Source organism: Salinicola sp. RZ23 (assembly GCF_003206675.1).
GTDB lineage: Bacteria > Pseudomonadota > Gammaproteobacteria > Pseudomonadales > Halomonadaceae > Salinicola > Salinicola endophyticus.
The window spans coordinates 227,955-280,645 of the sequence record NZ_PZJK01000009.1; the positions used below are offsets into that span (position 1 = coordinate 227,955).

At 66.0% G+C, this 52,691-nt stretch carries 44 protein-coding genes; 17 read left to right on the forward strand and 27 right to left on the reverse strand.

All coding sequences use genetic code 11. The features are described from left to right. Positions 1 to 308 precede the first annotated feature (308 nt). A complete protein-coding gene (locus tag DOM67_RS10315; protein ID WP_110675546.1) occupies positions 309 to 593 on the reverse strand; it encodes a hypothetical protein in 285 nt (94 codons plus the stop codon). Positions 594 to 873: 280 nt separating this feature from the next. On the opposite strand from DOM67_RS10315, the gene DOM67_RS10320 reads away from it, so the two are divergent. The 5 genes from DOM67_RS10320 (at position 874) to DOM67_RS10340 (ending at position 5,538) form a co-directional block, all read left to right on the forward strand. After that, positions 874 to 1,620, forward strand: coding sequence for a ComF family protein (locus tag DOM67_RS10320; RefSeq protein WP_198651780.1), 747 nt, complete (start codon positions 874 to 876; stop codon positions 1,618 to 1,620). A gap of 40 nt (positions 1,621 to 1,660) precedes the next feature. Beyond that, a complete protein-coding gene (locus tag DOM67_RS10325) occupies positions 1,661 to 2,647 on the forward strand; it encodes a serine/threonine protein kinase (protein WP_110675547.1) in 987 nt (328 codons plus the stop codon). 182 nt (positions 2,648 to 2,829) lie between these two features. Beyond that, on the forward strand, positions 2,830 to 3,387 hold the full coding sequence (gene folE, locus DOM67_RS10330) for a GTP cyclohydrolase I FolE (RefSeq protein WP_106418160.1): 558 nt from the start codon (positions 2,830 to 2,832) through the stop codon (positions 3,385 to 3,387). 16 nt (positions 3,388 to 3,403) lie between these two features. Further along, positions 3,404 to 3,859, forward strand: a complete 456-nt coding sequence (locus DOM67_RS19810; RefSeq protein ID WP_157958841.1) for a hypothetical protein — start codon at positions 3,404 to 3,406, stop codon at positions 3,857 to 3,859. 215 nt (positions 3,860 to 4,074) lie between these two features. After that, positions 4,075 to 5,538: an NAD-dependent succinate-semialdehyde dehydrogenase gene (locus DOM67_RS10340; RefSeq protein WP_110675549.1), complete on the forward strand. Its 1,464-nt coding sequence runs from the start codon at positions 4,075 to 4,077 to the stop codon at positions 5,536 to 5,538. Positions 5,539 to 5,646: 108 nt separating this feature from the next. On the opposite strand, the gene purH is transcribed toward DOM67_RS10340, so the two are convergent. The 8 genes from purH to dsbD form a co-directional block, all read right to left on the reverse strand. After that, the gene (gene purH, locus DOM67_RS10345; RefSeq protein WP_110675550.1) at positions 5,647 to 7,251 is read right to left on the reverse strand and encodes a bifunctional phosphoribosylaminoimidazolecarboxamide formyltransferase/IMP cyclohydrolase; all 1,605 of its coding nucleotides are present in this window, start codon (positions 7,249 to 7,251) and stop codon (positions 5,647 to 5,649) included. A gap of 103 nt (positions 7,252 to 7,354) precedes the next feature. Further along, positions 7,355 to 7,663: a DNA-binding transcriptional regulator Fis gene (fis, locus tag DOM67_RS10350; RefSeq protein ID WP_110675551.1), complete on the reverse strand. Its 309-nt coding sequence runs from the start codon at positions 7,661 to 7,663 to the stop codon at positions 7,355 to 7,357. After that, positions 7,660 to 8,691 carry a tRNA dihydrouridine synthase DusB gene (gene dusB, locus DOM67_RS10355; RefSeq protein WP_110675552.1) on the reverse strand — a complete coding sequence of 344 codons (1,032 nt, stop codon included), beginning with the start codon at positions 8,689 to 8,691 and terminating at the stop codon, positions 7,660 to 7,662. The genes fis and dusB overlap by 4 nt, the downstream gene beginning before the upstream one ends. Positions 8,692 to 8,848: 157 nt before the next feature. Further along, positions 8,849 to 9,751, reverse strand: a complete 903-nt coding sequence (prmA, locus tag DOM67_RS10360) for a 50S ribosomal protein L11 methyltransferase (RefSeq protein ID WP_110675553.1) — start codon at positions 9,749 to 9,751, stop codon at positions 8,849 to 8,851. A 110-nt stretch (positions 9,752 to 9,861) separates the two neighbouring features. Continuing rightward, on the reverse strand, positions 9,862 to 11,205 hold the full coding sequence (gene accC / locus DOM67_RS10365; protein WP_110675554.1) for an acetyl-CoA carboxylase biotin carboxylase subunit: 1,344 nt from the start codon (positions 11,203 to 11,205) through the stop codon (positions 9,862 to 9,864). 21 nt (positions 11,206 to 11,226) lie between these two features. Then, entirely contained in the window at positions 11,227 to 11,694 is a 468-nt protein-coding gene (gene accB, locus DOM67_RS10370) for an acetyl-CoA carboxylase biotin carboxyl carrier protein (RefSeq protein ID WP_110675555.1), read from the reverse strand. A gap of 105 nt (positions 11,695 to 11,799) precedes the next feature. Beyond that, positions 11,800 to 12,243 carry a type II 3-dehydroquinate dehydratase gene (gene aroQ / locus DOM67_RS10375; RefSeq protein ID WP_110675556.1) on the reverse strand — a complete coding sequence of 148 codons (444 nt, stop codon included), beginning with the start codon at positions 12,241 to 12,243 and terminating at the stop codon, positions 11,800 to 11,802. A gap of 282 nt (positions 12,244 to 12,525) precedes the next feature. Then, the gene (gene dsbD, locus DOM67_RS10380) at positions 12,526 to 14,652 is read right to left on the reverse strand and encodes a protein-disulfide reductase DsbD (protein WP_232825205.1); all 2,127 of its coding nucleotides are present in this window, start codon (positions 14,650 to 14,652) and stop codon (positions 12,526 to 12,528) included. 231 nt (positions 14,653 to 14,883) lie between these two features. Here dsbD and DOM67_RS10385 point away from each other — a divergent pair, with 231 nt between their 5' ends. Next, positions 14,884 to 15,909 (forward strand): DUF2333 family protein, encoded by a 1,026-nt coding sequence (locus tag DOM67_RS10385; protein ID WP_110675557.1) that lies wholly within the window; start codon positions 14,884 to 14,886, stop codon positions 15,907 to 15,909. Positions 15,910 to 16,031: 122 nt separating this feature from the next. On the opposite strand, the gene ppa is transcribed toward DOM67_RS10385, so the two are convergent. Further along, positions 16,032 to 16,562 carry an inorganic diphosphatase gene (gene ppa, locus DOM67_RS10390; RefSeq protein WP_035469412.1) on the reverse strand — a complete coding sequence of 177 codons (531 nt, stop codon included), beginning with the start codon at positions 16,560 to 16,562 and terminating at the stop codon, positions 16,032 to 16,034. Positions 16,563 to 16,714: 152 nt separating this feature from the next. Here ppa and DOM67_RS10395 point away from each other — a divergent pair, with 152 nt between their 5' ends. Next, entirely contained in the window at positions 16,715 to 18,433 is a 1,719-nt protein-coding gene (locus DOM67_RS10395) for a bifunctional protein-serine/threonine kinase/phosphatase (RefSeq protein ID WP_110675558.1), read from the forward strand. A 186-nt stretch (positions 18,434 to 18,619) separates the two neighbouring features. Here DOM67_RS10395 and DOM67_RS10400 read toward each other — a convergent pair whose 3' ends face one another. The 16 genes from DOM67_RS10400 to DOM67_RS10475 form a co-directional block, all read right to left on the reverse strand. Beyond that, a complete protein-coding gene (locus DOM67_RS10400) occupies positions 18,620 to 19,906 on the reverse strand; it encodes a TRAP transporter large permease (RefSeq protein WP_110675559.1) in 1,287 nt (428 codons plus the stop codon). After that, complete coding sequence (locus tag DOM67_RS10405) at positions 19,903 to 20,511, reverse strand: TRAP transporter small permease (RefSeq protein ID WP_232825206.1); 609 nt, start codon at positions 20,509 to 20,511, stop codon at positions 19,903 to 19,905. Before DOM67_RS10405 ends, DOM67_RS10400 begins: the two co-directional genes overlap by 4 nt. A gap of 52 nt (positions 20,512 to 20,563) precedes the next feature. Next, complete coding sequence (locus DOM67_RS10410; protein ID WP_110675560.1) at positions 20,564 to 21,574, reverse strand: TRAP transporter substrate-binding protein; 1,011 nt, start codon at positions 21,572 to 21,574, stop codon at positions 20,564 to 20,566. Between the two features lie 515 nt (positions 21,575 to 22,089). Continuing rightward, positions 22,090 to 22,941 carry a CoA ester lyase gene (locus DOM67_RS10415; protein WP_110675561.1) on the reverse strand — a complete coding sequence of 284 codons (852 nt, stop codon included), beginning with the start codon at positions 22,939 to 22,941 and terminating at the stop codon, positions 22,090 to 22,092. A 193-nt stretch (positions 22,942 to 23,134) separates the two neighbouring features. Beyond that, positions 23,135 to 24,331, reverse strand: coding sequence for a CaiB/BaiF CoA-transferase family protein (locus DOM67_RS10420; RefSeq protein ID WP_110675562.1), 1,197 nt, complete (start codon positions 24,329 to 24,331; stop codon positions 23,135 to 23,137). A gap of 27 nt (positions 24,332 to 24,358) precedes the next feature. Further along, positions 24,359 to 25,525, reverse strand: a complete 1,167-nt coding sequence (locus DOM67_RS10425; protein WP_198651782.1) for an acyl-CoA dehydrogenase family protein — start codon at positions 25,523 to 25,525, stop codon at positions 24,359 to 24,361. Next, positions 25,522 to 26,379: a MaoC family dehydratase N-terminal domain-containing protein gene (locus DOM67_RS10430; protein ID WP_110675563.1), complete on the reverse strand. Its 858-nt coding sequence runs from the start codon at positions 26,377 to 26,379 to the stop codon at positions 25,522 to 25,524. Before DOM67_RS10430 ends, DOM67_RS10425 begins: the two co-directional genes overlap by 4 nt. 138 nt (positions 26,380 to 26,517) lie before the next feature. Next, complete coding sequence (locus tag DOM67_RS10435) at positions 26,518 to 27,069, reverse strand: cupin domain-containing protein (protein WP_110675564.1); 552 nt, start codon at positions 27,067 to 27,069, stop codon at positions 26,518 to 26,520. A gap of 194 nt (positions 27,070 to 27,263) precedes the next feature. Continuing rightward, positions 27,264 to 29,924: a type VI secretion system ATPase TssH gene (gene tssH, locus DOM67_RS10440; protein WP_110675565.1), complete on the reverse strand. Its 2,661-nt coding sequence runs from the start codon at positions 29,922 to 29,924 to the stop codon at positions 27,264 to 27,266. Beyond that, positions 29,921 to 30,997, reverse strand: coding sequence for a type VI secretion system baseplate subunit TssG (tssG, locus tag DOM67_RS10445; protein ID WP_106418148.1), 1,077 nt, complete (start codon positions 30,995 to 30,997; stop codon positions 29,921 to 29,923). Before tssG ends, tssH begins: the two co-directional genes overlap by 4 nt. Next, a complete protein-coding gene (gene tssF / locus DOM67_RS10450; protein WP_110675566.1) occupies positions 30,961 to 32,796 on the reverse strand; it encodes a type VI secretion system baseplate subunit TssF in 1,836 nt (611 codons plus the stop codon). Before tssF ends, tssG begins: the two co-directional genes overlap by 37 nt. Then, positions 32,796 to 33,365 carry a type VI secretion system baseplate subunit TssE gene (gene tssE, locus DOM67_RS10455; protein WP_232825207.1) on the reverse strand — a complete coding sequence of 190 codons (570 nt, stop codon included), beginning with the start codon at positions 33,363 to 33,365 and terminating at the stop codon, positions 32,796 to 32,798. Before tssE ends, tssF begins: the two co-directional genes overlap by 1 nt. An 82-nt stretch (positions 33,366 to 33,447) precedes the next feature. Next, the gene (tssC, locus tag DOM67_RS10460) at positions 33,448 to 34,947 is read right to left on the reverse strand and encodes a type VI secretion system contractile sheath large subunit (RefSeq protein ID WP_110675567.1); all 1,500 of its coding nucleotides are present in this window, start codon (positions 34,945 to 34,947) and stop codon (positions 33,448 to 33,450) included. A 12-nt stretch (positions 34,948 to 34,959) separates the two neighbouring features. Then, the gene (gene tssB / locus DOM67_RS10465; protein ID WP_110675568.1) at positions 34,960 to 35,493 is read right to left on the reverse strand and encodes a type VI secretion system contractile sheath small subunit; all 534 of its coding nucleotides are present in this window, start codon (positions 35,491 to 35,493) and stop codon (positions 34,960 to 34,962) included. Between the two features lie 89 nt (positions 35,494 to 35,582). Continuing rightward, complete coding sequence (locus DOM67_RS10470) at positions 35,583 to 36,338, reverse strand: hypothetical protein (RefSeq protein ID WP_110675569.1); 756 nt, start codon at positions 36,336 to 36,338, stop codon at positions 35,583 to 35,585. A 253-nt stretch (positions 36,339 to 36,591) separates the two neighbouring features. Continuing rightward, positions 36,592 to 37,071, reverse strand: coding sequence for a copper resistance protein NlpE N-terminal domain-containing protein (locus DOM67_RS10475; RefSeq protein ID WP_110675570.1), 480 nt, complete (start codon positions 37,069 to 37,071; stop codon positions 36,592 to 36,594). A gap of 288 nt (positions 37,072 to 37,359) precedes the next feature. Between DOM67_RS10475 and tssJ the strand changes: the two genes are divergently transcribed. From tssJ to DOM67_RS10520, 9 genes are all read left to right on the forward strand, one after another. Further along, positions 37,360 to 37,917, forward strand: coding sequence for a type VI secretion system lipoprotein TssJ (gene tssJ, locus DOM67_RS10480; RefSeq protein ID WP_110675571.1), 558 nt, complete (start codon positions 37,360 to 37,362; stop codon positions 37,915 to 37,917). Positions 37,918 to 37,985: 68 nt separating this feature from the next. Next, on the forward strand, positions 37,986 to 39,332 hold the full coding sequence (tssK, locus tag DOM67_RS10485) for a type VI secretion system baseplate subunit TssK (RefSeq protein ID WP_110675572.1): 1,347 nt from the start codon (positions 37,986 to 37,988) through the stop codon (positions 39,330 to 39,332). Further along, positions 39,329 to 40,042 carry a type IVB secretion system protein IcmH/DotU gene (gene icmH, locus DOM67_RS10490; protein WP_110675573.1) on the forward strand — a complete coding sequence of 238 codons (714 nt, stop codon included), beginning with the start codon at positions 39,329 to 39,331 and terminating at the stop codon, positions 40,040 to 40,042. Before tssK ends, icmH begins: the two co-directional genes overlap by 4 nt. A 14-nt stretch (positions 40,043 to 40,056) precedes the next feature. After that, the gene (locus DOM67_RS10495; RefSeq protein ID WP_110675574.1) at positions 40,057 to 44,049 is read left to right on the forward strand and encodes a type VI secretion protein IcmF/TssM N-terminal domain-containing protein; all 3,993 of its coding nucleotides are present in this window, start codon (positions 40,057 to 40,059) and stop codon (positions 44,047 to 44,049) included. A gap of 225 nt (positions 44,050 to 44,274) precedes the next feature. Next, complete coding sequence (tagF, locus tag DOM67_RS10500; protein WP_110675575.1) at positions 44,275 to 45,192, forward strand: type VI secretion system-associated protein TagF; 918 nt, start codon at positions 44,275 to 44,277, stop codon at positions 45,190 to 45,192. Between the two features lie 27 nt (positions 45,193 to 45,219). Continuing rightward, on the forward strand, positions 45,220 to 47,712 hold the full coding sequence (tssM, locus tag DOM67_RS10505) for a type VI secretion system membrane subunit TssM (RefSeq protein WP_110675576.1): 2,493 nt from the start codon (positions 45,220 to 45,222) through the stop codon (positions 47,710 to 47,712). Positions 47,713 to 48,143: 431 nt separating this feature from the next. Further along, positions 48,144 to 48,674 carry a type VI secretion system tube protein Hcp gene (locus DOM67_RS10510; RefSeq protein WP_035469455.1) on the forward strand — a complete coding sequence of 177 codons (531 nt, stop codon included), beginning with the start codon at positions 48,144 to 48,146 and terminating at the stop codon, positions 48,672 to 48,674. A gap of 345 nt (positions 48,675 to 49,019) precedes the next feature. After that, complete coding sequence (tssA, locus tag DOM67_RS10515) at positions 49,020 to 50,138, forward strand: type VI secretion system protein TssA (protein ID WP_110675577.1); 1,119 nt, start codon at positions 49,020 to 49,022, stop codon at positions 50,136 to 50,138. 2 nt (positions 50,139 to 50,140) lie between these two features. After that, positions 50,141 to 51,340, forward strand: a complete 1,200-nt coding sequence (locus DOM67_RS10520; RefSeq protein ID WP_110675578.1) for a hypothetical protein — start codon at positions 50,141 to 50,143, stop codon at positions 51,338 to 51,340. Here the strand turns inward: DOM67_RS10520 and DOM67_RS10525 are convergent. Then, positions 51,331 to 51,600 carry a PAAR domain-containing protein gene (locus DOM67_RS10525; protein ID WP_035469462.1) on the reverse strand — a complete coding sequence of 90 codons (270 nt, stop codon included), beginning with the start codon at positions 51,598 to 51,600 and terminating at the stop codon, positions 51,331 to 51,333. The two genes, DOM67_RS10520 and DOM67_RS10525, sit on opposite strands and share 10 nt — an antisense overlap. A 125-nt stretch (positions 51,601 to 51,725) precedes the next feature. On the opposite strand from DOM67_RS10525, the gene DOM67_RS20115 reads away from it, so the two are divergent. Beyond that, a partial coding sequence (locus DOM67_RS20115) for a phage late control D family protein (protein ID WP_232825208.1) occupies positions 51,726 to 52,691 on the forward strand: 966 nt, incomplete at its 3' end.

The window sequence follows — 52,691 nt, forward strand, 5'->3', positions numbered from 1 at the left end:
TATGCTTTTATCAGGGCAATGTCGCGCTAGAAGCGGTGCCTTGTCCTCTGCACGCAAAAGGAAGAGTCTTTCGGCGTCTGATCGAAGTTCCTATCTCGAAGGGCAGTCAATGATGGCGCCAGGGTGTCAGTGAAGTTGGGCGACTGCGGGGTAGAGCGAGGATGTTCGAGCCCATGCTGGGCTGGGGAGTCAGGCCACCGGCAATCTGCGCCTGACGAGGTTGTACGGGGCGGGGTCGCAGGTGCGCCGGCTACGCCTCGAGGCACGATGAGACCGCTCAGGCCGTCGCCCACGACGGGAAAGCCTCGCTACAGATGAATGCGCTTTTCTGCCTTGATCTCATCGCCCTGTGGCCATCTTGCGCAGGGGATGCCAAAGCGATTCTCCGCTTCGGAGCGCAACAGGTCGATGCGTCGAATCAGCGCGCGACGATTGCTGCAGATACCTATGGGAAGGGTGCGCACGAAGGCGCCACGATCATGATTCACCCTGACGCTGACATGGGGCGGTGCCTCTTTGAAAGAGGTGCGCACGCGGTACGGCTTCAATCCGGCTTCCAGCAGCTGCGCGGCTTCCTGTCTGGTCAGTGTCATCGCGAACGCCTCCTGGAGTCAGGTGCGGGGACAAGGGCGAAGGGAGGGCGCCCTTGTCCCCGCGGCCGTGACAAGTCCCACTCGCCGGGATGTCGGCGGATCGACCTCAGTGTAGCCGAGGTTGGCAAGGGCGGAACGACGGCGCTCAAGCCGCCGTGCTGACCGCCGATCTCTTGGGAGGGAAAGCGTCAGCGTACCGGAGTGTCGAACGCCAGGAGAGGGCAGGGAAGAGGGAAGAGAGAGGAGTAAGACAGAGAGGCAAGAGATGAGTCAGAGAAGCATGTTCAGGCGTCACACGCTGTGCCGGGCGATCGCTGCCGGCAATCTGCGCTGGCTGCTCGAGCGCGGGTTACGCCGAGCGTTGCCCGGTTACTGTGCATTCTGCTATGGCCGCCTCTCGGGTGATCTCCCCTGGTGCGATGATTGCGACGCTGAACTGCCCCGGAATGGCGTGGCTTGTCGTCGCTGCGCCGAGCCCATGGCGACGCTGGGCGGTGGAGACGTCTGCGGGCGCTGCCTGAGGCGCCCGCCGGCATTCGATGCGGCCTGGGTGCCGCTGCGCTACGAAGAGCCGTTGGTGAGACTGGTGCAGCGCTTCAAGTTCTCCGCCGATCCACGCGCCGGAACGCTGCTGGTGGAGCTGCTGATTCACGCTTTGGGTGATACCGCGCCGTGTGGCGAACGACTGATCGGCGTTCCCGGCTCCTGGGCACGCACCCGCGAGCGGGGTTTCGATCCGGTCGCCTGGTTGGGGGACGCGCTTGCCGAGCGCTGGCAACTACCGCGGCTGGCGGCGCTACGCCAGCGTGACTCGTCGAGCCAGCGCGGGCTCGACCGCGCCGCGCGCCGGCGCAACGTCAAGGACGCCTTCGGGATCGAGGGGCCGCTGCCCGAGTCGGTGCTGCTGCTGGATGACGTCATGACCACCGGCGCCACACTGGACGCGCTGGCCCTGGCCTGCCGCCGTGCCGGTGCCCGCCACATCGGGGTGGTGGCGCTGGCACGTACGCCGCCGGACCGAATCTGATAGCATGCGCCGCCATAGCCTTCGTCTGTCGAGGTAAGCCATGAGTGCCGCATCGCCGCATCCGTTCGAGACCCTGACCCCCCAGCGTGTGGTCGAGGCGGTCGAATCCCAGGGCTTTTGGTTGCCGGGCGAGCCGTTTGCGCTCAACAGCTACGAGAATCGGGTCTATGCCTTGAGCGACGACGAGCGCCAGCGCTGGGTCGCCAAGTTCTACCGCCCCGAGCGCTTGAGCACGGCGCAGATTCTCGAAGAGCACGCCTTTCTGGGCGAGCTCGCCGCCGCCGAGGTCGCGATCGGGGCGCCATGGCAGAACGCCCAGGGGGAGACGCTGTTCGAGGCGGAGGGCTTCCGCTTTGCGCTGTTCGCCCATGTGCCGGGGCAGGCGCCGGAGCTCGACAACCCCGCCCATCTTTTCGCCCTGGGCCAGTTGATCGGGCAGGTGCATGCCATCGGCCGGCGTCACGCTTTCCAGCATCGGCCGGTCTTCGAGCCGCTGCGGCTGGTCGAGGAGAGCCGTGAGCGCGTGCTCGCCGCACCCTGGATGAGCGCGCGACAGCAGAGTGCCTACACCCGCGTGACCGACGCCCTGCTGACGCTGCTCGCCGAGCATGCCTGGCCGCACCAGGCCCTGCAGCGCGTTCACGGTGACTGCCATCTGGGCAACATGCTCGGCCGCGACGACCACTTTGCCCTGGTCGACTTCGATGACTGTGCCATGGCGCCGGCGGTGCAGGATCTGTGGATGCTGCTCACCGCGCAGTCGCCGGAGGAGTGGCAGATGCAGCTCTCCGAGGTGATCGAGGGCTACGAGGAGTCGCTCGACTTCGATCGGCGCCAGCTCGAGTGGATCGAAGCGCTGCGCACGCTGCGCCTGGTACGCCATAGCGCCTGGCTGGCCAACCGCTGGCAGGATCCGGCGTTCCCGCGTGCTTTCCCCTACGTGGCCGACAGTGGCTACTGGGATCAGCACATCCGCACCCTGGAGCAGCAGCGGGTAGCGCTGGACTCGCCACGCTGGCTGGCCTGAGGGCGGCGGGCGCGGACATGGCCGGCGCGCGCTGGCGATAGAGCGCAGAGGCGAGTTTCGCTAGAATCCCCTTTCATCATGCGTCGGCTTTCGTGGCCTGCGTCTTCCTCTTCCCATCAGCGCGGCGCCCGTGTGCGGTAGTTGGCGCCAGCGCCCGCAAGCGACAGGATCAAGGCAGCATCATGACAGAGCAATTGGCAGGCCATTTTCGCGGTATTCTCGAGCACCTGGGGGAGGACCCCCAGCGCGAGGGGCTGCGCAACACGCCGCAGCGGGCCGCCAAAGCGATGCAGTTTCTGACCCAGGGTTACCATCAGTCTCTGGAAGAACTGGTCAACGGCGCCGTGTTCGCCTCCGACACCGACGAAATGGTGCTGGTCAAGGACATCGAGATGTACTCGATGTGCGAGCACCACGTATTGCCGTTCATCGGCAAGTGCCATATCGCCTACCTGCCCCAGGGCCGGGTGCTGGGGCTGTCCAAGTTCGCGCGCATCGTCGACATGTATGCGCGGCGACTGCAGATCCAGGAGAACCTCACCCGCGAGATCGCCGAAGCGGTGATGCAGGTGACCGGTGCCCGCGGCGTCGGCGTGGTGGTCGAGGCCCAGCACATGTGCATGATGATGCGCGGGGTCGAGAAGCAGAACTCGTGCATGAAGACTTCGGTGATGCTCGGCAGCTTCCGCAAGAACCAGACCACGCGTCAGGAGTTCCTGATGCTGGTCAACGGCCGCTGACCCAGGAGCGCGACGCATGGATGGCCAGCTGCACGCCTTCGATGACGACACCCAGCGCGGCGAGATCGTGGCCGAGGATGGCCAGCGCTACACTTTCGAGTTCGGTCAGTGGCGCGGACGCGGCCTGCCCGCGGCGGGCCTGGCGGTGCGCTTCGATGTGGTCGACGGGCGCGCGGTGCGCGTGTTCAATCGGCCCGAAGCGCAAAAGCCCGCGCGGAGTACCCGTGATGCCAGCGGCAAGGTGCAGCGCAAGCAGCTATCGCACTGGGCGCTGGCGGCTTTCGTGGTGGCGTGTGCCGGCGTCGGTGCCGGACGCTATGCACCGGTGGTCGAGGTGGTCGCGCTGATTCTCGCCTGGCTGGGGCTGCGCCACGTCCACCGCGCGCCGCAGCGCTTCAACGGCCAGGCGGTGGCGGCGCTCGCCCTGGTGATCGCGGTCGGCGTGACGCTCTGGTCCCAGGGGGTCGTATGAGCGCCTGATGCGGTTTTGGTGCATCGGCGTCTTGAGCCGCAGCCCCCTAAGACCGATTGTCACTGGCGCCAACGCACCGAAAGCGCCATCCTTTTCCCCGACACGTTGCCCGTTTCAGACGCGCCGCCCCGAGTAGCGGCGGCGCCCCGGCAACCACCGTCGGCTGCGCGGGTTCGGCGCGGCCGGCGGCAGGCACATCAAGGAAGGAGTGACTCATGCAATCCGTCAAAGAGAGCGCGCTGTTCAGGCCCTACGCCTATATCGACGGCCACTGGGTGGCCGCCGACAGCGGTGAACAGATCGACGTCGACAACCCCGCCAATGGCGAGATTCTGGGGCGTATGCCACGGCTCGGCCGCGCCGAGACCGAGCGCGCGATCGAGGCCGCCGAAGCGGCGCTGCCGGGCTGGCGCCAGCACACGGCGCTGGAGCGCGCCGACATCCTGATGAAGTGGTACGAGCTGATGCTCGAGCACAAGGACGAGCTGGCCGCGATCATGACCGCCGAGCAGGGCAAGCCGGTCAAGGAAGCGGCAGGGGAGATCGTCTATGCCGCGAGCTTCATGCGCTGGTTCGCCGAAGAGGCGCGGCGCATTTACGGCGATACCATTCCGGCAGCCAGCAGCCAGCAGCGTATCGTGGTGACCAAGCAGCCGGTGGGGGTGGTCGGGGCGATCACGCCGTGGAACTTCCCCTCCTCGATGATCACGCGCAAGGCCGCAGCGGCGCTCGCCGCCGGCTGCACCATCGTGATCAAGCCGGCCAGTCAGACGCCGTTCTCCGCCACCGCGCTGGCAGCGCTGGCCGAGCAGGCAGGGGTGCCGCGGGGTGTCTTCAACGTGGTGCCGGGCAAGGCCAGCGAGATCGCCAAGGCGATGACCGAGTCGCCGGTGGTGCGCAAGGTCACCTTCACCGGCTCCACCGAGGTCGGCAGTTCGCTGATGGCGGGTGCCGCCCAGCACATCCAGAAGATCTCGCTGGAGCTCGGCGGCAACGCCCCCTTCCTGGTGTTCGAGGATGCCGATCTGGACGCCGCGGTCGAAGGCGCCATCGCCTCCAAGTTCCGCAATGCCGGACAGACCTGCGTCTGTACCAACCGCTTCCTGGTCCAGTCGAGCGTGATCAACGCCTTCAGCGAGAAGCTCGCGGCGGCGATGAACAGCGAACTGAAGGTCGGCGACGGTTTCCAGGATGGCGTCAATATCGGGCCGCTGATCGATGAGGATGCGGTGGCCAAGGTGAGCGAGCACGTCAAGGATGCCACCGACAAGGGGGCCCAGCTGCTGCTCGGTGGCCACGAACACTCCCTTGGCGGGCGCTTCTTCTCGCCCACCCTGATCAGCCACGCCACCCCGGAGATGAAGGTGGCGAGCGAGGAGACATTCGGCCCGCTGGCGGCGGTGTTCCCGTTCGAGACCGAGGAGGAGGCCGTGCGGCTGGCCAACGACACCCAGTTCGGTCTGGCCTCGTACTTCTACTCGCGGGATCTGGGGCGCGTCTGGCGGGTGGCGGAAGCGCTCGAGTACGGCATGGTCGGCATCAACACCGGGCTGATCTCCAACGCCAGCGCGCCCTTCGGCGGCGTCAAGGCGTCCGGGCTGGGGCGCGAGGGCTCCAAGTACGGCCTCGACGAGTATCTCGAGGTCAAGTATCTGTGCATCGACCTAGGCCAGGCTTGAGGCCCTGGGGCGGCGGCTGAGTTACCACCCCTGCCGCCCCGCATCGAAAAAGCCCACGACAGAGACTGTCGTGGGCTTTTTTTGCGCTACCTGGGGGCGCGGCGGCGCTCAGTGGCGGAAGTGGCGCATTCCCGTGAACACCATCGCGATGTCGGCTTCGTTGGCGGCGGCGATCACTTCGTCGTCACGCATCGAACCGCCGGGCTGGATGACCGCGGTGATACCGGCAGCGGCGGCGTTGTCGAGGCCGTCGCGGAAGGGGAAGAAGGCATCGGAAGCCATCACCGAGCCGGCCACCTGAAGGCCGGCGTGCTCGGCCTTGATGCCGGCGATGCGGGCCGAGTTGATGCGGCTCATCTGGCCGGCGCCGACCCCCACGGTCTGACGGTCGCGGGCGTAGACGATGGCGTTGGACTTGACGAACTTGGCCACCTTCCAGGCGAACACCAGATCATGCAGTTCGCGCTCGCTGGGCGCGCGGCGGGTCACCACCTTGAGCTCGTCGGCGGTGATCATGCCGGTGTCCCGGCTCTGCACCAGCAGACCGCCGTTGACGCGCTTGTAATCCCAGCCCTCGCCGCTGCGTGCCGGCAGCTCGCCGCACGCCAGCAGGCGCACGTTGGCCTTGCTGGCGACCGCTTCACGCGCCGCGGCGGAGATCGTCGGGGCGATGATCACCTCGACGAACTGGCGCGCGACGATCGCCGCGGCGGTCTCGCCGTCCAGCTCGCGGTTGAAGGCGATGATGCCGCCGAAGGCCGACTCGCTGTCGGTGGCGAAGGCCAATTCGTAGGCTTTGAGAATACCGCCCTCGGCCTCGGGCACCACCGACACGCCGCACGGGTTGGCGTGCTTGACGATCACGCAGGCGGGCTTGGTGAACGATTTCACGCACTCCAGCGCGGCGTCGGTGTCGGCGACGTTGTTGAACGACAGCGCCTTGCCCTGGAGCTGGTTGGCGGTGGCGATGCTGGCCTCCGGCTCGACCTGGCCCCGTTCAACATAGAAGGCCGCCTTCTGGTGCGGGTTCTCGCCGTAGCGCATGCCCTGCTTCTTGCTGAACTGCAGTGACAGCGTGCGCGGGAAGTCGGGCTCACCGCTGCCCACCCGCTGGCCGAAGTAGTTGGCGATGGCGGCGTCGTAGGCGGCGGTATGCTCGAATGCCTTGATCGCCAGATCGAAGCGGGTCGCCTGGCTCACTGCCCCGTCATGACTGGCCATGTCCTTGAGCACCCGGCCGTAGTCGTCGGCATCCACCACGATGGTGGTGTGGACATGGTTCTTGGCGCAGGCGCGGACCATGGTCGGGCCGCCGATGTCGATGTTCTCGACCGCGTCGGCGAGGCTGCAGTCGGGGTTGGCGACGGTGCGCTCGAATGGGTAGAGATTGACCACCACCAGGTCGATCGGCGCGATGTCGTGCTCGGCCATCACCGCATCGTCCTCGCCGCGACGGCCGAGGATGCCGCCGTGGATCTTGGGATGCAGCGTCTTGACGCGACCGTCCATGATCTCGGGGAAACCGGTGTGTGCGGAGACCTCGGTCACCGCGACATCGTTCTCCTGGAGCAGGCGGTAGGTGCCGCCGGTGGACAGCAGCTCGACGCCACGGCCGACGAGCTCTCGAGCGAAGTCGACGATACCGGTCTTGTCGGAGACGCTGAGCAGGGCGCGGCTGACGGGGCGGGAGGAGGATGCGGAGTTTTGAGACATGCCAATCCACTCTTGTCGGTCGATCGAACGCGCGCTGGAGGAGTTGAGAGTCCGAGCGGCGGGCGTTCGGTGGTGCCCCGCATGGGCGAGGCGAGGGGGAGAATCAGATCAGGTCGTACTGCTTGAGCTTCTTGCGCAGGGTGCCTCGATTGAGGCCCAGCAGCTCGGCAGCGCGGGTCTGGTTGCCTTCGACATGGCGCATCACGACGTCGAGCAGCGGCGCCTCCACCTCGGCCAGCACCATGGTGTAGAGATGCGACACCGATTCGCCCTCGAGATGGGTGAAGTAGCGCTCCATCACCTGCTCGACGCACTCACGCAGGGTGACTTGAGAGCTCTGCTCGGCCATATGAAGGGATTCGACCTCCAGCGGCGAATTGCCGTCGAGGTCCAGAGGCTGCCGACTGTTCATGCTGCGTGAATTCCGTTGTCGATCGCGGTGTCGCCACGAAAGAGTTCATGAAGAAAAGCGAACTGCTCCGCGCTCTGCTCGAGCCGGTTGAAACGCGCGCGGTGCTCACGCCGGGGGTCGCGGGAAGCGAGGTACCAGCCGATATGCTTGCGCGCCACGCGCACCCCGAGATAGTCGCCGTAGTGGGCGTGCAGTGCCGTCAGATGTCGGCGCATGGTGTCCTCGATCTCCTCGAGGCTGGGCGCCGGGTGCTCGCGGCCGGTGCGCAGGTAGTGCTCGATCTCGCGAAACAGCCACGGGTTACCCTGGGCGCCACGGCCGATCATCACCGCATCGGCGCCGGTATGGGCGAGCACCTCGGCGGCCCGTTGCGGCGTGGTGATATCGCCGTTGGCGAACACCGGGATCGATACCTGCTGCTTGATCGCGGCAATGGTGTCGTACTCGGCGCTGCCGCTGTAACGCTGCTCGCGGGTCCGCCCGTGGACTGCCAGGGCGGCGATGCCGGCGTTCTCGGCGAGGCGCGCGACGCGTAGCGCATTCCGGGTCTGCTCGCACCAGCCGGTGCGGATCTTGAGGGTCACCGGAATCTCGACCGCGGCGACCACCGCGGTGAGAATGTCGTCGACCAGGCGCTCGTCACGCAGCAGGGCCGAACCGGCGGCCTTGTTGCACACCTTCTTCGCCGGGCAACCCATGTTGATATCGATGATCTCGGCCCCGGCGGCGGCGTTCATGCGCGCGGCCTCGGCCAGCATCTGCGGATCGCCACCGGCGATCTGGACCGAACGCGTGCCGGGTTCGCCACGGTGGATCAGGCGTTGACGCGACTTGCGGGTGTGCCAGAGCCGGCTGTCCGAGGTCACCATCTCCGACACCACCAGGCCCGCGCCGAGCTCGCGACAGAGCTGGCGGAAGGGGCGATCGGTGACGCCGGCCATGGGCGCCAGGATGACCCGGTTGGGCAGTGTGTGGCAGCCGATGCGGGGCAACTCACGCTCGGGCTGCGCGGACACGGCTTCACGCATCGTTACAGAGGCTCGGGGAAAACGGGAAGCTATGATACCGGGCGCCCCGGCTTTGTTGAAGCGCTGTTTGGCCGCACCCCCGGGGAGAAACGGCTTGCAAACGCCCCGGACAGGGGCAGCCACGCGGGCGGCGGTGCCTGGGCACCGCCGCTGCGGCTCAGGCGGAGGGGCGCTCGCCGCTCAGCAGCACCCAGCCCTCTTTCTCCTGCGGTGGCGCCATGCGCAGGCCCTGGTCGCGGTAGGCGTCGAGCACGCTCTCTGCCTGGGCGGCAAGGATGCCGGAGAGCGCCAGGCGCCCGCCGGGCGCGACGCGGCCAGCGATCTCGGCGGCGAGCTCGATCAGCGGGCCGGCGAGGATATTGGCTACGACGACCTCGAAACGGCCCTGGCCGAGACGCTCCGGATACTCCAGCAGCAGGCGGCTGTCATCGAGCTGATTGCGCTCGGCGTTGTCGCGGCTGGCCTGCAGCGCCTGGGGGTCGATATCCACGCCGACCGCGGTATCCGCCCCCAGCTTGAGGGCGGCGATGGCGAGAATGCCCGAGCCGCAGCCGTAATCGAGCACCTGCACGGCGTTTAAGGGCTGGGCGTCGAGCCAGCCGAGACACAGCGCGGTGGTGGGGTGGGTCCCGGTGCCGAAGGCGAGGCCCGGGTCGAGCAGCAGATTGACCGCCTGGGGGTCGGGGGCGGCGTGCCAGCTGGGCACGATCCACAGCCGCTCGCCCATGCGCAGCGGCTCGAAGCCGTCCATCCACTCACGCTCCCAGTCACGGTCGGCGAGCAGTTCGTACTCGATCTGTGGCGCGGGGTCTTCCGGCGCCTGTTCAGCCCAGGCCCGCTGGACCCGCTCGATCATCGTCTCGACCCCCTCGAGATCGTCGTAGAGGCCGGTCAGGACCGTCTCCTGCCACAGCGGTGTGGTGCCGCTGTCGGGCTCGAAGACCGGGTCGTCGTGGGCATCCTGCAGGGTGATCGCGCTGGCGCCCTCGGCCAGCAGCAGCTCCTCGAGCCACTCGGCCTGTTCGGGGGCGATATGGGCCTTGAGTTGTAGCCACGCCATGGCGGCACTCCTTGGTCTCGTCGGTGGGGGCGAACGCAGACGGGGCGGTCATCTCGAGGGCTGTCGACAGATCCCCAGAGCATGACCGCCCCGTCGTGACGCGCTGCGAATCAGCTCAGGCCGAGCTTCTTCTCGAGGTAGTGGATGTTGACCCCACCTTTCTGGAAGGCGCTGTCACGCACCAGATCCTTCTGCAGGTCGGTGTTGGTCTTGATCCCCTCCACCAGCAGCTCGTCGAGCGCATTGCGCATGCGCACCAGGGCGATCTCGCGATCCGCTCCCCAGGTGATCAGCTTGCCGATCAGCGAGTCGTAGTGGGGCGGCACGGTGTAGCCGGTGTAGATGTGCGAGTCCATGCGCACGCCCAGGCCACCCGGTGGGTGGTAGAGATTGATCTTGCCGGGCGAGGGCATGAAGGTGCGCGAATCCTCGGCGTTGATGCGGCACTCGAAGGCGTGACCGTTGAGCTGGACCTCCTCCTGGCGGATCGACAGGGGCAGGCCGCTGGCGATGCGCAGCTGCTCCTTGACGATATCCACCCCGGTGACCATCTCGGTGACCGGATGCTCCACCTGGACGCGGGTGTTCATCTCGATGAAGAAGAACTGGCCATTCTCGTAGAGGAACTCGAAAGTCCCTGCGCCGCGGTAGTTGATCTCGATACAGGCGTCGGTACACGCCTTGAGCACCTGGGCGCGCGCTTCGGGGTCGAGGTGCGGCGCGGGGGCCTCCTCCAGCACCTTCTGGTGGCGCCGCTGCAGCGAGCAGTCGCGATCATAAAGGTGGATAGCGTTGCCCTGGCCGTCGGCGATCACCTGGACTTCCACGTGACGCGGATTCTCCAGGAACTTCTCCATGTAGACGGTGCCGTCACCGAACGCCGCGGCCGCCTCGGCCCGGGTCACGCTGACCGCCTTGGCCACTTCGTCGTCGTTGCGCACCACGCGCATGCCGCGGCCACCGCCGCCGGCCGCGGCCTTGATGATCACCGGGTAGCCGATGCGCGCGGCGATCCGGCGGATCTCCTCGCCATCCTCCGGCAGCGGGCCGTCGGAGCCGGGCACCGTGGGCACGCCGGCCTCCTTCATGGCGTTGATCGCGCTGACCTTGTCGCCCATCAGGCGAATGGTCTCGGCGCGCGGACCGACGAACACGAAGCCCGAGCGCTCGACCTGCTCGGCAAAGTTGGCGTTCTCGGAGAGGAAGCCGTAACCGGGGTGGATCGCCGTCGAGTCGGTGACTTCGGCGGCACTGATCAGTGCCGGGATATTGAGATAGGACTGCGCGGACGACGCCGGGCCGATACAGACCGCTTCGTCCGCCAGCCGCACGTGCATCAGGTCGCGGTCGGCCTTGGAGTGGACCGCCACGGTCTTGATCCCCAGCTCCTTGCACGCGCGCAGGACGCGCAGCGCAATCTCGCCTCGGTTGGCGATGAGTACCTTGTCCAACATGATGGTTTCGCCCGTGTCGCCTTAGTTGATGATGATCATCGGCTGGTCGAACTCGACCGGCTCGCCATCCTCGACCAGGATTGCCTCGACCACGCCGTCTTTGTCGGCTTCGATCTGGTTCATCATTTTCATCGCTTCGACGATGCACACGGTATCGCCTTTCTTGACGCTCTGCCCGGTTTCCACGAACGCCTTGGCGCCCGGGGCCGGCGAGCGGTAGAAGGTGCCGACCATCGGCGAGGTGACCGCGTGGCCCAGCGGCTGGACCGGTGCCGGTTCGGCCGGGTCGGCGGCCGGAGCGCTCGGCTCGGGCGCATGCTGCGGTGCGTAGTGCATCGACTGGGGCATCATCATCGGCTGCTGAGCGGCACCGAAACCGTGGGGGTGACGGCTGATACGCACCGACTCTTCCCCTTCCTGGATCTCGATTTCGCTGATGTTGGACTCTTCGAGCAGTTCGATGAGTTTCTTGACTTTGCGGATATCCATGGCGATGTCTTGGCTCCGTGATAATGAAAGAAGTGGTGATGATGGCCTAGGGTGGCTAGCGGAAAACCACCCGGAAACCGGCGTGCCCGCGCCAACGCATGGCGTTCAGTCGCGCGCCAGTTGAGCCATGGCCGCGTCCAGCGCCAGGCTGTAGCTGTCGGCGCCGAAACCGGCAATGACGCCGCGCGCGACGTCGGTGAAGTAGGAGTGGGCGCGGAACGGCTCGCGCGCGTGCACGTTCGACAGGTGCAGCTCGATGAACGGAATGGCGACGCCGGTGAGGGCATCGCGCAGCGCCACGCTGGTATGCGTGAAGGCGGCCGGATTGAGCAGGATGAAATCGATCCGCTCCTCGCGGGCACGGTGAACACGTTCGACCAGCTCGTGCTCGGCGTTGGACTGCAGCCACTCGAGCTGGTGCCCGGCGGACAGCGCGCGCTGGGTCAGCATCACGTGGATATCGTCGAGGGTCGTGGTCCCGTAGACCTCGGGCTCGCGGGTACCCAGCAGGTTGAGATTGGGGCCGTTGAGAACCAGTAGTCTAGCCATGCCTGTCCTTGCGCTGTTAACCCTGTCGTACTTCGCTGAGATGACGTCACTTTCATGCAAGATGGCAGCACGAGAGACTCATTTACGCTGCTGCAGGAGTTTGCCGAAAAAAGCTTAGGGTGTCTAGCCTGAGACGCGAACGACGTTCGCTAACCGCCCGTCGGGGGCGTGTTCCGCGGGCTATATCCGCGGGCTATATCCGGGGGCTTGGGCTCGCACCCGGGCGGGCTTCTCAGGTTTTGCACGACAAGTCGGTGAGCGCCGGCAATGTTCGTATAAAGCCTAGCCGCGCTCTGCCGGCGGGGTGATGGCATCGAGATGTGCCGCCAGTGTAGTGGCATCGACCTCACCCTGGATGCGTGCGGCGCGCCTTTCGCCGCTGTTGTCGAAAAACAGCAGTGCCGGCGGACCGAAGAGCCCGTAGCGCGAGAGCAGAGCCCGGCTCGCCGCACTATCGGCGCTGACGTCGGCGCGGATCAGCGTGAACGCGGCCAGGCGCTGGGCCACCGCGGGCGCGGGGAATACCTCGTGCTCCATCACCTGACAGGCGATGCACCAGTCGGCACTGACATCGAGCATCACCGGGCGGCCGTCGCCTCGGGCCTTGTCCAGCGCCGCCTGTAGCTGGGCGTTGTCGGTGACGGTGGTGAACCGGGGGGCCGGGGTGCTGGTCGCGGTGCCATTCGAGATGCGGGGCGCGAGCGGACGCAGTGGGTCGCTGCCGCCCTGGGCGGCGCCCCATGCCAGCGCCACGCCCCACACCAGCAGCAGCCAGCCCACCGCCTGACGCAGCCGCGGCCAGCCCGGCGGTGTGCGCAGATCGAGGGCGCCCAGGGCCAGCGCACAGGCGAGTGCCAGCAGTGCCCACAGCAGCAGGGTCAGCGGCCCTGGCAGCAGCCGCGCCAGCAGCCAGATGGCCAGCCCCAGCAGGAGTACCCCGAAGAGCGCCTTGACCCCATTCATCCAGGCGCCGGCCCGCGGCAGCAGTTGGGCGCCGAAGGTGCCGACGACCACCAGCGGCAGACCCATGCCCAGCCCCAGCGCGAGCAGGGCCAGGGCACCGCCGAGGCTATCGCCGGTGGTGGAGATGAACACCAGCGCGCCGGCCAGCGGCGCCGAGACGCAGGGCGAGACCACCAGCACCGAGAGTGCGCCGGCGGTGGCCAGGCCCAGTGGGCCACTGCGCTGCAGGCGCTGCTGCCAGGCATCCGCACGCTGACGCAGGCGGCTCGGCAGGCGCAGCTCGAAGGCGCCGAACAGGGCGGCGGCAAAGGCGGCGAAGAGCAGGGCCAGCGGAATCAGTACCCATGCCGACTGCAGCCGCGCCTGCAGGTTGAGCGAGGCGCCGAACAGGCCCATCAGGGTGCCGAGCAGGGTAAAGGTAGCGGCCATGCCCGCCACGTAACTGAGCGAGAGCCCCAGGGCGCGCCGCCGCGAGGCGTTCTGGCCAACGATGATGGCGGTCAGGATGGGCAGCATTGGCAACACGCAGGGAGTGAAGGTCAAGCCCACGCCGGCGAGAAAGAAGAGCGCCAGGGTACCCAGCCCCAGACCCTGTCCGAGCAGCGCCTGGAACCGCCCATCGGCGCTGAGCGTTACCGCGCTGCCGGCAGGCTCCCCAGGGGGCGCGCCAGGGGACGCATCAGGGCGGGGCGCTGCGGCGTTCTCGGCAGACTGGCCCAACGGTGCGCTGTCACTGCTCAGCGTCTGAGCGGGTAGCGGATCGGCCTGGGGTAGAGGATCGGCCTGGGGTAGCGGATCGGATAGAGGCAACGAATCGGCCTGGGGTAGCGGATCGGATAGCGGTGACGAATCGGCCTGGGAGGGTGACTCGAATCGCGGGTTGGCGTCGGCGCGGTGATTGCCGTCGGAGGCCAGGGGTGACGCCTGGGCATCGTCGCTGGCATCGGTGAACGCCGCTGGGGCGCCCCCGGCGCGGGCTGTGAGGCGCCAGTGCGCCGGCGGATAGCACAGGCCGGCATCGGCGCAGCCCTGGAAACTCAGTGTCAGCGCCAACGACGTGTCACCCCGCCGGGTGGCGGTCTCGGGTAGCGGAGCGCTCAGCACCACGGCATCGCGGAAGATATGCACGGGTCCCAGATAGGGATCCTGCTTGAACGTCCCGGGGGGTATCTTCAGCGGTGTCAGCGCCTCACCGTTGGCGTCCGTCAGGGCGAAGCGCTGGCGATAGAGGTAGTGGCCGGGGCGGGCACGCACGCCGACATAGACGCGTTCGGCGTCATGCCAGGCGTAGGCGTGGAAGGCCTCGGTCACCGGCAGGAACTCGGCCGGCTCGGCGCTGGCGAAGGGCGACGTGTCGCGAGGCGAGGAGAACGGGCTCTGGGCCAGCGCCAGTGGCGTCAGCAGGCAGAGCGCGAGGATGAGCAAGCAGCGCGAGAGAAACGACATCCGTGACACGGGATCCTGAGCGGGTGGACGGGGCTGGGTGCGGTGAACTGGCAGGCCGCTGCCGTTTGGAGCGCGCCACGCGGCAAAAGTGCCCCACGGTGGCGCCCGCGGGCCCCTGGCAGCTTGCCTCCGGCCTGCAGCGAAAGGCGAGCTGCGCGCCGCGGGTTGCATGATAGGATAAGTGACAAACCTCTCCCACTGCCCTCAACTTCGTCAAGACAAGGATCGTCCATGGCTCTGTTCCGCAAGAAGGCGCCACTGTCGCGCACCGAGGTCCTCGAAACCCCGCAGTATGGCTGGATCTGGAAACCGCTGGTGGCGCTGGTGGCGATCTACCTGCTGATCTGCATCGTGCTGGGCATCTGGTGGAGCTGGACGCCGTCGCCGGTGGATCCGCGCCAGGCGGTGGCGATGCAGCGCGGCGCGCCGCAGAGCGGTGGCGAGAGCCAGGCGCCAGCGGCGATCAAACCCGGCGAGGCGCTGCTGGCGACCAACATCGAACTGCTCGATACCCTGCTCGACAAGCCTGGCGGCTATCTGCGCAATGATGTCATGCCGCCGGGCCTGTGGCTCGACAACATGCCCAGTTGGGAGGCCGGTGTGACCCAGCAGGTGCAGGATTCGGTCGCCTCGCTCGGCAGCGCGCTGGAGGTTGGCCAGGCGCCGCTCAAGGCCGCCGACGAAGCGCTCGCCGGCGATCTCGACAGCTGGCGCTGGCCCGAGTCGGAGACGCTGCTGCGCGCGGCGCGCAACAATCTCGGGGAGGCCTTCTCGGCGCTCGAGAACACCGGTGCCGGCACCCCGGGCCAGGGTGCGGCGGCCTCGACCCCGGCGCCCAGCGCGCCAGGCGCCGACGCACTCAGCGCCTGGCTGGCCCAGGTGCAGAGCCGGCTAGAAACCCAGACGCAGGCGCTGGCGGCCGCCGTCGGGCGCTCGCCGGGGGGCGGTCAGGCGGTCGAGAGCACCCCGTGGTTCCGTATCGACAACGTCTTCTTCAAGACCCGCGGCACCACCTGGGCACTGCTGCAGCTGATGCAGGCGGCGCGCATCGACTATGCCGAGGTGATCGAGAAGGCGGGGCAGGGCGAGGCTTTCGATCAGTTGATCGCCGAACTCAAGGCGTCCCAGGCTCAGGTGTGGAGCCCGGTGATCCTCAACGGTTCGGGCTTCGGCTTCTTCGCCAACCACTCGCTGATGATGGCCAACTATACCGTGCGGGCGACGCAGTTGATCGGCAAGATCCGCAGCGCGCTGTAAGTTGCGCGGGCGCATCGCCGCGGCGTTGCCGGATACGCCCCATCAAAACCACAAGCGCCGCCCCAAGAGGGCGGCGCTTGTGATTGGGCAGGTCGCGATCGCGGTGCCCGGATAGGCGCGACTTACTCGCTGGCATAAGCGGCGACGGCCTTCTCGATCGCCTTGCGCGCGGCATCGGCACCGTCCCAGGAGTCGATCTTGACCCATTTGCCCTTCTCGAGATCCTTGTAGTTCTCGAAGAAGTGGGCGATCTGCTGGCGCAGCAGCTCGGGCAGGTCGGTCACTTCGTGGACATCGTCGTAGAGCGCGGTGAGTTTCTGGTGCGGCACGCAGACCAGCTTGGCATCTTCACCGGCTTCATCCGACATGTTGAGCACGCCGACCGGACGCGCACGGATCACGCTGCCGGGCTGCACCGGGTAGGGCGTGACCACCAGGGCGTCGAGTGGGTCGCCGTCGTCGGCCAGGGTGTGCGGAATGAAACCGTAGTTGGCCGGGTAGAACATCGGCGTGGCCATGAAGCGATCCACCACCAGGGCATCCATGTCCTTGTCGATTTCGTACTTGATCGGCGCGTGGTTGGCGGGAATCTCGATCGCCACGTACACGTCGTTGGGGAGATCCTTTCCGGCGGGAATCTTGTCGAAACTCATCATCGAGTCCTTGCGGTTTGCAGGTTGAACACCAGCGGGCGAAAATCCCACGGATTATACGAATAGGCTAGGCCGATTACCAATCCGTGCCCGGCATCCGCGCGTCGGGAAACGGCCGCCGCCGGCACATACCACCCGTGGGGAGAAGATCGTTGTCGAATAGCTCGCTGTCGCTGACCTACGGTCAGGCCTTCGTGGCGCCGGATCAGCACCGCCACCGCAGCTCGATGTCGGTGCAGATTCCCCAGGGCGAGGCGCTGCAGGCCAAGGGCGGATGCGCGCTGATCAGTGACTCCACCTGGCGCAACTCGATCGCCAAGCAGGCCGGCGATCTCAGTGTGCGCGGCTTCCTCGCCGACTACTACTCGACCCCCGAGCACTGGGACGTCAAGACCTCGGCCACCCGCGTATTGCGCGCCCTCAACAGCTGGTGCTACAGCCAGAGCGGCTATATCGAGGGTGGCAGCTATATCTGCTCGCTGTCGGCGATGATCTTCCACCAGCGCCAGGCACACCTGTTCCACATGGGCGATACCCTGGTGTTTCGCATCCGCGGTGCCGAGTTCGAGCAGCTGACCCGCGACCACGTCACCGACCTCGGCGGCTATCGCTACCCCTCGCGGGCCCTGGGCATGGATGGGCATGTCGATATCGACTACTCGACCTTTACCCTCAAGCAGGGAGACCTGTTCCTGTTCATGACCCAGGCGGTGCGCGGCACTTTGGTGCCCTCCGAGTACGTGCAGCTGATCCGCGCCGACGTCAGCGATCTCGATGCGGCCTGCGAGCGGCTGACCGCGGCGGCCAACCAGCGCGCCAGCGAGCGGGGCTACAACGCCAACCAGTTCTGCTTCCAACTGGTGCGGGTCGACCGTCTACCGGAGGTCGAATCGGAGGAGTCGCCGCGTCTGTTTCATCACCTGCCGGTGCCGCCGGAGGTGAGCCCGGGGGATCGCCTCGATGGCCTGGAGATCGTCTCGGTGCTGTCGCGCACCCCCCGCGCCCGGGTCTATCACGTGCGCGACGCGCGCAGCGGCCGCGACATGGTCATGAAGGCGCCGAGTCCGGAGCTGTCGCCGCGCAACGTCTATCTCGAGCACTTCGGTCTGCAGCAGCGGGTGGTCGAGCGCATCAACTCGCCGTTCGTGGTCAAGGTGGTCGAGGCTGAGCGGACGCGGCGCTATCTCTACTATCTGATGGCCTACGTCGAGGGGCACTCGCTCAGCGAGTGGCTGCGGTTGCATCCGCAGACGAGCCTGGCGCAGCGCCTGGAGATCGCGCGTCAGTTGGTCAAGGCGGTGCAGGCGCTGCATCGTCATGAGGTGCTGCATCAGCATCTGCACCCGGACAACATCCTGATCGATCGCCACGGCAACCTGGTGCTGACCGATTTCGGCGCCTGCCATCGGCGGGACAGCGATACCCAGGGCGTGGCGCGGGAGCTGGCGCGGCAGGTGGGGCTGACCGAGCACAGTGCGCCCGAGTATGCCCTCGACACTGAGGTGGGGCGGCGCAGCGATCAGTATTCACTCGCCTCCACCATCTACTGGATGCTGACCGGTCACCTGCCCTATACCCAGCTGCCCAACCATCTGCGCAGCCATACCGATCTGGAGCAGATGACCTACCGCCGTGCACGCTTGAGCAATCCCGCCATCAGTGAAGATCTCGACGATGCCCTGCGGCGTTCGCTCGATCCGCTGCGCGCCCTGCGCTTCCGGCGCATCTCCGAGTTCGCCTACCGCCTGCGGCCCAAGCCCCGCGCCCAGACCGACACCCAGCGCCCGCCGTGGCGCGAGCCGGCCAACGTGTGGCAGGCGATCGCCACGGTGCTGCTGTTGCTGCTGATTCTCTCCTGGTGGCTGAAGTAGCGGTTGCAGCGGGGGCTGAGTCACGGCTGAAGTGACACCGTCGACGGCCTGAGCGACGCCGCGCAGGGCGATGGCCGCGACGGCAACGATACCGCAACGAAAAGGGGCCCCGGCGCGCAATGCGCCGGGGCCCTCGGGTGTGGCAGCCGGCGATCTGCTCTCCGGCTTAGCTCGGTCGGTGCCTGGTCAGCCCGGCATGCCCAGCCAGTTGGGCAGGCCCAGGGAGATGAACGGCACGTAGGTGATCAGCAGCAGGAACGACACCAGCAGGATCAGCCACGGCGCCGAGGCGCGGATGACCGTGGTCAGCGGCTGTCCGGTCACCGCCGAGGCGACGAACAGGTTGAGCCCGGTGGGCGGCGTCAGCATGCCGATCTCCATGTTGACCACCATGATCACGCCCAGATGGATCGGATCGATGCCCAGCTGCATGGCGATCGGGAACAGGATCGGGGCCAGGATCAGGATGATCGCCGAGGGCTCCATGAAGCTGCCGGCGATCAGCAGCACCACATTGAGCACCAGCAGGAAGGTGATCGGCGAGAAGCCCTGTTCGACCACCCACTGGGTGATGGTCTGGGGGATCTGCTCGGTGGTCAGCACGTGGGCGAACAGCATCGCATTGGCGATGATGAACATCAGCACGATGCTCAGGCGCGCCGCGTCCAGGATCACCCGCGGGCATTCGCGGATGCCGATGTCGCGATAGACCACCAGCGAGACGAAGGCGGCGTAGACGGCAGCCACCGCGGCGGCTTCGGTCGGCGTGAAGATGCCCGAGTAGATCCCGCCGAGGATCACCACGATCAGCAACAGGCCCCACAGCGACTTGCGCGCCGCACGCAGCCATTCGCTCACGCTGACCCGGGGTTGGGCCGGCATCTTCTTGATCCGCGCGATGACGTAGATCGCCAGCATCAGCAGAAAGCCGAGCAGCAGCCCCGGCACCACGCCGGCCATGAACAGCTTGCCCACCGAGGTCGAGGTCGCGGCGGCATAGACCACCATGACGATCGACGGCGGGATCAGGATGCCCAGGGTGCCGGCGTTACAGACGATACCGGTGGCGAAGCTGCGGGTATAACCGGAGCGCACCATGCCTGCGATCACGATCGAGCCCACCGCCGCCACGGTGGCGGGAGAGGAGCCGGAGAGGGCGGCGAACAGTACGCACGCCAGCACCGAGGCGATCGGCAGGCCGCCGCGTAAATGGCCGACGGTGGCGTTGGCGAAATCGATCAGTCGCCGGGCCACGCCGCCACTGGTCATGAAGGCGCCGGAGAGCAGGAAGAACGGGATCGCCAGCAGGGTGTAGTGATCCGCGGTGGCGAACAGCTTGATCGCCAGCGACTGCAGCGAGTCCTGGCTGAACAGCAGGATCGTCAGCGCGCTCGACAGCCCCAGGGAGACCGCGATCGGCACGCCGATGAACATTAAGACGAACAGGGAGATGAACAGAAAGGCGATGGTCACGGCGTGGTTCTCCGGGTGTCGCTGTCCGTATCGGATTCCTGAGCCAGCGCCAGCGCGTCGCTGACTTCGCTGCTCTGCTCCAGACCCAACTGCTGGCCGCGCAGGATACGCACCAGAACTTCGATCAGTCGCGCGATGATCAGGCCGAAGCCGAGGGGCTCGATCAGCGCCACGTGCCACTCCTTGAGCCCGAACATGCCGAGATCCTCGGCACCGATGCCGCTGATCTGCAGCGAATCGACCCACTGGGCGCTCGATACCATCAGCAGGCCCGCATAGGCCATGAAGACCAGGCAGCTGAGCACACCGCAGGCGCGCTGCCAGCGCTCCGGCAGCAGGCGCACCAGCAGATCGACACCAATGTGCGCGCCGACGCGTACGCCGTAGGCGATGCCCAGGAAGATCAGCCAGGCGAAGATGGTGGTGGTCATCGCCAGGCTCCAGGTCATCTCCTGACCGATGCCCAGCAGCCAGTCGCCTACGGCGAAGGCCGGCGTCTCCAGCGCCGGATAGGCGTCGCCGAGGTCGTAGAAGACGTTATAGAGATTGGTGACGACCACGTAGAAGAAGGTCAGCAGGGTCATCACCGCCAACAGGAGGGCCACCAGGCCCTCCTCGAGTGAATTCCAGATGCGCATGAGCATGGGGAATGGGCGCTCAGTTGGCGTTGTTGGACTGCTGCGCCGCGTCGATCAGGTCGCTGCCGATCTCGTCGCGGAACTCGTCGATCACCGGCGCCATGGCGTCGCGCCATGCCTTGACCTGCTCCGGGGTGAGCTCGTGGATCTTGGTGGTGCCACTGCTGGCGATGCTCTGCTTGGCCTCTTCGTTGAGCTGGTCGGCCTTCTCGTTCACCGAGGTGGTCACTTCGGCGATGATCTCGTTCAGGGTGGTGCGCACGTCGTCGGGCAGGCCGTTCCAGAACTTGGCGTTGGTGATGAGCATGTAGTCGAGCACGCCGTTGTTGGACTCGGTCATGTCGCTCTGCACTTCGTTCCACTTCTGGGTGTAGATGTTCGACCAGGTATTGCCGCCCTGACCGTCGATGACGCCGGTCTGCATGCCCTGGTAGACCTCACCGAAGGCCATCTTGCGCGGAATCGCGTGGAGCTCCTTGATCTGGGCCGCGAGCACGTCGGAAGGCTCGACGCGCAGCTTCAGGCCGCGGGCGTCACGCGGTTCGATCAGCGGCTTGTCGGCGGTCAGCTGGCGCATGCCGTTGTGCCAGTAGGCCAGACCCAGAATGTCGTGGTCCTGCATCGACTCGAGAATCTGCTTGCCGCCGGGGCCTTGCTCGAAACGGGTGACCGCATTCATGTCGTCGAACAGGAACGGCAGGTCCATCAGCTGGACGCTGGGGCTGTACTCGCCGAGCTTGGCCATGGAGGGAGCGAGCAGCTGGACATCGCCGGTGAGCAGCGCGTTGAGACCCTTGGTATCGTCGTAGAGCGAGGAGTTGGGGTAGACCTCGATCTTGACCTTGTCACCCAGGCGCTCCTTGACCAGCTTCTGCAGCATCTGGGCGCCTTCACCCTTGGGCGTGTCGTTGGCTACCACGTGGGAGAACTTGATCACGATCGGGTCCTGGGCCTGGGCGCCGGTGGCACCGCTCAGCAGAATAGCGAAACCGATGGCGCCTGCCAGTGTTTTTCGATTGATCAGAGACATGGCACTTGTCACTCCTGGATTGTTGTGTGTCGCGGTTGCGTCGAAGCCGGTTCGGCATCTCGACGGCGATGCCCGTGAATTATGCGGGGTGATTTGTATCTGCGTATATCAATCTTTGGTGGAAAAGAATGTTAATCGGAGGTCGGTTTAGAAAGTTTATTTTTGATTTAATAAGTTTAAAAAGTAGAAAATGGTGCTGCGTTTTTTGTGTCTATTTCTCTTCCCGTGGATTGAAAATCACATTAAAACAATCGGTTATGTGGATGTTTGGAGTGTCGATGGCCGAGTGGCGCATCGACACGGTGGATGAAAAGCGGCGTCATCGCCAAAAGACAGCCCTTGGGATGCTCCGCCAAGTCGCGAGGGAAAAAATTTGCCTGTTGACACAAGTTAACGCGCTGTCACTGGCGGCGAGAGGGCGTTGACGGGTAGATCAGCCGTCGCCATCTCTCGCCGCTCTCTGCCATGATCCTCTTGAGCCGCCCTGGTCCGCGGCGCTATTCCGCCAGAAGCCGTCAGCCGCGCTCGGCGGCGCGCGCCAGCAGACGTCGGGCGCGTTCGATCACTGGGGCGTCGATCATCGCGCCGTCGACCTGGGCGGCGTCGTCACCCTGTGCCGCTGCCGCCATCACCCGCCGCGCCCAGTCGAGGGTATCCGGCGACGGCGTCAGGCCGCGATGGACCGGAGCGATCTGGGCCGGATGGATACACAGCATGCCGCCGAAGCCCATGCCTGCGGCGCGCCGGGCGACCTGCTCGACGCGTTCCGGATCACCAAACGCCGGCAGCACCGTCTCCAGCGGTGGCGCCAGCCCGGCCAGGCGGGAGTGGAGCACTAGCTGGTAGCGGGTCTGGTCGAGCAGCATCTCGCCGCCCTCGGTGTCCGGCTCGCTGCCGAGGTCGACGCTCAGGTCCAGGGCGCCGAAGCTGAGTCGCTCGACCCCATCCACCCGGCTCAAGGCGGCGAGCGCCTCCAGGCCCGCCGCACTCTCGATCAGTGGCATCAGCGGCCGTCCGAGGCTGGCCGCCCGGATGAGCGACTCAGGGGTCTCTGCCTTGGGGATCACCAGTCCGGCGATGCCGGAATGGTCGCGACAGAGATCCAGGTCTGCGGCGAAGTCGGCGCTCTCCGGGGCGTTGACGCGCACCCACACGCGCGCCTCGGGCAGCGCCGCCAGCGCGTCGAGCAGGGCGCGACGCGCGGCGGCCTTGGCGTTGCCGGCGACGGCATCCTCGAGATCGACGATCACAGTGTCGGCGCCGCTCGTCAGCGCCTTGGGAATGCGCTCCGGGCGGTTGGCGGGCACGAACAGCGCCGAGCGCAGGCCGGGGCGGGAACGTGGGGCGGCATCGGGGCGAGAGGACATCGGTATCTCCGGCAAGGGTAATGAACCAAGACCACAGAGGGTGTCTACAAAATGCCTGCGCTCGATGATACGGCGTTGAAATCGACCTCAAAGTACTCATTTACACCACGCAAACTCCGTCTTTTCGGCCGATTTCGCCTTGTCTCGCCTTCGCTCGTCGAATTTGTAAACACCCTCGGGGCATGGCGTGAACTCAGATCGTACCGCGTTCGCGCAGCGTCGCCAGCATCTCGGCATCGTAGCCGAGGCCGGCGAGAATGGCATCGGTGTGCTCGCCCAGGGCGGGAACCGCCGCCATACGCGCGGTATAGGCGCTGTTGCGTCCCGGTGGCAGCAGTGCCGGGAGCGGGCCGCTGGGGCTTGCCACCTCGCGCCAGGCATCACGGGCGGCGAGCTGGGGGTGCTGCCAGACGTCGGCCATGGTGTTGACGTGGGCATTGGCAATCTGGGCTGCATCGAGGCGCGCGATCACCTGCGCCGCACTCAGCTCGGCAAACGCCGCTTCGATGATCGCGCGCAGGGCGTCGCGGTGCTGCGAGCGCTTGGCGTTGGCGTCGAAGCGCGCATCCTTGGCCAGCTCGGGGCGGCACAGCACCTGGTCGCAGAACAGCTGCCACTCGCGCTCGTTCTGCAGTCCCAGCATCACCGTGCCGCCATCGCCGGCGGGGAAAGGGCCGTAGGGGTAGATGGTCGAGTGGGAAGCGCCGGCCCGGGGCGGCGGCGGCGCGCCGTCATAGGCGTAGTAGAGCGGGTAGCCCATCCACTCGACCAGGCTCTCGAGCATCGAGACCTCGATCCGCGAGCCTTCGCCGCTGCGCCCGCGCAGCAGCAGGGCGTTGAGAATACTGGTGTAGGCGTACATGCCGGCGGCGATGTCGGCCACCGAGCAGCCCGCCTTGGCCAGGGCGTCCGGCGCCGGCCCACCGGTCACCGAGAGAAAGCCCGCCTCGCTCTGGATCAGCAGGTCGTAGGCCTTCTTGCTGGCGTAGGGGCCACCTTCGCCGTAGCCGGAGATATCGCACACGATCAGCCTCGGATAGCGCGCATGCAGGGTGTCGAAGTCGAGCCCCATGCGCGCCGCCGCGCCCGGGGCCAGGTTCTGTACCAGCACGTCGGCCTCGGCCAGCATGGCGTCGAGAATCGGCTGCGCCTCGGTGTGCTTGAGATCGAGGGTCAGGCTCTCCTTGGCACGGTTGGTCCACACGAAGTGCGACGAAAGCCCGGCGACACGGGTGTCGTAGCCGCGGGCGAAGTCGCCCACGGCGGGGCGTTCGATCTTGATCACCCGGGCGCCCTGGTCTGCGAGCTGGCGGGTGCAGAAGGGCGCGGCGATGGCGTGCTCCAGGCTCAGCACGGTGATGCCGTCGAGTGGGCGCAGGGTTTGGGTCATGGCGGTCTCCGATGGCGGATCGCGGATTCAGAACGAGCGCGGCAGTCCCAGCAGGTGCTCGGCGACGTAGGAGAGAATCAGATTGGTGGAGATCGGCGCGACCTGATAGAGCCGGGTCTCGCGGAACTTGCGCTCGATGTCGTACTCGGTGGCGAAGCCGAAGCCGCCATGGGTCTGCAGGCAGACGTTGGCCGCCTCCCACGACGCCTTGGCTGCCAGGTACTTGGCCATGTTGGCGCTGGCGCCGGCGGGCAGACCGGCATCGAACGCCTGGCACGCCTGCCAGCGCATCAGATCGGCGGCCTCGACCTCGATGTGGGCCTCGGCGATGGGGAACTGCACCCCCTGGTTCTGGCCGATGGGGCGGTCGAACACGACCCGCTCGCCGGCATAGCGGCTGGCCTTGTCGATGAACCAGCGGCCATCGCCGATGCACTCCGCGGCGATCAGGGTGCGCTCGGCGTTGAGCCCGTCGAGAATATAGCGAAAGCCCTTGCCCTCCTCGCCGATCAGGGTATCGACGGGCAGTTCGAGATCGTCGAAGAACAGCTCGTTGGTCTCGTGGCCCACCATGTTGTCGATGGGTTGCACGCGCATGCCCTGACCGATCGCCTGGTGCAGGTCGACCAGGAAGATCGACATGCCGTCGGCCTTGCGCTGGACCTCGGCGAGCGGCGTGGTACGCGCCAGCAGAATCATCAGATCGGAGTGCTGGACCCGCGAGATCCACACCTTCTGGCCGTTGACCACGTAGCGGTCACCGCGTTTGACCGCGGTGGTCTTGATCTTGGTGGTATCGGTGCCGGTGCTCGGTTCGGTGACGCCCATCGACTGCAGGCGCAGCTCGCCGCTGGCCAGGCGCGGCAGAATCGCCGCTTTCTGCGCCTCGCTGCCGTGCTTGAGCAGGGTCGCCATGTTGTACATCTGGCCGTGCACGAAGCCGGCATTGCCGCCGCAGCGATTGACCTCTTCCAGAATCACGCTGGCCTCCGCCAGGCCCAGGCCGGAGCCGCCGTAGGCCTCGGGGATCATGGCGGCGAGCCAGCCGGCGCGGGTCAGCTCGTCGACGAACTGCTCGGGGAATCCCTGGCTCGCGTCGATGGCGCGCCAGTAGTCGCCACCATAGGGTTTGCACAGGCTGCGCACGCCGTCGCGAATGGCTTCCAGGGCGTCGTGGTCGATGGGAGCGATCATGTGCGCGGGGCCTCCGGGTCGGCAGGGGTATCGAATTCGAGCATGGCGCGCTGGGCCGGGCCGTCGGCGTTGCCGGCGGTCAGCTCGGCCTGGCCGGGGCCGACGAGCCGGCCGCCGACCTCGAAGGGGCGATCGGCGAACAGCGGGCGCAGGCCGCGATAGCGCAGGCGGCGCGGTCTCGCCTCGGGGTTGGCCTGGCTGAAGGCGTGCAGCAGCAGGGTGGCGATCAGCGGGCCGTGCACCACCAGGCCGGGATAGCCCTCGGTGGCGGTGGCGTAGGGCCAGTCATAGTGGATGCGGTGGCCGTTGAAGGTGGCCGCGGAGTAGCGGAACAGCAGTACCGGATCGGGCTGAACGGTCTGTGACCAGTCCGCCGGCGGCATCGGTTCGTCCAGCGCCAGCTTGGGGGCGCTGGGCTGGCGATAGACGATCCGCTGGGTCTCGCGGAGCGACACGCTGCCCGCCTGGTGGTATTCGTGCTCGACGGCGACGAACAGCAGCGAGCCGCTGCGCCCGGGCTTCTCCTCGATCGATGCCACCCGCGAGTGGCGCTCGGCGTCGCACGCCACGCGCAGTGGGGTGAGGAACTCGAACTCGCCGCCGGCCCACATGCGCTGGCGGCCCTCCGCCGGCGGCAGGAATCCGCCACGGGTCGGGTGGCCATCGTCGCCGATGCCCTCCGGCGGTGTCGGCAGTTGAAAGAACGCCCAGTGCCAGAGCGGCGGCAGTGGGGCCTGGTCTGCGGGGCAGGGTTGGCCGAGGGTGGCCGCGAGGCGGGCGACCAGGGCGCTATCGAGGCGATCCCGGCACTGTTCGCGGCGATCGAGCCATTGGGCCAGCGGGGTTGTCGACATGAGTGGGTCCACGCACGAGAGGAGTGAGTGGGTTCAGCATGTCGCGTCCCGCCGGCGACGAGAATCTGGCAATGCGGACGGGGGCGTTAGGTTTTGCCGAATACGACTTTGGTCGGGCTCGTGGCTCGGCGTTCTGGGCTAGAACTGGCTCGCAGGGGTACAGCAACTCACCAGCCGACAGGGCTCGTCACCGGTGTTGCGAAAGCGGTGGGGCACGTGGGTATCGAAGTAGTAGGCCTCGCCGGGGCAGAGTTCGCGCACCTGGGCGCCGATGGTGATCTCGATCCGCCCCTCCAGTACCACGCCGGCCTCTTCGCCGCGGTGGGCGATCATCTCGCGTCCGGTATCGGCACCGGGCGGATAGGTCTCGATCATGAAGGAGAGCGCGCGGTTTTCGCGGTTGGCGCCGACCAGGCGATAGATCACCGCATTGGTGGCGACGTTGGGCAGTTCATCGACGCTGTAGAAGACCTGATTGCGGCTCTCCAGCTCGAAGGTGAAGAAGTCGCCGACGCTGATCGGGATGGCGTCGAGAATCTTCTTCAAGGAACTCACCGAGGGGCTGACCTTGCCCTGTTCGATCAGCGACAGGCTGGAGTGGGTGACGCCGCAGCGCTTGGCCAGCTCGCGCTGGGAAATACCGCGCAGGTTGCGCAGGCTGCGCAGTCTTGGGCCGACATCGTCGGACATCGCGTTCTCCTCTCGGGCTCTGCAGTGCGGCTGGCGGGGATGGGCGTGACAGAGCCTAGCGCCTGGCGCGGCGGCAGCAAACCCTCTTTGGCGGGATTCCCTACCGGTTGCGTTCGCCACGCTGGGTAAGAAGAGGGCGGCAGCGGTGAGGGCCGCTGCCCGGAAGTGCATGGCCTTCCGGGCGGCGGTGGCGCTCAGCTCAGGTCGTAGGCGAACTCGCCCTGATCATCGAGGCTGACCTCGAGCCGCTCGATCGGCTCGCCTGCGGCCATGCGGTCGAGCACCTGGGCGGCGATGGTCGGCATCAGGCTGCCGGAGAGGATGTTGTCGATGTTGCGCGCGCCGCTGTCGCTGTCGGTGCAGCGCGCGGCGACGGCGTCGATGATTGCCGGATCGTAGTCGAAACGGGCACGGTGGTTGTACTCGAAGCGCCGTTTGATGCGGTCGAGCTTGAGCCGCACGATGTTGTTGAGGATCTCTTTCTGCACTGGGTAGTAGGGGATGATGTTGAGACGCCCGAGGAAGGCCGGCTTGAACACCGCGTTGAGCTGATCGCGCAGGCTCTCGACGATCGCATCCGGGGCCGGCAGCTCATCGGCACCGAGGCACTGGCGCATGATGTCGTCGGTGCCGACGTTGGAGGTGAGCAGGATCACGGTGTTGCGGAAGTTGATCTCGCGACCCTCGCCGTCGTCGAGCACCCCCTTGTCGAACACCTGGAAGAACAGCTCCAGTACGTCCGGGTGGGCCTTCTCCACCTCGTCCAGCAGCACCACGCTGTAGGGCTTGCGCCGTACTGCCTCGGTCAGCACGCCGCCCTCGCCGTAACCGACGTAGCCCGGCGGCGAGCCCTTGAGGCTGGAGACGGTGTGCGCTTCCTGGTACTCGGACATGTTGATGGTGATGACGTTGCGCTCGCCGCCATAGAGCACGTCGGCCAGCGACAGTGCGGTCTCGGTCTTGCCCACACCGCTGGGGCCGAGCAGCAGGAAGACCCCGATCGGCTTGTTGGGGTCCTCCATCCGTGCCCGCGAGATGGCAATGCGCTTGCCGATCTCGGCCAGGGCATGGTCCTGGCCCAGGACGCGCTCGCCGAGGAGTTGAGGCAGCTCGCGTACGGTGGTGATCTCGTCGCGCAGCATCTTGCCCAGCGGAATGCCGGTCCAGTTGGAGATCACTTCGCCGATCACGTTACCGTCGACATGGCCATGCACCAGCGCGTGCTCGCCCTGGATCTCGGCCAGCTCGCGGCGGGTGTCGCCGATCTGGCGGCTCAGGGCATCGGCATCGCCGGTCTGCTCACCCGCCTCGACGGCGCCGCGCTCGGTTTCCAGCGCTTTGAGCCGGGTCACGATCTCCTGCTCCCGCGACCAGCGCGCGTCGAGGTCGGCAATCTCGGCGCGGGTGGTTTCCAGGCGCTCCTGCAGGGCGGCGAGCGTCTCGGCATGGTCGCTGCCTTCACGCTGCTCGCGCTCGAGGATCGCGATCTCGCTCTCCAGGTTGTCGACCCGGCGGTGGGCATCCTCCAGCGCTGCCGGCTGCGAGGATTGCGCCAGCGCGACCCGGGCGCAGGCGGTGTCGAGTACGCTGACCGCCTTGTCCGGCAGCTGGCGCCCGGTGATGTAGCGGTGAGAGAGGCGCACCGCCTGGACGATGGCGTCATCGAGAATGCTGACCTTGTGGTGGTCCTGCATGCGCTGATTGAGCCCGCGCAGCATGGCGATCGCCACCGGCTCGGCTGGCTCCTCGATCTTGACCACCTGGAAGCGTCGCGCCAGGGCGGCATCCTTCTCGAAATACTTCTTGTACTCGGCCCAGGTGGTGGCGGCGATGGTGCGCAGCTCGCCGCGGGCCAGGGCCGGCTTGAGCAGGTTGGCGGCGTCGCCCTGGCCGGCCTGGCCACCGCTGCCGATCAGGGTGTGGGCCTCGTCGATGAACAGGATGATCGGGTGCAGACTGCGCTTGGTCTCCTCGATCACGTTCTTGAGCCGGTTCTCGAACTCTCCCTTGACCCCGGCGCCGGCCTGCAGGAGGCCCAGGTCGAGGGTACGTAGCTCGACCTGCTTGAGCGGCGGCGGCACGTCGCCGTTGACGATGCGCAGGGCCAGTCCTTCGACCACCGCGGTCTTGCCCACCCCGGCCTCGCCGGTGAGGATCGGGTTGTTCTGGCGCCGCCGGGTGAGGATGTCGACCATCTGGCGAACCTCCTCCTCGCGCCCCAGTACCGGGTCGATACGCCCGGCGCGGGCGTTGCCGGTCAGGTCGATGGTGTACTGGTCGAGGGCCGGGGTCTTGGACTTGCCGCGCTTGTCACCTTCGCCGCCGGCGGCATTGGCCGCAGTGCCGGTGGCGGTGCTCGGCTCGCCGAGTTCGCGCACGTGCTGGTCTTCGTTGCTGCCGCCGATCAGGTCGCTCAGGTGCGCCTGCAGGTCATCGACCTGGATGCGCTCGAGTTCGCGGGCGCCGTCGACGATCACCCGCCGCAGCTCGTCATCCTTGAGCAGCGCCAGCAGCAGGTGGCCGCTGCGGATCTGGGCCTCGCCATGGTCGATCGAGGCGATCACCCAGGCGCGCTCGATCAGGCGGGTGATTCGCGGCGACAGCGCCGGAGTGCGCGTGTTGCCGGTCTTGAAGGTGGCGACCGTTTCCTCGAGCTGGCTGGCCAGGCGGTCGAGGGCGACGTCGTAGTGGCGTGCGATGCGCAGCACGTCGTTGTCGTCGCTGTCGAGCAGCTTCAGCAGCAGGTGTTCGATGTCCACGTCGTACTGGCGCTCCGCCAGGCACAGCGCCGCGGCGCCTTCGGTGGCCTCGCGGCAGGGATCGTTGAGCTTGTCGAAGAGGGATTTGAGACTCACGCCGTGGCTCCATCGTAGGTGATTGCGAAGAGTGCATGTCCATGTGCGCTGGCTGGCCGCTCCTGCGGCTTGAGCCAGCCCAGCCTGCCCAGCGCCAGGGCGCCGCCCTGGCCCAGCTGGGGCGGCGGTATCTCGCGCTTGTCGAGGATCAGCTCGATCTCGAAGTCGAGTTCGATGCCGGCATAGAAGCGCAGCAGCTTGACCAGCTGGCGGTGACGCTCGGTACCCGGCAGCAGCGCGCGATAGGCCGCCAGGTCGAGGGGGCCGAAGCGCACGCGAAAGGTGGACTGGTAGTCGCGCACCCGAGTACCGGCCACCGCACTCTGGCCGAGGCGCGCATTGGCCTGGCCCAGGCGGGTGTACTGATCGGGGTCGAGGCGTATCCAGCGTCCGCTGAAGGGGACCACCTGGCAAGGCTGGCCGAAGGTGTAGGCCAGAATCGACTGCAGGTTGCCGACATTGCGCGGGCGCTGGCTCCACAGGCCGGAGAACCAGCTGAACAGCTCGCGGCGCAGGGTGCCCGGTTGCTCGGGGCGGTCGAGCACCTGCGTCTGGGTGGTCGGGGTGAAGCCGACCAGGTGCAGAATCCAGTTCTCGAAATCGGCGCTGCCCTTGCGCTCGTACTCGATATGGAAGCGGTACTTCTGCCACGCCTCGTAGAACAGCGCCGTCATGCGGTGCGAGAAGAAGTCCATGAAGGCGTGGGCGGCGTCGTCGCGCTTCTCCATGTGACGATTGATCAACAGCTCCGTGTACGGCCGGGGCAGCACGCCGGAGGGGCCGACCAGCCCCATGAAGGTGATCTGGATCTCGCTCAGCGGCTCGTCGCTGGCCGAGCGCAGCTTGGGGTTCTCGAACGACAGATCGCTGATCTCGCTGGGCGGAAAGTTGAGCGAGAGCAGCGAGCGGAAGCGCAGCGGGTCCTGGTGCGGCCGGTTCTCGGGGTCGATACGCCCGGTGCGGCTGTAGTGCAGGCGCAGCAGACGCACGAGTTGGAAGAACCCGAAACGCCAGGGCTCCGCACGCGCCTGGTCGATCAGACCAGGGGCTGAGTACCGGTTCTCGGCGGCCATTGGACGACTCGCTGTTCGCGCTGGCGTGAGCGCAGCGTGAGTTGGGTGAAGCTGTTGAGGCTGCAGTACTGACCGAAGAAGTGATCCAGCACTCTGCCGAACAGATAGATACCGCTACCGGTGAACTGGCTCTCGTCCAGCTCCAGGGTGATGCCGGTACCACGCACGAAGGCGGGGCGCGGATGGCCGATGCGCGTCATCACTGGCTCGCTGTCGATCGCGGTGATGCCGTTGATCTGCTTGCGGATCGCCGAAGCCTGACGGTAGTTGTAGAGCGACAGCAGCTCCATCAGCGCCTCGCGGCCATCGCTGACCAGCGACAGGTGGTTGAGCGAGAGATGCGAGATCAGCCGCCAGATCACCCCCTTGCCCATGGGCGGGCGCACCGGCGAGGTCGGCTTGCGCAGGCAGCGGATCTGCTGCACCACCTGCTCGCGCTCGAGGGTGAAGTCGCCCTGCGGGTGGCCGAAGGTCATCAGCTGGGGCAGATCGCGATTGCTGCAGGTGAGCTTGAGGCTCAGGGTGTCGCTGCTGCCGTCGAGCAGCTCCAGCTCGCGGTCGACCACCCGCAGGCGCATCTCGGTGCCCGGATCGCGGGCGTTCTCTGCGCCCACCCGGCGGGCGATCCAGTAGCTCTGGCGCGCCTGCTTCTCGCTGTCGCGGGGTTCGAAGAAGGGCAGGCAGGGCGCCACTTCGTCGCGGGTCGCGGTGCGGATGACCCGGGTCACTTCGTCGATCGAGACGATCTCGGTGGAGCGCGAGTGGCGCACGTCCGGCACCACCGGATATTCGTGGCGGGTGTGGGTCAGCTTGATCGGCTCGGCCTGCTGCGAGAACAGGTTGACCACCGGGGTGCAGCCGAGGCGGAAGTTGTGCCGCCCCAGGGTCTGGGCCAGGCGCGCCAGGCGCTCTTGCTGGTCGTAGTCGCGGAACAGAAAGTGGATCTGGACCCGCGTCACCGGCTTGTCGGCCAGCGGCCGCGCCAACCCCGAGAGATCGAAGAACAGGAACTTCTCGGGGAAGGTGAAGTACTCGTGCAGCAGGCGGTAGCCGATGAAGGAGCGCTCGGAGTAGTCGATCAGCCCCTCGTCCGGGCCGAAGCCGACCGGCGTGATGGCGTCCGCGGGCAGACCGATCTCGCGGGTCTGGCCGCCCTCGACGAAGCTCACCGAGATCCGGGCGACGTTGTTGAACAGCATCTCGTAGAGCGGATGCATCAGGCTGCCTTCGCCATCCAGGAACAGCCGCAGGCGGTCGAGGCCGAGCTTGCCGAAGTCGGTATTGCCCAGGGTCTCCAGGCTCAGGCTCAGCTTGGCCACATGGTCGTTGCCGTGAGCGTTGAACGAGGAGCGCTCCAGCCGGGTCAGCTCCGCCGCGCTCAGTGCCACGGGCCAGACGTCGACCGGGTAGCAGGTACGGAAGCGGCAGAAGGCGTCCTCCACCGGTCGCGAGTGCAGGGCGGTATGCCGTGGCAGGTGGTAGCGTCCGGTGAGTGAGGTCTGAGGGCCGGGGTCGAACTCGACGATCGACAGCGACGGTGTCGGCCGCAGGTAATGGGGATAGAGCACGTCGAGAAACGCCTCGACGATCTCGGGGAAGTCGTCGTCGAGCTTCTTGTGTACTCGTGCGCTCAAGAACGCGAACGACTCGATCATGCGCTCCGCATGGGGGTCTTCGCAGTAGTCCCCCTCCAGCAGCAGGCGGGAGGCGATCTTGGGATAACGCGTGGCGAACTCTTGCCCCAGAAAACGCAGGTGCGAGAGTTCCTTCTCGTAGTAGGGCAGCAGGTCGTCGAGCATTAGATCAGGTTCTGCACCTTGTATTGGCGGGTATTGACTTGCAATACGGCATCGAAGGCGACGCGCTGGCTGGCTTCGCTCAGCGACAGCACGGCTTCGATGCGGAACTGCAGGATGCGGTCATGGGTGTCCTGGTTGAGCAGCTGCACGCGGACGCTGCTGAAACGCTTGTCGCCGTGCTCGATGGTGCGCTCCAGTTGGCGCTGGATCAGGCGCCGGTCCTCGGTGCTGCGCACGCCGCGGCTGATGAAGTCGGGCAGGCCGTAATCGAGCAGCGTGCCCTGCAGCCCCGGCCAGGCATCCAGCTCGCCGGCGATCAGCTCGCGCCGGGTATTCACCAGCAGCTCCAGATCACGTACCACCGAGGCCTTGTAGGCGCTCACCGAGCAGCGATGGCCGGGTTGCGCTTCGGTGGTGTGCTGCGGCTCGTCGTCGAGTAGACGATCGAGCAGCGTCGGGACCATCTGCAACGTGTCGCTCATGCGGAAACGCTCCCTGACGTTGTTGAGTGGCGTGGGGGCTGACAGCGGCAGATGCCGCGGGGCATCGTTACCCGTGGCTGACGCCATGGAGACGCCGCACGGCGCGTCGCCGCCGGAGCGGCGACGCGACTGGCGCGCACCTGGAGGCGGCGAGCCGCCCCCATCGGGCTCAGGAGCCGCGGGTCGATTGCGGCAGTTCGGAGACCAGGCGCAGCGACGCAGTCAGCTCGTCGAGCTGGTAGTGCGGACGCAGGAAGGTGACCGCCTTGTAGGCGCCCGGCTTGCCCGGCACCTCGGCGACCTCGACCCGGGCTTCACGCAGCGGGTACTTGGCCTTGGCTTCCTGACCGGCGTTGTCGTCCAGCAGCACGTACTGCGACAGCCACTCGTTGAGGTAATCCTCGACGTTCTGGCGCGAAGCGAAGCTGCCCACCTTGTCGCGCATGATCGCCTTCATGAAGTGGGCGATACGCGAGGTGGCGAAGATGTACTGCAGCTGCGACGACAGGCGCGCATTGGCGTTGGCGACGTCGGTGTTGTACTGCTTGGGCAGCTGGGCCGACTGGGTGCCGAAGAAGGCGGCGTAGTCGGTGCCCTTGCAGTGCACCAGTGGAATGAAGCCGAGGTCGGAGAGCTCCTTCTCGCGGCGATCGGTGATCGAGATCTCGGTGGGGCACTTCAGCGCCACCTCACCGTCGTCGGTCTGGAAGGTGTGGGTCGGCAGGTCCTCGACCAGGCCGCCACCTTCGACCCCGCGGATCGCCACGCACCAGCCGTACTGGGAGAAGGCGTCGGTGACGCGCGCGCCCATGGTGTAGGCGGCGTTCATCCACAGGTACTTGTTGTGGTCGCGGCCGTCGACGCTCTCGGTGAAGTTGAACTCCTCCACCGGGGTGGTCTCTTCACCGTAGGGCAGGCGACCCAGCACGTGGGGCAGGGTGAGGCCGACGTAGCGGGCATCTTCCGAGTTGCGGAAAGACTTCCACTTAGCATACTCGACGGTGTCGAAGATCTTGGAGAGATCCCGCGGGCCGGTCATGTCGGTGAAGGAGTCCCAGCCGAACAGCTCCGGCGAGGCCGAAGAGATGAACGGGGCGTGGGCGGCGGCGGCGACGTGCGAGACCTGCTCCAGCAGGTACATGTCCTGCGGGTGGCGGCCGAACTCGTAGTCACCGATCAGCATGCCGTAGGGGGCGCCACCGAAGGTGCCGTACTCCTCCTCGTAGATCTTCTTGAACAGCGCGCTCTGGTCGAACTCGGACGCCGACTTGAGATCCTTGACCAGGTCCTTCTTCGACGCATTCAACATGTGGATCTTCATGTTGGTGCTGGTCTCTGACTGGTCGGTCAGGTACTTCAGCCCGCGCCAGGAGGCTTCGAGCTGCTGGAACTCGCTGGCGTGCATGATCTCGTTGAGCTGGTCGGAGAGCAGCGAGTCGATCTCGGCGATGCGCGAATCCAGCACCGCGATCAGATCCTTGCTCGGGGTGACCTCACCCTCGAGCACCTGATGCACCAGCTCGTCGATCAGGTCACGGGTGCGGGTGCGCTCGGTTTCCGAACGCGCCACGCGGCTCTCGGAGATGATGCTGTCGAGCAGCGAAGTCTCCGGGGCGAAGACCTCCTGGGTTTCGCTCTGGGGCTGGTTGTCGGTCTGATTCTCGGCCATGAGTGACTCCTGTTATTCCTTTTCGTCCTGCGGTTTGGCAGCGGCTTCGCGGCCGAGCTCTTCGCCCAGCGCCTTGAGCTTCTCGGTATTCTGCAGCACGTCCATCAACAGCTCTTCGAGCTTGTCGTTGCCGCCCATCTTGTTGCGCAGATCAGCGAGCTTGTTACGCACGTCGAGCAGCTTGCGCAGCGGCTCCACCTGACGCACCACTTCCTGGGGCTCGAAATCTTCCATGCGCTTGAAGTTGAGCTCGACCGGCAGCTGCGAGCCGTCGTTGGCCAGGGTGTTGTCGACGCGGTAGCTCAGGCGCGGCTTGACGCCCTTCATCACGCTGTCGAAGTTGTCGCGGTCGATATTGACGAACTTGCGATCCTTCAGCCGCGGCAGCGGCTCGAGCGGGTTGCCGGTGTAGTCGCCCATCACCCCGACCACGAACGGCAGCTCCTTCTTCTCGATGCTGTCGCCGATCTCGACGTCGTAGGTGAGATGTACACGGGGCGCTCTGACACGCGAGAGCTTGTGCTGGGTACTTTCGTTCTTGGCCATGAGGTCGTCCTCTTGTTGAGATGTCGAGTGTCCGGGTGACGAATGTCTTGATGGCGATGTCTTGGTGGCGAGATCGGCGGCGGCGCCGATCACCCCGCGCTGGCGGCCGCCAACGCCTCGCTGAGCTGCTCCCGCAGGCCGTCACGCATCGCTTCGATCTCGGCGTCGGAAATCAGCTCCTCGAAGCTGCGGCTGCCCGAGATCTCGGTGCTGTGACGAATCACCGGGTCGCTCGGCAGCGTCGACGACACCGGCGAGCTGATGACGCAGAAGGGCAGGTCACCGAAGTCGTCCAGGCACTGGAAACCCACCGGAAAGCGCAGCCCCTTGAACAGCCGTCCCAGGCCGCCGGCGCGGCTGAAGCAATGGAACAGCATCAGGTAGTGCACCACGAAGCGGTGCAGCTCGGAGCCGCTGCGATTGGGGTCGCCGACCACCTGACGGAAGCGGCTGAGCTCGAACGAGCTGTAGCCCACCACCCAGCGGGTGGGGCTGGTCACGCGCACCCGCGTGCCGTTGTCCAGGGTGTGCTCATACTCGAGCGGGTAGAGCTCCGGGGTCGAGTTGATGATATTGAGCGGCACTTCGAGCTCGTTCATCAGATTGAACGGCCGCGCGCCGGCGTGCTTGTCGAACAGCGTGCGGAATTCCTTGAAGTGATGCTGGGTCTCGCGACCGCTGCCGCGCGGTGCGCCCTGCAGGTACTCGCCGAACAGCGGCTGCGGGCGAACCAGCGGGGAGAGCGTGGCCAGATAGTCCGCTGCCTGCGCCTTGAGCAGATCGGAAACCGCCCGCGTCTGCTTGCGCGAGCGGATGAAACTATCGACATCGAAAGACTGCGTCATGATCGATTCCTGGATCGGCTCGAGCGTTGCTCGGGAGTACCCCGGCGTCATCCATTATCACGTCGGTCAGGCACATTCGTTATTGCACTCGGCGCCCGGCATTCGTCAATTCGTGAGGATGCCAGAAAACGCTATATGCGTGTATCGGAATGTACTGACGGTCTATTAGCGTGACCCGCCATTCATCTTGTAAGAGATCTCTTACAACGTGATGTAATCAAACTTATCGTTGCACTGTAGCACGTTCTGAGACCTAATCGTCAGCGGCGCTATTGGCCAGTGTCAGGTCCGGTGTCTGCCGTTCCAGACGCGCCGGTTCGCCTTCGCTGTCGCGCACCGGCTCACCCTGAGCGTCCAGCGGTTCCAGTGCCGAGCCGTCCACCGGCTGGAAGATCCGCGTCTGGCCGACCTCCGGCTGGAGCGCGTAGAGCTGGCGTTGAAAGTCGTTAACGTCGCGATGTAGCGCCCATTTTCCCCAAGCGGTGTTGACCCGCTCACCGCCTGGCGCATCGATCCGGATCTCGTGCAGATAGAAGCCGGCCGGGGCGCCGGTGATCGGATCGCGCTTGAGGATCAGGTCGGTGTCGACGCCGCGGCAGTCCTGGCAGGGCAGGGTGCCGGTGAACCGTTCGGTCACTTTGACATAATCGACCGGTGTCTGCGGACCGCTGGCGCAGGCACTCAGCGCCAGACATCCGACAACCGAGAGACGTTTCAGCTTCGATGTTCGCATGTGTCTTGATCGGCCTTTGTGTAAATTAATGTTAATGGGTAAGCGTTTGTTAAACTTGTGCCCTATTATAGCGACTAAATCTGTTAAGGTGGTCACTGTCTGATAGAAGTCTAAGTTTCCTTAGTTCTGCGCCGGCAATCGGCGTAGTGCGTTTACGGGTGTGGCTGGCCAACGTTTACCTGTGCTTGTCGAACGTGGCCCAGCGTCCGTTATGCAGGTTTGAATCCGGCCCCGGGGGCATCGAACGCGTCGGGGATTACCTAAAAAGAAGCGGGGAGCGAGAAGTCGATGAGGGTAACGCTGCGCCACGTGAGCGCGTTTCTCCTGATGGGATGGCTAGTGGTGCTGCTGGCGGGGTGCGGCGTGGCCGATCGGGTCGGCAAGCGCTTCGACGATACCTGGGCCGGCGATCTGTTCGGCAACAGCGAGCGCGTGCGCGTCACCATCGACAGCGACAGCGCGCTCAACCCCGACGTCGATGGCGAGCCGCTTTCCGTGGTCGTGCGCATCTATCAGCTGACCGAACGTGCGCCGTTCGCCACCGCCTCGCCGCGTCAGCTGTGGGCCAATCCCCGCGGCGTGCTGGGCAACAGCCTGGTGTCGCAGCGTGAGCTGACGCTGCTCCCCGGAACACGGAAAGTCGACACCGCTGCGCTGGACCCCAGCGCTCAGTTCGTCGGCGTGGCGGCATTCTTCCGCAACACCGTCAGTGACGACTGGCACGTGATCTTCGACGCCAACGAGCTGCGCAACGATGGCCTCTTGAGCGCCTCCGAGGGAGTCCGCCTGCATCTGGTCGACGACCGCATCGAGGTCGATCGCGGTCACGATCTGCTTGGCGACTGAGACCTGCGGTACCAGCGCTACACCGCGGTGCCGTGAAGACGACAGCAACCAGGGTTCGGGACAGGGACGTGAGTAAACACAATCGCATCATGTGGTCGGAGGGTATGTTCCTCCTGCCCCAGCACTTTCAATATCAGGATGAGTTCCATCAGCGCCAGTTGGCCGAGTCACGGCACAGCCAGCACCCCTTTCAGTGGGGCGTGCAGGCGCTGGAGGTCGACGGCGGGGCGCTCGATCAGGGGATGCTGCGGCTCACCCGGCTCAAGCTGGTGTTCCCGGACGGCACCCTGTTCGACGCGCCGCAGCACGATCCGCTGCCGCCGGGGCGTAGTCTCGACGAGCTCGCTCGCAACGGCGAGGTGAAGATCTATGCTGCCCTGCGCACGCTGGAACCGTGGTCGCCGAGCTATCTCGACCAGGACGCGACGCGTCACGGCGGACGCCGTTTCGTGCAGCGCTTCGAGACCCTGCCCGACCTGAACGAGGGCTCGCTGGAGAACGAGCTGGGCACGCTCGAACTCAATGCCACCCTGCTGATGGAGGGTGACAGTCTGGATGGCTTCACCCACTGCCCGATCGCGCTGCTCAAGCGCAATGCCGCCGGTGGCTTCAGCCTCGACATTGAGCAGTTCATGCCGCCGGCGCTGCATCTCGATGCGGTGTCGCTGCCGCTGGAGATCGCCAACCGGCTGATCGGCATGCTGCAGGCGCGCAGTGAGGCGCTCTCCGGACGTCGGCGGGAGCGCGCGGATCAGGTCGCCGAGTTCGGCTCCAGCGATGTCACCCTGTTCTGGCTTCTCTACACCATCAATCGCGCCTATCCGCAGCTGGCGCACATGCTCAACCATCCGCGTCTGCACCCGGAGACGCTCTACCGCTTCCTCGCCGAGCTGGCGGCCGGCCTGATGACCTTCTCGATGTCGCACCGCCTGGCCGATATCCCCGAGTACGACCACCGCGATCCGGCGCCGGCGCTGCTGGGCCTGGAGAAGGTGGTACGCGAACTGCTCGAGATCGTGGTGCCCAACCAGTACATCCCGATTCCGCTCGAGCAGACGCGCCCCTCCTACTATGTCGGGCGGCTCAACGATGCGCGCCTCAAGGAGGCGGACTTCTACATCTGCGTTCACGCCGACATGCCCGGTTCCCAGATCCTCGAGCTGGTGCCGCGGGCGTTCAAGGTGGGCTCGCCGGAAGACATCGAGGTGGTGGTCAATACCGCCATGCCCGGTGGCACCCTGACCCATGCCGCGCGCCTGCCCAGTGCCATTCCGGTGCGTCTGGACAACCACTACTTCGCCCTCGAGCCCCACGGTGCGGTGTATGAGCGAATGATGGAAGCCCAGGCGATCGCCTTCTACGTACCCAGCGGATTCAAGAACCTCAGTATCGAATTGATGGCGGTGATGAAATGACCGAAGCCCTTGCTCACCCTTCCGATATCGCCGAGCCGCGCACGCTCAAAACGCTGTCGCGCGATTTCATCTCCATGGTCTTGATGGTGCGTCGTGGCCAGCAGGCAGAGAGCGTCGAACGCTTCCTCGAGCGGGTGGACCAGTGGCTGCGCGAGTTCGAGGAGAAGGCGCGGGCCGAGAACTACAGCGCCGAGGCGGTCAAGGACGCGCAGTACGCGCTGTGCGCCTTCCTCGACGAGAGCGTGCTCAAGGGGGGCGTGGGCAACATCCGCGAGCATGTCGAGCTGCATCCGTTCCAGTACCGCTACTTCGGTGTTCACCTGGCGGGGGAGGGCTTCTACGACCGGCTCGACAGCCTGCGCGGTGACGTGCGCGGCAATCTGGACGTGCTCGAGGTCTATCATCTCTGCCTGGCGCTGGGGTTCGAGGGCAAGTACAGCCTCGAGAACCGCGACCAGCTGCGCTATATCGCCAATACCCTGGGGCAGGACATCGCGCGCTACCGTAAGCGTGAGATCGACGGCCGCGAGAGCTGGAAGCTGCCGGATCAGGTCGGCCAGCTGCTGCGCTACGAGATCCCGCTGTGGGTCTACCTGCTGATCATCGTGGTGGTCTGCCTGCTGGTCTATGGCGGCCTGCGCTGGTGGCTGGGCAGCGAGACCGATGCGCTGATCGAGCAGATCCGTCAGCTGTTCGACGGCCAGGGCTGAGGGGCGAGGTGACCATGCGTTTTCTTCGATTCCTGCGCTCGCTCAAAGGTTTCTGGCCGCTCTCGATCGTGCTCTGGCTGGTGGGGCTGGCGCTGTGCGTGCTGCTGCTGCCGCTGGTGACTCAGGAGCGCGAGCTCATCTTCATCGCCATGGCGCTGGTCACTGCGCTGTGGCTGCTGGTCGTGGTGATGCGCCAGTACCATCGCATCCGCGCCGAGCGCAATATCGAGAACCTGGTCGAGCTCGAGGTGCACCGCGAGGCCGCCGAGAGTGAGCCTGGCGACTATCAGGTGCTGAGCGAGCGGCTCAAGCACGCCATGGCGATGCAGCGGGCGGCACGCTCGGTGGATGGCGGCAAGGCGTCGCTCTACGAGCTGCCGTGGTATCTGGTGGTGGGCATGTCGGCATCGGGCAAGACCTCGCTGCTGACCCGCTCATCGCTCTCGGCGACCATGGCCGGAGGCAGCAATCTCTCCGCGGTGAGCGGGACCCAGCACTGCGACTGGTACTTCAGCCGCGAGGCGGTGATGATCGATACCGCCGGCCGCTACCTGGTCGAGGATCGCCCGGCGAGCGAGTTCGCCGACTTTCTCAAGACCCTGCGCAAGCAGCGGCGCAAGCCGGCGATCAACGGCCTGGTGCTGGTGGTCAGCCTGCCCGAGCTGCTCGAGCAGTCGCGTCAGGACGCCCACGCCCTGGCCGAGCAACTGGTCAGCCGGGTGGCCGAGTACCGCGCCTGCCTGGGGATCAATCCGCCGGTCTATCTCTTCTTCAGCAAGGCGGATCTGCTGCCCGGTTTCACCCGCACCTTCGAAGCGCTGGATGCCAGCGAGCGCCAGCAGCCCTGGGGCCTGACCTTCTCACTCGACGAGCTGCGCCGCCAGGGCGTGACCCGAGCCTTCCAGCAGCGCTTCCCGGGGCTGGTGTCCACACTGCGCTCGCGGGTCGATGCCCGGGTGGTGGAAGAGGGCAGCGATGCCGACAGTGAGCTGCTGCGCTTCCCCGACTACTTCGCCGAACTCTACGGCGTGCTCAGTGATTTCCTCGAACAGTTCGACACCCAGCAGAACGCTGAGCGCGCGCCGATCCTGCGTGGGCTCTACTTCACCAGCGCGCTGCAGAGCGGCCCCGCGCTGCCGGCGCTGATCGACGAGCAGACCCGCGATGCCTTCGCTCTGGCGCCGACCCCGGCGGCCGCGGCGGCCCCGCGCGAGGGCGAACGCAGCTACTTCATCACCGACACCTTCCGTCACGTGGTCTTCCCGGACCGCAACCTGAGCCTCTACTACTCCCAGCGTGGCGACCGCCGCTCGCTGCCGCCGTTCATGATCGGTGCGGTCGGTGCGCTCGGTGTCGCGGCCATCGCCGCCCAGGGCTGGTCGGCCTACAACAACAAGCAGTGGCTCGACCATATCCGCGAGCGTATCGCTCCCCTTGGCACGGATGCTCGGCTCGAGCCGGACCAGCGCCGCACGCTGCGCGACGATCTCGAGCAGCAACTCACGGCGATCGAGCGCCACCGCGAGACCGGCGTGCCGCTGCGCCTCGACCTGGGGCTGTACCAGGGCGATGCGCTGCGCGCGCCGTTGAAGGAGGCGTGGGCCACGCTGTTTACGCGGGATGTGCTGACGCCGCTCTCCTGGCGTCTGGCGCGCCAGCTACGCTCGCTGGCTGCCTTCGGTGACCCGGCCGGCGGTATCGATACCGGCACTGGTGAAAGCGAGGACGGAACGGCCTCGGGCGGCGACGGCAAGGCGGCGGATGCCGCTGGCGCTGCGCGGGATCAGGGCCGCCAGATCGGTGAGGATGCCATGGCGCGCATGCGCGAGCGCTCGACCTCACGGCCGACCCTGGGCAGCGTGCCGACGAGCGCCTCCGAGATTGGCAGTCGCGCGCGCAGCGAGCTGCGCTCGCGCACTACCGACAGCGCCCGCGACGCCTGGTACTCGGCCCGCAGTAGCGCCGAGACGTCGCTGGAAGAGGGGCTGCGTGACCGTACCAGCCAGCTGGGCAGCGCCGTGGGCAATGCCGATGGAGACGAGTCCACGCTCACCCTCTCCGGTGAGCAGGGGCCCTCGCTCTCCGAGGAGATGTTGACCAAGCTGTCGCAGGCGGACGTCGAGCAGCTGATCGAGAGCTACTCCTCGCTCAAGCTCTATCTGATTCTGACCGACCCGGACGCGCACGCGGATCAGGGCGACTTCGTCGCCTCGGCGCTGCCGCGGCTGTGGGCCGACTACGTGGCCCGCCGCGGGATCGATACCTCTCGCGATAGCATCATGGACAATGCTGCGCTCTATGTGCACTACCTGCAGGAGGGCCAGGCGCCGGCGCTGGCGCGCGACGACAAGCTGGTCGCCGACAGCCGTGACCGGCTCAACGCCTTCCTGATCGACTCGAGTCTGGTCGACCGCGAATACCTGCGCTATCAGCTGGAGGTGGAGCAGCGCTTCGAACCGCTGACGCTGTCGCGCATGGCCCCCGACATGGAAGGCCGACTGTTCTATTCCAGCCGCGCGGTGCCGGCCTTCTATACCCGTGAGGTGTGGAACCAGTACCTGCGTCCGGCGATCATCGAGACTGTCTCCGGCGATCTCCAGCGCGAATCGGACTGGGTGCTCGACGACGAGAACGTCGACGATGCGGTGCAGTCGAAGGCGCGCTTCGTCAGCCAACTGATGGCGCGCTACAAGCGTGACTACGCGATCGCCTGGGAGCGCTTCCTCGACAATACCCACGTCGCCGACTTCGACACCCTGGACAAGGCCAGCGTGCGCCTCTCCCAGCTCAGCGATCTGCAGGGCTCGCCGTTGCGTCAGGTGCTGGAAGCGGTCAAGGCTAACACCACCTGGGACGACCCCAAGGCGAAGACCGAGGACGATGCCAGCGGCAAGGCCAAGGACCAGAGCTTCTGGGGCCGGGTGATGAGCGTGTTCAACGGCGCGGGAGGTGCCTCGGCGGTCGATATCAACACGCTGCCGCGCCTCAACGATGGCCTGTTGACCCAGCACTTCCGCCCGGTGACGCGGCTGCTGGCGGCGGATGACGCCACCGGCAGCGACAACTCGGTGCTCAACCAGTACCTGCTCGATCTGCGCCAGCTCAAGGTGCGCGTGGACAACGTGCGCAGCGCCCAGGATGTGGGGCGCAGCAGCAAGTCGCTGATCATGGCGACGCTTGCCGGCCAGCCAACCGAGATCAACACCCTGCGCAACTTCGTCGCCTCGCGCGTCGATACCTCGCGCACGCCGCTGATCCGGGCGCTCGAGCCGCTGTTCCGCGAGCCGGTCGAGGACACCTGGAAGGCGCTCAACGCGCCGGCTCGCCAGCAGCTCAACGCCGCCTGGGACGACAAGATCGTCACCCCCTGGGATCAGATGATCGCCGGGCGCTATCCGGTCAGCAACTCGGTCAACGAAGCCTCGGTGCGGGACATGGAGTACTTCATCGATCCCGACAAGGGGGTGATGTCGCAGTTCCGCAAGGAGGAGATCGGCGATCTGGCCGGCTCTGGCAGCGGACAGCGCTCGACCATGGTCGACCCGCGCATGCTCTCGAGCATCGACGACGCCACCGCCCTTGGTCGGGTCATCGACAGCCTGTCGGATCTGCAGAACGGCTTCGAGCTGCAGATCAACCCCACCGCGGGGCTGACCGACATCATCCTGACCATCGACGGCCAGCGGTTGCACTACCGCAACAACACCCAGTCGTGGGAGCGGTTGACCTGGCCGGGCGATGGCGAGGCCTTCGGCGCGCGCCTGGATATCGTCAGCCGCAATGGCCAGCGCCATACGGTGTTCGACTATCCCAACCGCTGGGGCTTCCTGCGCATGATCGAGAGTGCGCGGATCACGCCGATCGACAAGGCGCGCCAGCGTTTCAGCTGGAACACCTACATGGGCACGGTCAGCTTCGACGTGCGCAACTTCGGCGGGGTGAAGATCTCCGACCTACAGCGGATCAAGTCGCTGCGTATTCCGCAGCTGGGCGGGGACGGGCAGTGAGTCCGCGCTCCCCCGGCCGGACCGTGGCGCACAGGCGATTCCGGCTCAGAGCCCAGGCGGGGCTGCAAGGAAGTAGTCGGGCTGCAAGGAAGTAGTTTGGGGCTGCAAGGACGTAGTCGGGGCCGCAAGGACGTGGCCGGGGCTGCAAGAAAGTAGGCAGGGCTGGAACAGGAGTTAGGCGGGCCATGGAACAGGGTGTAGTCGGGTAATGAAGAGGGTGTCGGCATGATCGGCTGCTTTGGCAAGATTCCCACGCAGGCCGACTTCGTGGGCGTGAACGCCACCGGTGCAGTGATTCAGGAGCTCGACCAGTGGTTACAGAGTGCGCTGTTGCAGTTTCTCGATCACGACGACTGGAAGCATCGCTTCGATGCCTTGCCGGTGTGCTTCTTCAACTATCACGCGCGCAACGGCAGCGATGTGACTGGCGCCATGATCAGCTCGTCGGACGCCTCGGGGCGGCGCTATCCGTTCTTCGTCTTCCAGACGCTGAAGGCGGAAGGGCGCCCCGAGATACTGCCCTGCATCAACACCCTGGGCGAGATCTTCGCCGCACAGGCGCGGACGATTCTCACCGACTCCGTACATGGCGCCTCGCCGATCGACCCGGTGGCGGCGATCGGCGAGCTGCGCCAGCTCAACGATCAGGACATCGCGCTCTATCAGCGCATCCATCAGCGTTTCCTGCTCGATTACAGCTTCGCCGACGTGGCCAAGGCGCTGGAGTGGGGATGGCCGGAGTTCGTCAGTGGCGGCTGCCTGCATCGCCTGCACTATGCGCTGACCCGCTGGCGGGCCGGCAGTACCCAGGCGGTGATGCTGCCACTGCCGGCGGAGCGCGGGCTCAAGCGCCCGGTCGCCGATCTCTGGCAGCAGTGGCTGGGTGCCGCCTGCCCCGGCGGCACGCCGGTGATGAGTCTGCTGGTCGACGATTTCATGCGCCCGCGGCTGTTGCTGATGCCGGTGTGGCAGAGCGCGGAACAGTTCTTCGAGGTGCTCTCGAACCCGGACGACAGACGTCTGTGCATCGACGTGCTGTCGCCCTTTGCGGACGACGAGCCGCATCCCGGTACCTTGCCGCTCCCGGATACCCGGTTGAGTCTGGCCGATTTCATGGCGCAATTTCCGTGCGACGCACGGTAGGCGCCCGAGCATGAGCAGATCGCACCGATGAAACGTTTCAAAATCGCTTATCTGAAGTACGCCTTCTTCAAGTACCAGCCCTACATTCTGGGGCTCTTGTTCTTCGCCGCCATCTTTCTGGTCTGGCGGCTGGGCGTGGCACTGGGCTTTTCGTCGCTGGCCAGCCTGCTCAGCGGGATCGTGCTGTTCCTGCTGGCGTCGGCGCTCTACGTGCTGCTGCTCTACCGTGGGGTGGGGCAGAAGCGCAATCTCGAGCACCTGCTGATGGAGGACGCCGATGCCGCGGTGCTCGAGGCGAGCCCCCAGGACCGCGAAGAGATCAGTCTGCTGCGCGAGCGTCTGCTCAAGACCATCGATCGCCTCAAGCAGAGCGGCAAGCGCAAGGGTCAGCGTGGCAACGACGCGCTCTATGCGCTGCCCTGGTACATGATCGTGGGGCAGCCGGCGGCGGGCAAAAGCACCATGGTCTACGAGTCCGGGCTCAACTTCCCCTTTGCCGAGCGCGAGAATGCCCGGGTCGCCGGCATGGGCGGCACCCGCCACTGCGACTGGTTCTTCAGCTCCGACGCCATCCTGCTGGATACCGCCGGGCGCTACATGAACAGTGAGGAGGAGGTCGGCAAGTGGAAAGGCTTCCTCGCGCTGCTCAAGTCGCATCGCCGCCACTGCCCGCTCAACGGTCTGATCGTCGCGGTCAATATCAGTGACGTGGTGCAGGCCAGCGACACCCAGCGCAACAACCTGGCCCGGCGTCTGCGCGAGCGCATCCAGGAGGCGCGCGAGCAGTTGGAGGCGCGGCTGCCGATCTATCTGGTGTTCACCAAGTGTGACCTGATCGAGGGTTTCACCACCTTCTTCGAGCGGCTCGACCCGCAGCACAGCAGCGACGTGCTCGGCCACACCTTCCCGCATCAGCAGCCCAGCGACGTCAACTGGGGGCAGCAGTTCGACAGTGCGCTGCAGGCGCTGTGCCATCACTGGCTGCAGGTCGGTGATGACGAAATCGTCCAGCGCGACGTGGTCGATACCCGCCGCGACGTGGCGGCCTTCCGCTTTCCGCTGGAGCTGGCGGCGCTGCGTGACTCGCTGACCCGCTTCGTCGATGCCTTGACCAACGCCAACCCCTACCAGAGTGCACCGCTGCTGCGCGGCTTCTACTTCGTCAGCGCCCTGCAGGAGGGCGATGCCATCGAAGGCGAGCACGCCAGTCGCGTGGGTCGTCACTTCGCCCTGGCCAAGCCCGGGCAGCTCTCGGAAGAGCGCGTCAATCACGCCTTTTTCATCGGCAACCTGTTCCGTCAGGTGATCATCGCCGACCGCCATCTGGCCGGGCTCTACTCGAGTGACGTGCGTGGCAAGCGGCGCAAGCTGCGCTGGGGGCTCGCCGCGGCCGCGCTGGGGATCGTCGCCTGTACCCTGTGGATTACCTCTGCGGTGCGCAATCACGGAGAGATCGAAGCGATGTCGCACACCTTCGCCGAGGCTGCGGCCGAGGATGACCAGCAGCCGACTCAGTACGCCCGCTGGCACAGCTTGGACGCGCTGCGCGACTGGGGCAGCCACTACTATCAGCGCGAGCACGGCGACGGCGTGCCCTGGTCGATGGGCTGGGGGCTCTACCAGGGGGATGCGATCGACCCGGCGATCCGCGAGCACTACTTCGATCGCCTGCGCGCGGTGATGCTGGAGCCGGTGGAACAGAATCTGACCCGCTCGCTGTTTTCACTCACCACCATCGGTGTCTATAAACGCACCACCGACGAGCTGCACGCGGTGGATGGCCCCGACACGGTGGCACCCTATGCCCGCCCGCGGGACAACACCGCGGAGTCACTGGCCAAGTTCGGGCGCAATACGCTGGATACCTATCTGATGCTGTCGGACATGGAGCGTGACGACATCGACAGCGAGGCCCTGCGCAATCGCCTGCCTGCGTTCTGGTATCCGGCGATCCAGCGCCGCACCGGGGCGAAGATCGACGAGGACCGTTCCGACTATCGCTACGCCGGGCGCCAGATCGACTTCTACAGTCAGCAGATCCACGAGCCGGACGTACCGCGGATCACCTCCAACGCCTTCCTGGTCTCGAGTAGCCGCAACTATATCGACAGCCTGCTGGAGCAGACCCTGACCAGTACCGAGACCATCGTGCTCGAGTCCGACACCCTGTTCGCCTTCGGCCGCGGCGACTACGCCGGCCTGCAGCAGGCGGGGCAGAAGGAGCTGGACGAGCTGGCCCAGCGCCTGCTCAACACCAAGGACCTGGGGCAGATCCTGATCACCGGCCACGCCGACCCGATCGGTAACGAGGCGGTGAACCAGCAGCTGTCGTTGCAGCGGGCGATGACCGTGCGCCAGTACCTGGTGGGCAAGGGCGTGCCGGCAGGCTTGATCGAGGCCAAGGGGGCGGGCAGCGAACGGCCGCTGGTGACCTGCGACCCCAATCAGCCGCGGGCACAACTGATCGAGTGTCTGGCGCCGAATCGCCGGGTAGAGATCGAAGTCAAGAAGCAGCAGTGATGGGACGCACTGCTGTTTTTCGAGAATGTAACGAATTATGTAAAGTGTGTTTAAATGTAGAGATTGTCTTTAAAGTTTAAGATGGGTGGATATAATTGAGGTCCACCAGAATCGTGTGAGGTTTTGCAGCGTGTCGGAGGCATTTTGAAACCGGCTGCGATCATGTAAGAGATTTGCCATACCTTTGTCGGCAATCTCTTACAAAAAGAGCGTATGCATGTGTTCTGATATTGTCTAATTAAACTTCGTTATTTGTTGGCGTTGCTGCTTTGCCTAGCAAGATCAATTGGTTGAGGTTTGTATGCTTTTCGGTCGTCGGAGGTTTCGATGGCCGTCAAGTGGGCCAGGGGTCGCCCGGTATGCGCGAGGTCGATTGCCATCGCGCATCAGGAGCGGCTATTCGCGAGTGAGTAAATAGGAGAACAGAGCACATGGCATTCGATGCGTATCTCAAAATCGACGGCATCCCCGGTGAAAGCCTGGACGACAAGCATGTCGACTGGATCGAACTGAAGAGCTTCGACTTCGGCGCTAGCCAGGCTACCTCGGCGACCGCCAGTTCTGCCGGCGGTGCCTCGGCCGAGCGCGTCAATCTGAGCGAATTCCGCATTCAGAAGTTCGTCGACAAGGCGTCCGCCAAGTTGTTCGAGTCCTGCTGTAAAGGTCAGCACATCAAGGAAGTCGTGCTGCACGTGAACCGCGCCGGTGGTGACAAGGTGCGTTACATGGAGGTCAAGCTGGAAGAGGTGATCGTCTCCTCGACCGAGATGGAAGGCACCTCCGTGTCGACCGGCTTCGAGCAGAACGAGAGCGAAGATCGTCACGACCTGCCGTACGAGACCGTCAAGTTCAACTACGCGCGGATCAAGATCACCTACACCCAGCAGAAGCGTTCCGACGGCCAGGGTGGCGGCAACGTCGCCGGCGGCTGGGACCGCACGCGCAACAAGGTCTACGCCTGATATCGGGCTCGCGCCCGAGTTGCGACGGCCACTCCGCGCGAGTGGCCGGGTGGCATGCTCCTCGCCCGTGGCGGCGGGCGAGGAGCATGCCGCCGACGCCCGGCGGCTCCCCTGTGGGAGCCGTGCGGGCGTTTGCGTTGCTGGTACCGTGTGCCGGCGACCCGTTGCAACGGATGATGCGTCGACTGACCGGGAACGGCGGGGCACGTTTCCCGTGCCGTTCCCGGTGAGTCATCGCGGTCCAGGTACTGCCAATACCGTCATGACGAGTACCGCCATTTTTTATTGCCGGGGCGAGCGTTGCGCCGATAGCCGCCGCGGCCCGAGCCGTTGACGAGGGACGACATGGATCAACTCGGCGAACTCTCTATCGAGGCGCTACTCGCCCCCATCGAGGGCGGTGGCCATGCCGGCGGCGAGGATCTGACCTTCTCGCTGCTGTTCGACCAGATCAAGGAGGCGCGCCGCGCCGACCCGACCTATCTTCCGCAGGGTGAGTGGCAGACCGAGCTCAAGCAGTCCGACTGGGGCCAGGTGATCAACCTCACCAGCGAGGCGCTGATCGCGCAGAGCAAGGATCTCCAGCTCGCCGGCTGGCTGTGCGAGGGGCTGGCGCATCGCGAGGGTTTCGACGGTATCGCCTTCGGCCTGACCCTCGAAGCCCGGCTGCTCGACGAGTACTGGGAGACCCTCTACCCCGAACTCGACGAGGATGACCTCGAAGAGCGCTCGGCCCGTCTGAGCTGGCTGGGCGACACGCTGATCGGCGTGGTGCGCACGCTACCGTTGCTCGACGGTGACGGCTACGGGCTGGCCGACTACGACGAGTCGCGCCAGGTCGAGAACCAGGCGCGCAACGACCCCGATGCCATGGATCGCGCCCTCAGCGATGGCAAGATCAACGATGAGATCTTCCAGCGCTCGGTGGTGCTCACCAGTACCGACTTCCTGCAGCAGCGTCACGCCGTGATTGCCGCCACCCTGGTCGCGCTGGAGCAGTTGGACGAGATCGGCGATCAGCGTTTCGGACGTGACGCGCCGAGCTTCGCCGGACTGCAGAAGGTGCTGGTGCAGTGCCGCGAACTGACCGAGAAACTGCTACGCGAGCGCGGTGCCGACGTCTCTGCCAGCGCCGACGCCGAGGCCGCTGCCGAGGTGAAGGCGGAGGAGCCCGCGTCGACCCGGGTCGAGCCGAGTCTGTCTGCCCCTGCGGGCGTCGAGCCGACGGGCGCTTTGCGTACCAAACCCCAGAGCCGCGACGAAGCCTTCGAGATGCTCAACGGCGTGGCGCGCTACTTCAAGGAGCGCGAGCCCCACAGCCCGGTGCCCTATCTGATCGAGCGGGCGGTGAAGTGGGGCCGTATGCCGCTGGAGGAGTGGCTCAAGGATGTGATCAAGGATCACGGCGTGATCGACAACATCCGCGACACCCTGGGTACGCAGCCGAAGGATGATGACTACTGACCATGTCCCGCGCCTCGATATTCGATCTCCTGCATCAGCGTCAGGTCGTCAGTGAGCCGGTCGAAGCGCCGGTGGAGACCCGCTGCGACTATCTTCCCGATCGGCTTCGGCTCATCGATGGTCTGGCGCTGACCGCCGCCGGATTCATCCGTAGCGGCGAGATACCCGAACCCGCCACCCCGGAACTCTCGTCGAGCCTCTACGGCGCCGATGGCTATCGCCTGCTGGTGCATCGGGTCGACGACGCCATGAGCGTGAACGAGCCGCGCCTGGGCCGGCTCGACGCCAAGGCGTTGAGACTGCACCAACTGATCCAGACGGTGGTGATCGAGGCGCTGATGATGCTCGAGGCGCTGCCCGAAGAGAGTCACTTCGATGTGCTGCTCAGCGCGCCGTTGCGTGCCGGCGAAGCCGCGGAACTCGTGCAGTCGCGCCTGCGTGATGCCATCGCCGAGACCCAGTACGGCGCCTGTCTGGGCGAGGTGCGGCTGGCCCCGGAAGGCGCGGATCCGCACGCCACGCTCGACGTCGGCGAGCAGGGCGGCATGCCCTATGTGCTGTGGATCGGCGTGGACTCACTGATCAACGACAGTGACGTGGGGTCGCTGCGCTATCGCGACCTGCTGGCGCGGGCCTCACGTGGCGGCGGTCTCTATCCCGGTGAGGCGGTGGCGGTGCTGCTGCTGCAGCGGTTGACGCCCGCGCAGGAGCCTACCGCGTTCGACAGCGGCTGGTATCTGGAGGCGGGCATCCGGCGGGAGCATGCGCCGCGGGCGACCCGGCGCGATCACGACAAGCGCCAGGCGCTGATCGCACTGCTCGACGAGCTATGGCCGGCGGCGGAGCCATCGTCTGAGGCAGAGGAGCAGACGGGGGGCGATGAGACCGCGTCAGCGGCACCCTCGCGGCTGGTGATCGATGCGCTGGGCCTGCCCGGACGGGCGGTGGAGCTGGGCGGTGCGGTGGTCGAGCGCTGGCCCGATCTCGACACGGTCGACGATGGTCTGGGCGTCGATGCGCTGTGCGGCTGGAGCGGTGAAGCCACCCGGGTGTTGCCGTTCGTGCTGGCGGCGGCGGCCTGTACTCCCGAGCAGCATGCGCTGGTGCTCACGCTGCACGCGGAGCAGAGCACCCAGGCCTGGGCGCTGAAAGGCTGCGCGGCCCTGGCCGCAGCCGCGCAGCCCGCGGAGGTTCAGTCGTGACCGCTGTCGCCGTTGTGGGAAGAGATCAGGGTCGCCCCGCAGGCGGTCTTGTGGCCGTGCAGCGCGACCGGCTTGCCGTTGACCTTCATGGTCGGATGACCCTCGACGATCACCGTGGTGCTGCCATGGCCATCCTTGGGGCAGGTGACCTTGTCGCCGACGCAGGCGACGGGCTTGCCATCGATCAGGTAGCTGCTCTGTGCGGTAATGACTTTGCCGCCATGGCTCGTGGCGTCACCGAGTACAACGATGCCTTTCATCGGTCCGGGCTTCCTGGCAAGGGTGAAAAGGAGCAGGCTCGTTTCGGCGAGCCGGCGAGCGTTAATTTAGCCACCGACCCGACGCGGGAACAAGCACCCGCCGGCAAGAGGCTGCGGAGGTAAGCATGGCAGACATCACACTCGACGCGCTGCGCGAGACGTTCGATATCGACCTGTCGCAGTCGCAGCGGCTGCTGACCCTCGACGTCGCCGGCACTGCGCTCGTCCCCCATCGGTTGGTGGGCGAAGAGCGTATCAGCGCGCCTTTCACCTATACCCTCGACTGCATCTCCCAGCAGGGGGATATCGAACTCAAGACGCTGATGGCGCAGCCGGCGCGGCTCTCGATCCTGCAGGCCGATGGCAGCTATCGCCCGCTGCACGGGCTGGTCTCCGAGGCCGCGCTGCTGGGCGAGGATGGCGGCGTCACCTATTACCAGCTCACCCTGGTGCCGTGGATTCAGATGCTCGGCCTGGGCCGCGACAGCCGTATCTTCCAGGACCGTTCAGTGGTCGATGTGCTGACCCAGGTCTTCGACGACTATGACCTGGCCAAGGGTCGCTATCGCTTCGATCTGCGCCGTGATTACCCGGCGCGCAGCTACTGCGTGCAGTACCGCGAGAGCGATCTGAACTTTGTCAGCCGGCTGATGCAGGAAGAGGGCCTGTTCTACTACGCCGAATTTGCCGGCGAAGACGATGATTATGCGGGCCACCGTATCGTCATCACCGACGATGTCGATACCACCCAACCGGTCAGCCCACAGGCGATCCGCTTCCACCGCCAGGCGGCCACCGAGCGTGAGGATGCCCTGACCCAGTGGGGCGGCGTGCGCACCCAGCAGCCCACCCGGGTCAGCGTCGGTACCTTCGACTACAAGCAGCCCCGGCTTCCCAAGCGCACCGGGCTCGACACCCTCAGCGACCAGGGCAACCTGCCGCAGACCGAACTCTACGACTACGCCGGCGAGTACTACTACCACGGCTATGAGCGCGGTGAACGGCTGACCGAAAACCGCCTCGAATCGCACGAATCCCGGGCCAAGCGCTTCCGTGGCAGCGGCGGCGCACGCCATCTCCAGGCCGGGCGC

Excerpts from the sequence above, each read along its gene's own strand:
- tssA (WP_110675577.1), top strand. The coding sequence starts at position 49,020 with ATGGATCAACTCGGCGAACTCTCTATCGAGGCGCTACTCGCCCCCATC.
- DOM67_RS19810 (WP_157958841.1), top strand. The coding sequence starts at position 3,404 with ATGGATGGCCAGCTGCACGCCTTCGATGACGACACCCAGCGCGGCGAG.
- DOM67_RS10315 (WP_110675546.1), bottom strand. The coding sequence starts at position 593 with ATGACACTGACCAGACAGGAAGCCGCGCAGCTGCTGGAAGCCGGATTG.
- DOM67_RS10420 (WP_110675562.1), bottom strand. The coding sequence starts at position 24,331 with ATGACCCAAACCCTGCGCCCACTCGACGGCATCACCGTGCTGAGCCTG.
- DOM67_RS10320 (WP_198651780.1), top strand. The coding sequence starts at position 874 with ATGTTCAGGCGTCACACGCTGTGCCGGGCGATCGCTGCCGGCAATCTG.
- DOM67_RS10425 (WP_198651782.1), bottom strand. The coding sequence starts at position 25,525 with ATGATCGCTCCCATCGACCACGACGCCCTGGAAGCCATTCGCGACGGC.
- tssB (WP_110675568.1), bottom strand. The coding sequence starts at position 35,493 with ATGGCCAAGAACGAAAGTACCCAGCACAAGCTCTCGCGTGTCAGAGCG.
- fis (WP_110675551.1), bottom strand. The coding sequence starts at position 7,663 with ATGAACAGTCGGCAGCCTCTGGACCTCGACGGCAATTCGCCGCTGGAG.
- tssC (WP_110675567.1), bottom strand. The coding sequence starts at position 34,947 with ATGGCCGAGAATCAGACCGACAACCAGCCCCAGAGCGAAACCCAGGAG.
- DOM67_RS10495 (WP_110675574.1), top strand. The coding sequence starts at position 40,057 with ATGCGTTTTCTTCGATTCCTGCGCTCGCTCAAAGGTTTCTGGCCGCTC.
- tssF (WP_110675566.1), bottom strand. The coding sequence starts at position 32,796 with ATGCTCGACGACCTGCTGCCCTACTACGAGAAGGAACTCTCGCACCTG.
- DOM67_RS10325 (WP_110675547.1), top strand. The coding sequence starts at position 1,661 with ATGAGTGCCGCATCGCCGCATCCGTTCGAGACCCTGACCCCCCAGCGT.
- DOM67_RS10385 (WP_110675557.1), top strand. The coding sequence starts at position 14,884 with ATGGCTCTGTTCCGCAAGAAGGCGCCACTGTCGCGCACCGAGGTCCTC.
- DOM67_RS10475 (WP_110675570.1), bottom strand. The coding sequence starts at position 37,071 with ATGCGAACATCGAAGCTGAAACGTCTCTCGGTTGTCGGATGTCTGGCG.
- purH (WP_110675550.1), bottom strand. The coding sequence starts at position 7,251 with ATGTCTCAAAACTCCGCATCCTCCTCCCGCCCCGTCAGCCGCGCCCTG.
- accB (WP_110675555.1), bottom strand. The coding sequence starts at position 11,694 with ATGGATATCCGCAAAGTCAAGAAACTCATCGAACTGCTCGAAGAGTCC.
- tssG (WP_106418148.1), bottom strand. The coding sequence starts at position 30,997 with ATGGCCGCCGAGAACCGGTACTCAGCCCCTGGTCTGATCGACCAGGCG.
- ppa (WP_035469412.1), bottom strand. The coding sequence starts at position 16,562 with ATGAGTTTCGACAAGATTCCCGCCGGAAAGGATCTCCCCAACGACGTG.
- folE (WP_106418160.1), top strand. The coding sequence starts at position 2,830 with ATGACAGAGCAATTGGCAGGCCATTTTCGCGGTATTCTCGAGCACCTG.
- accC (WP_110675554.1), bottom strand. The coding sequence starts at position 11,205 with ATGTTGGACAAGGTACTCATCGCCAACCGAGGCGAGATTGCGCTGCGC.
- DOM67_RS10470 (WP_110675569.1), bottom strand. The coding sequence starts at position 36,338 with ATGACGCAGTCTTTCGATGTCGATAGTTTCATCCGCTCGCGCAAGCAG.
- DOM67_RS10415 (WP_110675561.1), bottom strand. The coding sequence starts at position 22,941 with ATGTCCTCTCGCCCCGATGCCGCCCCACGTTCCCGCCCCGGCCTGCGC.
- icmH (WP_110675573.1), top strand. The coding sequence starts at position 39,329 with ATGACCGAAGCCCTTGCTCACCCTTCCGATATCGCCGAGCCGCGCACG.
- tssE (WP_232825207.1), bottom strand. The coding sequence starts at position 33,365 with ATGGCGTCAGCCACGGGTAACGATGCCCCGCGGCATCTGCCGCTGTCA.
- DOM67_RS10435 (WP_110675564.1), bottom strand. The coding sequence starts at position 27,069 with ATGTCCGACGATGTCGGCCCAAGACTGCGCAGCCTGCGCAACCTGCGC.
- tssM (WP_110675576.1), top strand. The coding sequence starts at position 45,220 with ATGAAACGTTTCAAAATCGCTTATCTGAAGTACGCCTTCTTCAAGTAC.
- DOM67_RS10525 (WP_035469462.1), bottom strand. The coding sequence starts at position 51,600 with ATGAAAGGCATCGTTGTACTCGGTGACGCCACGAGCCATGGCGGCAAA.
- prmA (WP_110675553.1), bottom strand. The coding sequence starts at position 9,751 with ATGGCGTGGCTACAACTCAAGGCCCATATCGCCCCCGAACAGGCCGAG.
- DOM67_RS10340 (WP_110675549.1), top strand. The coding sequence starts at position 4,075 with ATGCAATCCGTCAAAGAGAGCGCGCTGTTCAGGCCCTACGCCTATATC.
- DOM67_RS10520 (WP_110675578.1), top strand. The coding sequence starts at position 50,141 with ATGTCCCGCGCCTCGATATTCGATCTCCTGCATCAGCGTCAGGTCGTC.
- dusB (WP_110675552.1), bottom strand. The coding sequence starts at position 8,691 with ATGCGTGAAGCCGTGTCCGCGCAGCCCGAGCGTGAGTTGCCCCGCATC.
- DOM67_RS10410 (WP_110675560.1), bottom strand. The coding sequence starts at position 21,574 with ATGTCTCTGATCAATCGAAAAACACTGGCAGGCGCCATCGGTTTCGCT.
- DOM67_RS10510 (WP_035469455.1), top strand. The coding sequence starts at position 48,144 with ATGGCATTCGATGCGTATCTCAAAATCGACGGCATCCCCGGTGAAAGC.
- dsbD (WP_232825205.1), bottom strand. The coding sequence starts at position 14,652 with ATGTCGTTTCTCTCGCGCTGCTTGCTCATCCTCGCGCTCTGCCTGCTG.
- DOM67_RS10430 (WP_110675563.1), bottom strand. The coding sequence starts at position 26,379 with ATGTCGACAACCCCGCTGGCCCAATGGCTCGATCGCCGCGAACAGTGC.
- tssJ (WP_110675571.1), top strand. The coding sequence starts at position 37,360 with ATGAGGGTAACGCTGCGCCACGTGAGCGCGTTTCTCCTGATGGGATGG.
- tagF (WP_110675575.1), top strand. The coding sequence starts at position 44,275 with ATGATCGGCTGCTTTGGCAAGATTCCCACGCAGGCCGACTTCGTGGGC.
- aroQ (WP_110675556.1), bottom strand. The coding sequence starts at position 12,243 with ATGGCTAGACTACTGGTTCTCAACGGCCCCAATCTCAACCTGCTGGGT.